Consider the following 57,671-nt stretch of genomic DNA (forward strand, 5'->3'; position numbering starts at 1 on the left):
CGGCGAAGGACATTGAAGGCGGGCTGCAACCCGGCGGGCATGACCCGAACCAGCGCGGGATCACGGTGCAGGGGGTGGAGCTGAATCTGACGGGGGCGGTGGACCCGTATTTCATGGGGAGTGCCAATCTGTTGTACAGTCTGGATGCCTCGGGGGAGTCGCACGTGGAATTGGAGGAGGCGTGGATGGAGACGTTGCAATTGCCGGCGGGGTTGCAGGTTCGGGCGGGTCAGTTCTACGCACCGTTCGGTCGGATCAACGGTCGGCATCCGCATCAATGGGGGTTTGTGGATGCGCCGTTGGTGACGGCGCGTTTAATGGGGCCGGACGGTTTGCGGAACCCCGGGGTCCAGGTGTCGTGGCTGTTGCCGATGGCAATTTATTCGCAGTTGTTTGTGGCTGTGCAGGACAGTCAGGGGGACGGGGCGGCTCCGTTTCGGGGCGGGGGTCATGTGCACGGGGAGGCGGGTTCGGGCGAACTGCCGCTGGGATTCCGGCCGTTGGAGAACGATCGCGGGGTTTCGGCCCTGAACGATCTGCTCTGGACGCTGCGTTACGCGGTATCGTGGGATCTGACGCCGCAGCAGACGATGCTGATGGGGGTGAGCGCGGCGTTGGGTCCGAATGCAAGCGGTGCGGCGGGGCAACCGGCCACGCAGATCTACGGGCTGGACCTGTATTGGAAATGGAAATCGCCGCGTGCGCATGCGGGGTTTCCATTCGTATCGCTTCAAGCCGAGGCCCTGATGCGGCGGTATGAGCTGGGTGCATTCGACTGGGCGGAGCACGCCGAACACGGTGAACCCTTCCTGGCGGAGGCGGGTTCTGGAGCACCGGCGTTTTTGCCCGCGGAAACGGTGAACGATTATGGTTTTTACACCGAACTCCTGTACGGTTTCCGGCGCGGCTGGGTGGTCGGGTTGCGGTTCGATTACGTGACCGGCGACCGGGGCGATTACGAGAAAGGCGGTTGGGTTTTTCAGGGTGAAGCGGTGGGCCGGGACCTGTTGCGGCGGGAACGCTGGCGGGTGAGTCCGAATCTGACCTGGTATCCCACTGAATATTCGAAGTTGCGTCTGCAGTACAACTACGACCGACGCAGGGACGTGGGTGAGGACCATTCACTCTGGTTGCAGGTGGAGATGTCGCTGGGGGCGCATGCGGCGCATCAGTTTTGAGGAAGGAGGTGGAGAGGGATGATACGACGGTGGGTCGGGATCGGTCTGGCGGTCTGGATGTGTCTGACGGCCGGGGTGGCGATCGCGCGGCTACAGGTGGTGGCGACGACGGCGGACCTGGCTGCGCTGGTGCGGAGTGTTGGCGGCGACCGTGTGGAGGTGTTGACGTTGGCGCGGCCGACGGAGGACCCGCATTTTGTGGATCCGCGGCCGAGTTATCTTGTACGGCTGTCGCGGGCGGATGCCCTGGTGTACGGGGGCGCCGGGCTGGAGGCGGCGTGGTTGACGCCGTTGATTCAGCGGGCGGCCAATGCGCGGATTTTGCCGGCGGCACGGGGTCACGTACGCTGTTGCGAGGGGGTGACGTTGTTGGAGGCACCGGCGCAGTTGGATCGCTCCCAGGGCGACGTGCATCCCCTGGGGAATCCGCATTTTTTGACGGATCCAGAGAACGCGCGGGTTGTGGTGCATCATCTGGCTGACACGTTTGCCGAGCTGGATCCGGAAGGGGCGGAGGAATATCGGAAGAACGAGAAGGCGTTCCTGCTGGATCTGGATCGGAGGCTGCCCGGTTGGTTGGAACAATTACGGCCTCATGCGGGGGCGCGGCTGGCGGCGTACCACAATGCGTGGCCGTATTTTGCGCGACGGTTCGGGTTGCGGATTGACCTGTTTTTGGAACCCAAGCCGGGGATTCCGCCCTCGGCGGCGCATCTGGCGCGAGTGATCGCGGAGATGAAGGCTGACGGGGTACGGGCGATTCTGGTGGAGCCGTACCAGGATCGGCGTGTGGCGGAGCGGGTGGCGGCCGAGACCGGGGCACGGATTGTGCCGGTGACCCAGTATCCGGGTGGATTGAAAGGGACCGAGGGTGGGTACCTCGAATTGATGGACTATCTGGTGCGGGCGATGGCCGGGGCGCTGAGTACCGGTTCCGGACCGGAGGTCCGGCGGTGAGGGTTTGGTGGGCCCGAGGATTTATGGATTCCTCCGGAGTTCACTGGCTGGATGTGATGCGGCTTTTGGGGCCGCCCCTGGCCGCTGCGGTGGTGTTGCCGGGGCTTTTGGTGTATTACGGGCTGCACATCCTGCAGAGGGGAATTATCTTCATTGATCTGGCGTTGGCGCAGGTGGCCACGGTGGGGACGTGCGTGTGCATTTTGTTGGGGCACGAAGCCACCGACATGCATGCGTATGGATGGTCCCTGGGTTTTACCGTGGCGGGTGCGTTGTTGTTTACGTGGTTGCGGGAGCCCCGTCACGGTCGGGTGCCGCTGGAAGCGTTGATCGGGATCGTCTATGTGGTGGCGGCGGCGACGAGCGTGCTGCTTTTGAGCCGTGCGCCGCATGGTCGTGAGGAGCTGCAGAAGACGCTGGTGGGCGACCTGTTGACCGTGTCCTGGCCGATGGTGTTGCGGACGGGTGCGTTGTATGCGGTGATGGCCGGGGCGCACTTGATCTGGCGACGGCAATTTTTGCAATTAACTTTTGACCGTGCGGGTGCGTTGGCGGCGGGTGTTCCGGTGCGGCTGTGGGATTTTTGGTTTTACCTGTTGTTCGGTCTGTTGGTGACCACGTTTGTGCATGTGGGCGGGGTGTTGCTGGTGTTTTCGTATCTGATCATACCCGCGGTGTGCGGGCGGCTCCTGAGCGGTTCACTGGGTGTGGCGTTGGTCTGGGGATGGCTGGTGGCAGTGGCGGGTGGGGCGGGTGGCCTGGTCGTTTCGTATCAGTTGGATGTGCCCGGCGGGGCTGCGGTGGTGTGTGCGCTGGGGGTATTGTTGGGGGTGTGTGCGGTGGGGGTAGCGCTCCGGCAGGCCGTGGCCCGGCGTCCGGATTCCGGCATGGCCCGGGTCCGGGACTGATCAGCCGGGTTGAGGGAGCGTGAAGGTCTCGCCGACCTGGCGGAGGGCGAGTCGGTCGGGTTCCTGTTGCAGGGCGGCTTCGAGGCGTTGGATGGGTTCGTGGATGGGTTCTTCGCTGAGGATGAAGACCTCGTGGTGCATGGGCACGAAGTAGCGGGCGCCTGCGGCGTCGGCCATTCGGACGGCCTGTTCGGGAGTGCAATGGTTCCAGATCCACGGCTGGTAGGCTGCGATGGGCATGATGGCGAGGGCGTAGGGGCCGGCGGGTCGAAGCCGGGCGAAGGACTCGGTCATGGCGGTGTCACCGCCGAAGATGAGGGCGGTTCCTTCACGGCGGAGGATGTAAGCGTTATAGCCGCGCGGTTTGCCGTCGGGCCATCGTTGGCCCCAATGTCTGACCTCGAAGGCTTCGATGTGGATTTCGCCGGCCGTGGTCTGGAGGGTGACCGATTCGCCCCAGCCGAGCTCGGTGATTTTGCGGCCGCCGGCGTCGTGGATGAGGTCGGAGGTGTCTTTGGCGGTAACGACGGGCAGGTCTTGACGAAGGAGTCGTCGCAAGGTGCGCATGTCGAGGTGGTCCATGTGCGCATGGGACAGGAGGATGAGGTCCAAGGGCGGTAGTTCCGGAATTGTCAGCGCCGGGGCGATGAGTCGTTTGGGGCCGACAGTGCCCAGCCGCAGGTCGGGACCGATGCGAGACAAAAGGACCGGGTCGGTGAGAATACGAACACCGTAGAAGTTGAGCAGGAGGGTGGCGTGGCCGATCAAGGCGAGGGTGACGCGGTCGTTGGACCAGTGGTCGGGTTGAGGGCGGTGCGGTGCGGGATTGATTGGGTGACGACTGCCAAAGAGGAGGCGTCGAGTCCAGCGGGCGGTGCGGGTTTGAGACCCCCAGAGCCAGGCCGCCCCGCCGGCGGTGGCGACGGCGGTGCCGAGTGTCCACAACAGGAACTTGCGCCGACTCGATTTCACGCGATCAACATGTCGCGTGGTGGTGGCCTGTCAACCGGTCGGGGGCGACAGTTGAGGCCGGAGCTGACAGGGGGGCGTGCGGGGGTGCGCACTCTCGGTCAGACGTCGCAGATTTGAATGGCCTGGCGAAGGGAGGCCAGTTTATCGGGGCGCCTGGGTACGAATTCCTGGGCGACGAATCCCTTGAATCCGGTGGCGACGATGGCCTGCATGATGCGCGGGTAGTAGAGTTCCTGGGTCTCGTCAATTTCGTTGCGCCCCGGCACGCCGCCGGTGTGGTAGTGGTCGATGTACTGATGGTTTTCCCGGATGGTGTCGCAGATGTCACCCTCCATGATTTGCATGTGGAAGATGTCGTAGAGGAGCTTGAACCGTTCGGAGCTGAGGCGCTTGACCAATTCGACCCCCCAAGCGGTGCGGTCGCACATGTAGTCGCGGTGGCTGCGCTTGCTGTTGAGCAGTTCCATGCAGAGCGTCACCTTGTATTTTTCGGCGACGGGGAGGATGCGTTTGAGGCCAATCTCGCAGTTTTTGAGTCCCTGCTCGTCGTCGAGCCCATCGCGGTTACCGGAGAAACAGATGAGTCGTTCGAAGCCGGCCTCGGCGGTTTCGCGGATTCGTTGTTCGTAGGCTTGGACGAGTTTGTCGTGGTGCTCGACGCGGTTCCAGGCGCGGGTGATACCGCCCAGGCCGTCAATGGTGGGGTTGCTGACCATGCTGCAGACCAGGCCGTACTTTTTGAGGACAGGGAACTCGTTGGGGCCGACGAGGTCAATGCCTTCCAATCCCATTTCCTTGCCGGCCCGGCACAGCTCTTCCAGAGGGATGTCCTGGTAACACCATCGGCAGGCTGCGTGGCGGATGCGGCCCTTGAGTTTGACGGGGCCGGTTTCCTGGGCGGTGGTGGAAGGGGCCAGGACCGAACCGGAAGCAACCGCGGCAGCGGTGGTTGCCAGCGTTTTGATGGCGGATCGACGAGAAATGCGTGCGCTCATGCACCTATTCTTGCAGAGGCGGGGATGATGTCCACCCGAAACGGTGGCCGGGTGAACTCGTTTCGGCGGGCGGGGCGGGGTGTTGAGTCAAAAGGGCGAGCGGTCCGGGAACACGGGGCCGGGTGAGGGCGAAATCGGTTCGCGGAGGGTTTTCCGAGTGGGGGGCGGGGACTGTCACGTTATCGCGGCTGATCCGATGCCGTTTCGGCCGGTTCGCGCACCGGCTGGCCGGCCTCGTAAAGTTGGAGCAATTGCCGGTTGCGTTCGGCGAGATGGGTTTGGCCGAGTTCGTTGGCGCGTTCGATGGCTTTTTGAGCCGTGGCGATGGCGTCGCTGAACCGGCCGACTTCGGCGTAGGCGGCGGCCAGGGTGCCCAGGATGATGGGTACTTGTTGGCTGGTTAATTGTGCGGCCCGCTCGGCCAGTTGGACGGCCAGGGCGCCGTCGCGGAGGGCGGCGTTGGTGTGGGTGGCGAGGATCCAGGCGAGGTTGTTCAGCAATGGTACGTCGTCGGGCATTCGGGGGAGCGCCCGTCGGTAATGTTCCACGGCCTTTTCGGCATGTCCCCGACTGAGTTCCACATGCCCCAGGTGGGCGTGGGCCAGAGGGTCATCGGGGCGGGATTGGAGGACTTGTTGCAGGTGCTGTTCGGCGGCGGTGTTCTGGCCGAGTTGGGATCGGAGCACGCCAAGCCGCAGGTGGATTTCAATCGAGTTGGTTTGTTGGGTCAGGGCCTGTTCGTAAGCCTGGCAGGCGGCTTCAAGGTCTCCCCGGAGCGCGAGCACGGCGCCCAAGCCCTGGAGGGCCGGGGCGAGCCCGGGTTTGAGCTCGAGCAGTCGTCGGTAAGAGAGCACGGCGTCGTCCCAATGACCCGCCTGGTGCTGGGCACGGGCCAGGGTGAACCATGCGCCCACGTGCATGGGCCAGAGTTCGACCGCACGGCGGGCGGCGCGAATGGCGTCTTCCCACTGACTCTGTTCGCTGGAGACGACTGCGAGGCCGTGCCAGGCGTCGGGGTAGGACGGGTTGCATTGAATGGCCCGTTCAAATGCCTGGCGTGCCTGTTTCCAGTCCTGACGGCGTAGGTACACGTTACCCAGGGTGTTATGGGCTTCGGCGAAGTTGGGTCGGAGTGCCAGGGCTTCCTCGCACAGCCGGCGGGCCTCTTCGAGTCGGCCCTGGTCCAGACGTACAGTGGCCAGCTGCGTAAGGGCCAGATGGTTTCGCGGGTTGACGCGCAGGGTATGCTCGGCCAGGGAGCCCATGTCGCGCCAGTGGAGAAGCTGTTCGCGGGTGAGCCCGGCACTGACCGCCATGAGCACGACGGAAGCCAGGGCGGTGGCGGGGCGGAGTCGGGGGGCCCTGGCGACGGCCGACGCGATGCACCAGATGCCCGCCCAGAGAATGCCGATTTGTGGCAGGTAGGTGTAGCGATCGGCCATGGCTTGTTCGCCCACCTGAACCAGGCCGATCACCGGGACGAGGGTGCCGAGGAACCAGAGCCATCCGGCGATCAACCAGGGACTGCGCCTGCGCCACAGGAGTGTGGTCAGGGTGATCAGGGTGAGAACCCCCAGTAACTGCCAGACGACGGGATCCGACCACGAGCGCGGCTCGTAGGGATAGAACGGGGCGAGGTTGACGGGCAGGAACGTCTTTTCCAGGTAAGCGACGTAGGAGGTCACGGCCCGGGCGAGTCGCGCTGAGAGGGGTAGGACCTCGAGGGGCACGGTGGCGCCGGAGGCCGATTGTGCGCGCAGGGTGATGATGGAACTGGCGGCGGCCAGCAGGAAGAAGGGGATTTTTTCGAGCACCAAGCGGGTCCATGACTCCGGTGCGCCGCGGGTGCCCGGGATGCGCGGGTCGGGGTGGATCAGCGCGGGCGTGCGTTGCAGCGGCCAGTAATCGAGCAACAACATCACGCAAGGGAGGGTGACCAACATGGGCTTGGCCATCAGGCCCAGGGCCAAAAGGAGCCACGCTAGCCCGTAACGGGTCCAGAAAGCCGGCGCGGTTCCCCCGTGGTTGGACCTGGCGCGGACTGCTGCGGTGTAGGCCCAGAGCGCGGCCAATCCGAAGGCCAGGCTGAGAACGTCCTTCCGTTCAGCAACCCAGGCGACCGATTCCACCCTGAGGGGATGCCAGGCCCACAGTGCAGCCACGATCCACGCCAGTGCAGGGCGCGACGTCAGGGAACCGAGCCAGGCAAAAAGAAGTGCGGCGTTCAGGGCATGCCAGAAGGCGTTGATCAAGTGATGGGCCCCCGGGTTGAGCCCGAACCACTGGCAATCCAGCATGTGCGAGATCCAGGTGAGCGGATGCCAGTTGCTGGAGTGCACCTGAGTGAAGGCCCAGTGGAGGCTCTCCCGGGTCAGACCGGCCTGGACGCGCGGATTGGCCGTGACGTAGTCGGGGTCGTCGAAGTTGATGAAATCGAAAGACCGGACCGGCGCGTAGAGGGCCAGGGTGACGAGGAAGAGCACGGCTGCGGCGGCCGCGAGACCGGCGGGCCGCAGACGACCCGGGCTCAGGCCGTTGGGGGACGGGGCTGACGGGACCTCGGGACGCACGCGGCTCATGCGGGACAGTGCGGTTGTGATGGGGCGGACACCGTGGCGGCCCGGAGTAACCCGCCGAATGCGCGGCCGACCGGTGGGTTTTGCACCCCTGGGATGGGAGCGGTCATGGACCGGGCCTGCTGCTGAGGATGATTTGGAGGGCGGTGGAGCCGCCGGGCGGCAGGGTGAGGGCATTGTCGGCCACGTTGCCGCATTCGACGCAGACCATGTGGAGGTACTCGTCGTCGCCGAGGTCGGGCAAGGATCGGGCACGGTCGGGCCCGGGATTCCAGATGATCGTGCTGGCCGAGCCGTTCTTTTCGACCCGGACGGTACGTTGGAGGACGGGGTCGTGGACTTCGACGGGCCGAGCGGTGTTGAGGTAGATGCGGTCCACTTCGTCCTGGATGGTGACTCGGGGTGCGGTGTCGCGGGCGCGTCGCCCACCCGTGGTGGCGTCGAGGTATTCGGTGTCCTGGAGGCCGGTGATCCAGATCTGACGCACATCGCCCACGGTCAGGTAGGTCTGGAGGCAGAGTTCGAAGGTGAAGGGCCGTTCGGATTGGTTGGTGACCCGGACCTCCACCGTCAGGGTGTCCCGGATGACCAGCTCGCTTTCCACGGCGCAGGCGGGGCAATCGGGACCACCCTCCACTTCGGGCATGCGCAGGCAGAGTCGGAGGGAACCGTCCAATCCCGTGGCCAGCTCGCTCAGGGCCCAGTCCCGGAGGCGTGCGATGCCGTGCCGGTGCGGGCGACCTTCGGGCTGGCCGAACCAGGGAAAGATGACAGGGATGCCCCCGCGGATGGGCACCCCTGGTTCAAACCGGCTGCACTGGCTGGTGAAAAGGATGGGCGGTTCACCCTCCTTTTGGAAGTGGGTGACCTGACCGCCGTGCAGGTAGAGCTCGGCCCGGCTCCAGCGGGTGAGGATTTCCAGCATGGGCAGTTCCCCGCGTCCGTTCAGGAAGGCCACATGATTGGCCAGGGATGGTGTGGTGCCGTTCATAAGCCGCGCACGGACCATCGTAGTCCGGGCCGCCGGCCCCTACACGCAAAAAGTTGCGGCGCCCGGGCGCAGGGCAGGCCTTGCCAGAGCCGAGGGGGAAACCCCAGCATCCGGCCGATGCGGATGCGGTGGACACGATGGACCGGGTTGGGCTGGGCGGGCATGGGATTGGCTGCGCTGGCCGGGTTGGTGTGGGGTTTGTGGCACGGCGACGGATTGGTCTATCTGCCCGCACATGAGGGGCGATCGTGGTGGGTGGCGCCGCGGTCGGCCACGGCTGAAATGCATTTCGAGGGAGAGGTGGGCCGAGTGTTCCGCGCGCAGCTGGAGTGGGATGAGGCCCGGCTGCCGGTGGAAGTGCGGGTGGCGGTGTTGCGATCTGGCGAGGTGCGGGTGAACGGCGCACGTGTGGAGGGTCTCCGGTTGGACGGGCGGCATTGGAAGCGGCCGCGGTCGGCCGACTTGGGGCCGTATCTGTCCCGGGGTACCAATGAAATCACGATTTGCGTGACCAATCCCGCGGGACCCGCGGCCATGTGGGCGGTCTTGCGGGCCGGTCGGGAGCGACAGGAACTGCCGCTGGCCTGGGAGTTTGTGGGTGCGGACGGGCGCACGGTCCCCGCGCAGCTGGCGGAGGCGCGTATGGAATCGGGGCCCGAAGGGTATTTGCGGCCCTTTGCCACGCTGCCGGAGGCGGCACCGTCGCCGGGCTGGTTGCTCGGTTTATTGCTGGTCGTGGTGGGAGGCTGTGTTTGGGTGGGTAGGTCTGCGTGTAAATCCGACCGCCTGTGGTTGAAACCCTTGCGAGGGCCGGCCGGGGACGTGTGCCTGGTCGCGGCGGTGGGTGTGGCCTGGGTGCTGTTGTTTGTGCATAACCTGCCGCAGCTGCCGCGGGTATACGGTTTCGATGCGGAGGGGCACGAGGCTTACATCCGCCTGGTGCAAGAGGAGCGGCGATTACCGTTGGCGGATGAAGGATGGCAGATGTACCAGCCGCCCCTGTACTACCTGCTCGGGGCGGTGGTTCTGGAGCTGGCGGGCCTGACGGTTGCGGAGGATTTGGCGTCGGTGTTGCTGCGGGCGATGAACGGGCTGGTGGGTTTTGGCCATGCCTGTCTGGTGTTTTGGGTATTGCGGGAGCTGTTTCCGGAGGTGCGGTGGCCGGGGCGGGTGGGTTTTTTGCTGGCCAGTGCGTTGCCGGCCCATTTGGTGGTGACGCAATATGTGACGAACGAACCCCTGGCGGCGTTTTGGGTGAGCCTGGGTCTGGCGCTGACCTTGCGGGCGCGTCGGTGCGGCGATCATCCGGGTTGGGCAGCGGCGGCAGGGGCAGCGCTGGGGCTGGCGATGTTGACGAAGTTTTCGACACTCCCTGCGGTGGCGCTTGTGCTGGCCCTCTGGTGGTCCGGGTTGGGTCGGCCGGCAAAAGAACCGGGTGCCGCCGGTGGTGGGGCGGGTCGGTGGGCGGTTTGTTTGGGTTGGGCCCTGGCCGTGTTTCTGGTGGTTTGTGGGTGGCACTATGGACGGGTGTGGCTGCATTTTGGCCGGCCTTTGGTGGGGAATTGGGATTTGCCCGGACAAACGTGGTGGCAGGATCCGGGGTATCGTGTGGCTGCGCATTATGCACGGTTTGGCGAGGCCCTGGTACGGCCGTGGTTCAGCGGCTTGGAGAGTTTTTGGGATGGGCTGTATGCCACTCTCTGGGGCGATGGTTTGGCGAGCAGTGCCTCCTGGCTGGTTTTCCGTCCGCCGTGGAATGAGTCATGGGCGGCGGTGGCGTGGTGGTTGGGGCTGGTTTGGACTCTTGTGATCCTGGTGGGGATGGTCTCGGGTTTTGGGTCTATGGTGAGGGGGCGCCCCGGTTGGGAATGGTTCGGCCCGAGCCTGGTGGGTGTTTATTTATGGGCGCTATTGTACATGTCGGCGCGGGTTCCTTCGTATGCCCAAGTGAAGGCGTTTTATGCGTTGCCGGCGCTGTCCGGGCTGGCGGTGGTGGTGGTTCAGGGGTGGCGGCGGTTGGCCGGCGCCTCGGGCGTGCGGCACGGGCTGTTGACCGGGCTCTTGGTAACCTGGTGGGTGGTGAGTTTTGGTTCGTTTTGGATTCCCGTGCAGCATCCCCAAACAGTCCTGGTTCAGGCCCTATGGGCGCTGGACCGTGGCGACGGGGAGCGGGCTCTGACGTTGTTTCAAGAGGCCATGGTGCGGGATCCGGTGCGACCGGAATTGAGACTGGCACTGGCTCGTGCGGTGGAGGCGCGGCCCGGCGATGTGGCATTGCAGGGGTTGTACGGGACCGTGTTGGAGGCGCACGGTTTGTGGGCGGAAGCGCTGGCGGTGCGGAAAACGGCGGTGGATCGTGCACCGGATCGGGCCGAGGCTTGGAACAATCTTGCCTGGACGTTGGTGACCGTGCCGGAGCCCGCGTTGCGGGACCCTGCCGCAGCGGTGCGATACGCGCGTCAGGCATGCGAACTGAGCGGCTGGCGCGAGCCGACCTGTGTGGGGACGCTGGCGGCGGCACTGGCAGCGGCGGGTGAGTTTGAGGAGGCGACCACCCGCGCGGAGCAGGCGATCGCGCTGGCGCGACAACAGGGGCGGTTGGACCTGGTGGAACGGAACGAACGATATCGGGAGGCGTATCGCGCGGGCCGTTTGCCCGCGTTTCGGCAGGAATTTGGGAGGTGAACCCCGCGGGACCGGCGACCGGTGGGGCAGGGCAAGGCCGGGTCGGGGGTCATGTTATGGAGGGATTCGAGCCGTGACGGCCGGTGGGCGCGTGGGTGCGGGGGATGGCGGAGAGGGGATGGCCAACGGGCGTTTGACCTTTCGGGTGGGGGCCGCCTACACTCGCGGCCGATATGAAGATCCTGGTGTGCGACCCGATTGCTCCCAAGGGCATCGAACTGTTGAAGGCGCGGCCTGAATTTCAGGTGGAGGTGCTGTCCCGGCGGCACTCGGAGGAGGAACTGTTGCCGTTGGTCTCCGATGCGGTGGCTCTGGTGGTGCGTTCAGAGACCAGGGTGACCCGGCGGGTGATTGAGGCGGCCAGGTCGTTGCGCGTGGTGGGGCGCGCCGGGGTGGGGGTGGATAATGTGGATGTGGAGGCGGCCACCCAGCACGGCGTGGTGGTGATGAACACACCGGGGGGCAACACCATTTCCACCGCGGAGCTGACCATGGCCATGCTGCTGGCGCTGGCCCGAAAACTCCCGCAAGCCCATGCCAGCATGGTGGCGGGGCAGTGGGATCGAAAGCAGTTTTCCGGCATTGAGTTGGCGGGGAAAAAGCTGGGGATCCTGGGTCTGGGTCGGATCGGCAGCGAGGTGGCCAAACGTGCCCTGGCGTTTGGGATGGAGGTGTTCGGGTACGATCCGTTTCTGGCGGATGCGCGGGTGAAGTCCCTCGGGGTGAGACTGGTCAACGAGGTGGATGAGCTGTATCGGGTGGCCGACTTCATCACGGTACACATGCCGGTGACGGAGCTGACGCGCGGGATGTTGAACGCGTCGGCGTTTGCCCGCATGAAGCCCGGCGTGCGCCTGATCAATTGTGCGCGGGGGGAGATCATCGTGGAGGAGGACCTGCTGGCTGCGCTGGAGCGCGGGCAGGTGGCGGGGGCGGCCCTGGACGTGTACGCCACCGAACCGTTGCCGGCGGATCATCCGTTCCGGAAACATCCGGCCCTGATCCTGACGCCGCACCTGGGTGCGAGCACGAAGGAGGCCCAGGAGAAGTGCGGTGTGGAAGTGGCCGAGGTGATCACCTCGTACCTGTTGACGGGCGAGGTGCGGAACGCGGTGAACCTGCCGTACCTGGACGCGAAGACTTACGAGCAGGTCAAGCCCTATCTGGTTTTGGGGGAGAAACTGGGCCGGTTGCTGGGGCAGTTGGCGCCGGAACAGGTGGACCGGTTGTACATCACCTATGGGGGGCGGGCGCGCGAGTTGCCGAACGTGGATCCGGTGTCCCGGGCGGTTCTGATGGGGTTCCTTTCCCGAACCGGAATGGGGACGATCAACACGGTGAACGTGCGCAGCATTGCGGCCACGCTGGGGATCACGGTGGAAGAAAAGCGGTCGAACGAGCCGGTCACTTACAACGAGTGGTTGCATGTTCAGGTATTCCAGGGCGATCAAAAGGTGATCTCGGCCGGGGGCACGTTTTTCGGGTCGCCGCAAAATCCGCGCATTGTACGGCTGTACAGCATGCCGGTGGAGATTCCCATTTCCGGTCACATTCTCCTGTTGACCAACCGGGATCGACCGGGCATGGTCGGGCACATCGGTACCCTGCTGGGCCGGCACGGGATCAACATTGCCAGCATGAACCTGCACCGGGACGAGGCCGGGGGACGAGCTCTGACCGTCCTTCATTTGGACAATGCACCGGACCGGTCGGTTTTGGAGGAGCTGGAGCGGGATCCCGACATTGACAACGTACGGCTGGTTTACCTGTGAGGGGTGCCGCGGGCAAAAGGATCATTGCATGGACAAACCATATCCGTTGAGGACGCTGCGACTGACGCTGACCACCGTTCTTCTGGCCGGGCTGGCCTGGGCCCAGACGAACCCCACCACCACCAGTGCCGTGGCGGTGATGACCGAGTTGTTTGGCGACGAGGTCATTGCCCGCGGGAAGAGCTTCGAGATCAAGCGCAGTCAGTTGGACGCGGCGATGCTGAGTTTCAAGGCCCTGGTGGCGGCCCGGGGGCAGACGCTGCCGCCTGCCGCGGATCTGCAGGTGCAGCGGGAGCTGTTGCAGCAGTTGATCCGTGTGCAGATGCTGGTGGGCCGGGCCAAACCCGAGGACAAGGCCGAGGGCCGGCGCGTGGGCGAAAAGCGCTACGAACAGGTGCTGGAGCGGGCGGGTTCACTGGAGAACCTGACCCGGCAGCTCAAGTCGGTGGGGATCACCCCCGAGCAGCTCAAGGAGCGGCTGATTGAGGAGGCCACGGCGGAGGCGGTGATCCGGCGCGAGGTGCAGGTTAACGTCACGGACGATGACGTGCGGAAGTTTTACGAGGAAAACCCCGCGCAGTTTGAGGAGCCGGAGCGGCTGCGGGCGAGTCACCTGTTGTTGCGCACGGTGGATGCCACCACGCGGGAACCGTTGCCGGAGGAGGTTCGGCAGGCGAAGCGCAAACAGATTGAGGAGTTGCTGCAGCGCGCGCGATCGGGGGAGGATTTTGCCGCGTTGGTCCGGCAATATTCCGAGGATCCGGGGTCCAAGGATCGGGGTGGCGAGTATGTGTTTGCCCGGGGCCAGATGGTGCCCGAGTTCGAGGTGGCCGCCTGGAGCCTGCAACCGGGGCAGATCAGCGACGTGGTCACCACGCAGTTCGGTTACCACATCATCAAGTTGCTGGAACGGCTGCCTGCGCGACGGGTGCCCTTCGACGAAGTGAAGGAACAGATTCGCGATTATCTGACGACGCAGGCGATTCAGAAGGCCCTCCCGGATTACGTGCGCAAGATCCGTGCGCAGGAAAACGTGGAGGTGCTGGTGGAGGATCTGAAGCCCGTGGAACAGGCGGACCTGCCGCCGAGTTCGACCAACAACCCCGCCGCGCCGGCGACCCGTTAGGTGAGCCCGGCGGGTGGTTTTCCCGGGCGACAGTCCGGTGCCTTTCGGTGCCCGGGAGGGGGGTTACCCCTCGAGCAATTCGCGTTGCCAGCGCATAAGGCGCGGGGCGTGGGTTTCCCAGTCACGGGCCAGCTCCACCAACACGCTTCGGGGCGCGATGAGCGATGGTTCGAGCCCCAGCTCGTGGGCCTTTGCGTTGCGTCGGGCTTCCAGCTGTTCCAACCGCGCCTGTTCGACCTCTGTGAGGCGGCGACCCGTGCCGCGGCGAAGTTCCGGCCATTGATCCGGAGGTACGGCCAGGCCGCGGGCGATGGCCTGCTCCAAGCCGGCCTTGCGCCGGGCTGAAAACCGTGGCGGGACGAGCTCCTGCCAGGGCTGTCCGTCCACCGCCGCGGCAGCGATCCGACTCAGCGTTTCATGCGAGAGGATGAAGAACGGCGGGCGATTGGACGCGTGGGCTTCCTCCTCGCGCCATTGCCAGAGTTCCCGCAGCACGGCCAACCCGCGCCGACTGAGCAGGTGACTGCCCTTGACGCGCCAGACCTGGTCGGGATCCACCACGGGATCGCAGGCGGCGTCCTGGATCAGGCGCCGGCAGGCTTCCTCATGCCAGCTGAGTCGGCCCCGGGCGAGGAGGTCCTGGCGGAGTCGATCGGCCAGGGGTTTCAGGTAGCGGGTGTCGTTGCGGGCGTAGGCTTCCATGCGGGGTGTGAGGGGACGGCGTGACCAGTCGGCCTTTTGCATGGATTTGTCCAGTCGGACCCCCAGGAATTTCTCCAGCAGGGCGCCGAGGCTGAAGTTGCGTTCGCCCAGCAGGCGTGCGGCCAGCATGGTGTCGAAGACCGCGCTGGGCGCGAATCGACCGGCACGCCACAGCAGCCGCAGGTCGTAATCCGCCCCGTGCATGATGAGGTCGTGCCCCGCCAGCGCGTCCAGCAAGGGACGCAGGTCCAGGCCCGCCAGGGGGTCGATTAGACGGTCGCCGGTGGGCGTGCTGATCTGGATCAGACACAGTTTTTCCGGGTATGCGTGCAAACTGTCCGCTTCGGTGTCGACTGCCACCCAGGGAGCTGCCCGCAGCACCGGGAGGTAGGCTTCCAACGCTTCCGGTGTGTCAATCACGCGCCGCAATATGGGCAAAGCACCGCCTCCTTGCCAAGAGCCGGTCTGGGAGATGACCGGGCTCCGGATGTCGTGGCCGTGACATTGATGCCGCCTGGGGCGAGCCCGCTTCTCCGGACGGAGGCATGCTCCTAGTGGTACCGGTTGGGGCAGGGTTCAGACCGGGGTGCATGGGCGATCGGGCATTCAGCCGGTGCGGCGGGGCAGGTGAGGTGTAGAGAGAGTGTCAGAAGGACCGGCGGGACGACCCCCGGACGCCTGCCGGAGATCCCACGGTTTTTGAGCCGGCACTTGCATTTCCGCTCAACCCTCAGCATGCTCCCCTCAGAGGGGCTGCTTCCGCAGAACCCGTACAAGGCGCGTCCCAGGAATGTCGGTCATGAGCACGTTGCCGGAACACGAATTCGATCTGGAAAAGCTCTTCCTGCCGGCTTGGGCGACCGAACCGTCCAAGCCGACGGTCAGTTCCCGTGCCCGCGAGGAGACCGGGGAGGGCGAACGCAAGGGGACCCGGGGCGGACGCGGGAGGGGACGTGCCGCCGGGCCCAAGGGCCCTGCGGGTCGTGCGGGCGCCCCGGCGGGGTCACGACCTGCGGCCTCGGCGGCCCGTCCGGCCCCCACATCCGCCGGTGCGGGGGCCACCCCGGCCAGACCGGCACGGCCGCCCCTGCCGGAGCTGGAGGTTCGGTTGGTTCCTGATCCGAAAGGTGTGGACCAGGTGGCCCGTCGGATCCGGAGCACCGGTCGGGCGTTTCCCTTGTTCGACATTGCCAGGCTGTTCCTGGAAAAGCCCGAGCGGTACAGCGTGGAGATCAGTGTCAAAAAGAAACCGGACGGGACGGTCCGGCAATCCCTGTACGTGTGTGCCCTGGACGAGACGCCGTGGTTGTCGGTGGACGAGGTGGTGGCCCACGTGCTGCAGAAGTATTTCGACACCTTCTACCAGGCGGAGCGCACCCCGACCGAGCCGCCGAAGGGCAAGTACACGTTCGTGGCCCAATGCGGCTATAGCGGAGTCATCCTGGGTCCTCCGAATCATCACGATTATCCGCAGCGGCTGCGGCAGCTGCATGCGGAACGGTTTTCCCACATCCCGTTCGAGACCTACAAGGCGCGGGTCAAGATCGTGCGGGACGAGGCGGTGGTCAAACAGTGGCTGGAGGAGCAGAGTTGGAAGACCGAGTACGTTTGCTTGAACGTGCCGGAGCCGCTGCGTTTGGGGAGTCGGGAGGCCGTGGAACGGCACTTCCGGGAGGTACATGCGCCCAACATTGTTCGGGAAGTGGATCTGGTCACGCTGAGCGGTCAGGCGGCGCAGCAGATTCCGTGTCGGCCCCTGGCGCGACTGGTCCGGCACACGTTGGAAGAGCAGAAGCGGTTCCCGCTCCAGATTGCCACGGCGTTGAGCCAGCAGTTTGCGGCGCACGGGTTGCAGTTCTTCAAGGTCAATCGCACGATCACCCACGTGGCGGTTGCCCGGCCGCATTACCTGGACATTGAAAACACACCGGTTTCGATCAACGTGAAGCGGATTGTCCAGTACATCCTGGAGCATCCGCACTGTACCCGCCGGCAACTCATCGAAGCTCTGGCGCCATCGCCCCAGCCCGCCCAACCTGCTGCAGCATCGGAGTCCGCGGCCGGTGGATCGTCCGAAGGAAGCGCCACCGGACAGGCGCCCGAAGGTACACAGGCCACTTCCCAAACCGCGTCGCCCCTGCCCACGCCGGAGCAGACCCAGCTCATCGCTGATTTGCACTGGCTCATCCATCAGGGGCACGTAATCGAGTTTTCGTCGGGGGCCCTGGAGGTGGCCAAGAAACCGGCACCCAAACCTGCCAAGCCGGCCGCACAGCCTGCGAAAGAACAACAAGCCGGGCCAACGGCCGATTCCGGTACGGCAGAGTCGGCGGGTGAGGCCGGGTCGGTGCCCGCTGCGGAGACCACCGGCGCCGGTCCGGGCTCGGCTGGTCCGGTCGGAGCCGTGTCGGGCTCGGACTTGCCTGAGAGGGCCCGGCCAGCGGCGACGGTAGAGGAGACCTCGGACACGCCGAAGACGTCAGGCTCGCCGGTGACCTCGGAACAAGCCGCTGTTTCGGGCGGGGCCGGTGCTGAACCCGGCTCCACCGGTCCGGCCGAAATCGCGGGTGCAGGTTCCGTGGAGGTCCAGCGGGGGCCGGGAGACGCGCCGACCGGGGAACAGGCCCGAGTAACCCCGTCTGAGGCCGATGCGCACAAGGCTGCAGAAGACGGCATTGTCCCAAGCGAGGCTGGCGGTGCGGTGGCGGCTGTAATTGACCCGGCTGGGTCTGGCAGCCAGCAGCAGGAAACAACACCGCAGGGTGCTACGGAGTGTCAACCCTCCCGGCCTACGGAGCCGAAGCCGCAGGGTTAGACCGGATTTTGAACTGTCCTACCGAGCCCACTAACCCAGGCGTGGGATAGGGTTGGCGATCCGCTTTTCGGGGGATTTCCTGGCGAGGATGGCCCCAAGCGATCCGAGGGCGCGGTTTTCTGATTGCGGACGGGGTGGCGTGTGGACGAGCGAAGCCCATGGGTGGTGCGGGGGGGCTTGCCGGCTTGACCCGGCGAATTCGCAGGATCCAGCCCTTGCGAGGTTGAGCGTCCCGCCCGTACTTTCCCGGCATGTCCGAGGACACCATTGCCGCCATTGCAACCCCGCCCGGTGAGGGTGGGCTGGCCGTGATTCGGATTTCCGGGCCGCACGCACTGGCGATCGCCGATCGCGTATTCCAACCCGCGGGTTCCCGGGCGCGGAAACCGTCAGAAGCCCCCACGCACACGCTGCACTACGGCTTTGTGCACCGCGGGGGCAGGCGTATTGACGAAGTTCTGCTGGCGGTGATGCGGCGTCCGCGGACCTATACGCGCGAGGACGTCGTGGAGATTTCCTGTCACGGAGGTCTGTTGGTGGCGCGGCTGGTCTTGCAGGCGGTGCTGGAACAGGGCGCGCGATTGGCTCAACCGGGTGAGTTCACCCGGCGGGCCTTCTTGAACGGGCGGCTCGACCTGACCCAGGCAGAGGCGGTGGCGGATCTGATCGCCGCGCGTACCGAGCGGGCCCTGGCGGCGGCGCGCGAACAACTTGAGGGTGGCTTGTCCCGGAAGCTCCATCGGTTGCGGGACGATTTGATGTTGGCCCTGGCGCACCTTGAGGCCCAACTGGATTTCCCCGAAGAGGACATTGCGCCCGACACCCGGGAGGGCATCCTCCAGCGGCTTCAAGCGGGGTTGCAACTGGTGGAGGAACTGCTGCGCTCGGCGGAGGAGGGCCGAATCCTGCGTCAGGGCATCCGGGCCGCCATCGTCGGCCGACCCAACGTGGGCAAGTCCAGCCTGCTGAACCTGCTGCTGGGCCAGGACCGCGCGATTGTATCGCCCCGGCCCGGCACAACCCGTGACACCATCGAAGAAACCGCCAACATCCGCGGCATTCCGGTGGTGCTGGTGGACACGGCCGGGGTGCGCGAGGCCGGCGATGAGATTGAACAGGAGGGAATCCGCCGCAGCCACCGGGCGGTCGAAACCGCCGATCTGCTGCTGCACGTATTCGACCGGTCGGAACCGTGGACCCCCGAAGACCAACAGCTCTGGGAATGGTTTCGGCACCGGAAACGGCTGTTGGTGCTCAACAAGGCGGACCTGCCGTGCCGGCTGGTCCTGCCGCCCTCCGACGAACCGCGCGTGGAAATCTCCTGCCGCACCGGCGAAGGACTTGAGCGGCTGAAAACGTGCATGGAAAACCTGATCTGGTCGGGCACAGCGCCCCGCGCCGAGGCCCCGGAAGCCTGCATCAACGCCCGGCATCAGGCCATCCTGCTACGCGCACGAACCGCACTGGAGCATGCCCTGGGAGCGCTCCATGACCAGTTGCCGCTGGACCTCGTGGCCGTGGATCTGCGGGCTGCGACAGATGCCGTGGGTGAGATCGTGGGCCAGACGGCCACCGAAGACCTTCTGGACATCATTTTCAGCCGCTTTTGCATTGGCAAATGACGCCCTTCCAGCAGGCTGGTGGATTCGAAGCCCATCCCCCTCTGCATCAGGCGCGAGGGGGCCCGGTCAGGTTGCCCGTGGATCGTCCCCGGGCCACGACCGTGCCCACAGCCCACGTGGCCGCAGCCCCTGACAAGGCGTACCACTGCCATGAGATCCGGGCGGTAAAACCGACCAGGAGCATGAAAACGACGCCGGCGAGCAATCCGATGAGCGCTGCGGATGAATCCACCCGGCGAGGGGCCAGGGTCAAAAGAAACAGCCCGAGCACGGGGCCGCTGGTAAAGGAGGCCAGGGCCAGCGCCATGTCCACCACGCGGGTCTCCGTTCGGGCGGTGGCGAGTGCCACCCCCACCTGCAGCAATCCCCAAAACACCGTCGACCAGCGGGCCGATCCCACCGCTCGGATCCCGTGATTCGCCACCCCGGCGGTGGGTGTGCGGTGGAAATCGGTGAGGGACGCCGTGGCCAGGGAGTTCAACGAGGAAGAGAGAGTGCTCATGGCGGCGGCGAACACGGCTGCGACCACCAGGCCCCGAATCCCCGGCGGCAGCCCGGTCACCACAAACCATGGGAAGACGCGGTCAGGACGCTCCACCACGGCCCCGGGCAGGGCGGCACCGGTGGAGTGCCACGCGTACAGCATCGTGCCGATGGTCAGGAACAGGGTGAACTGCAGCAGGATCACGGCCCCGCTACCGAGCAGGGCCCGGGCCGCTTCGCGCGCATTGCGGGCCGAAAGGTATCGCTGGACCATCAGTTGGTCGGTCCCGTGGGTGGCCGTGGTCAGGAAGGCCCCACCCACCAAACCCGCCCAAAAGGTGTAGCTCCGGCCCGGGTCCAGGTCGAAATCGAAGACCCGGAACTTGTCGTGCGCGTGTCCGATTTCCAGCACGGTTTCCCAGCCGCCCGGGATTTGGGACAGAAGCACCGCCGCGGCGGCGATCGCCCCGCCCAGATAAATGAGCAGCTGCAACAGGTCGGTCCAGATCACCGCCTTCATCCCCCCCATGCAGGTGTAGAACACCGTTACGAGGCCGATCAGCCCGATCGCCACCGGATCCGACCACGACGTCAGTGCGGTCAGCACGAGGGCCGTGGCCATGAGCCGAATACCGTCAGCCACGGACCGCGTGGCCAGAAAGATCGCCGAAGCGGCCCGGCGCACCCGGTGGTCGAACCTTTGCTCGAGCGCCTGATAGACGGTGAACAATTCACCCCGGAAATACCGGGGCAACAACAGCGTCACCACCAGCACACGTCCCAAAACCGAGCCCAGTGCCAGGGAAAGGAAGGTCCAGTTGCCGCCCTCGCCGCGGCTGTTGGGGGCAAAGGCAAACGCGGGCACGCTCAGGAAGGTAACCGTGGAGGTTTCCGTCGCCACGATGGAGGCGAGGATGGCCCACCAGGGGGCACGGCGACCGGACAAGCAATAATCGCGCAGGTCGCGGGAGCGCCGGCCGACAGACCAGCCGATGCCCACCACCCCTGCCAGATAAACCGCCAGGATTGTCAGATCCAGTGCGTCCAAAACCGCATGCCGGGAGGGACGGCCCGGGCGACTCCGACCGGGGCCGGCCGGGGGACCGGGTTCACAGCAGCCGGCCCTGGGCCTGGTCCTGCAGGAGCGCCTCCACAAGGCCGGGTCGGTGTGCCCGGCGCCGTTCCATGATTTGCTTGTCCAGGGCCGGGTCGTAGGACACGGGGTACTCCCCGTTGTAACAGGCCAGGCAGAGGCTGTCCCGGGCACGGCCCACGGCCTTCACCATCCCTTCCAGCGAAAGGTACGCCAGGGAATCGGCTTTCAGATATTCCCGGATTTCGTCCAGGGAATGGTTGGCCGCCATGAGCTTGCTCCGGTCAGGGAAATCAATGCCGTAGACGCACGGGTGCATGTGGGGCGGACAACTGACCCGGACATGGACCTCGCGGGCGCCGGCTTCCTTCAGTGTGTTGACGCGCGCCTTGCAGGTGGTGCCGCGCACGATTGAATCGTCCACCACCACTACGCGTTTGCCGCGGACCAGGTCGCGGATCAGGTTGAGTTTCACGCGCACGTTGAAATCGCGGATCAACTGAGACGGCTGCAGGAAGCTGCGGCCCACGTAGTGGTTGCGGACAAAGGCCATTTCGAACGGGATGCCCGATTCCAGCGAATAGCCCAGGGCCGCGGAATTGCCGCTGTCCGGCACCGGAATCACCAGGTCCGCCTCCACCGGATGCTCCCGGGCCAGTTGCCGGCCCATTTCCACCCGGGCCAGATGAACGTTCCGACCCTCCAGCACGCTGTCCGGCCGGGCAAAATACACGTACTCAAAAACACAAAACGCGCGCCGCTGGTGCTCGGGAAAGGCCTGCAGGCTGATCAGGCCGCCATCGCGCAGGATCAGGATCTCGCCGGGGGCGATGTCGCGCTCGAACTCCGCGTGAATCAGGTCAAAGGCACACGTTTCGCTCGACACCACCCAGGCGCCATCCACGCGTCCCAGGGCCAGGGGCCGAAACCCGTGCGGGTCGCGCACGGCAATCAGTTCCGTCTCGGTCATGATCAGGAGGGAGAACGCGCCCTCAAGGCGCCGGATGGCATGCACGAGCGAGTTGGCCGAGCCGTTTGGCCCGGGCTGCGCCAGCAGATGCAGCACAATCTCGCTGTCCACCGTGGTTTGGAAGATGGATCCCGCCGACTCCAACTGCTCGCGCAACCGGGCCGCATTGGTGAGGTTGCCGTTGTGTGCCACGGCGATCTGGCCGCGCGCACAGTCCACCGTCAGCGGTTGCGCGTTCCGGAAATGGGAGGAACCCGTGGTGGAGTAGCGGGTGTGGCCGATGGCCATGTGCCCCGGCAGACGCTGGAGCGCCGCGGCGTCGAAAACCTGCGGCACCAACCCCATCCCCTTGTGCACGTGAAACTGCCGGCCGTCCGATGTGACGATGCCCGCGCTTTCCTGGCCGCGATGCTGCAGTGCAAAAAGTCCGTAATAGGTCAGCTCCGCCGCTTTCGGATGCCCGAAAACGCCGAACACGCCGCAGTAGTGTTTGGGGTACGGTTGCATCGCCGCCTGCCTGAAATGGGCGCCGTTATCCGACCACAATCGGCTTCTGCAGGCAAGTGTGAACCCGGACGGCCGACAACGCAAACGGTCCGGGAGAGGCGGTCCCTCCGCCGGCCTGCCCGGCGCGGATTTCACCTTGCACAAAAGGCTTGCCGGGGTGTTACCGGTTGATATCATAGCGATATGAAAGAGAAATCAAACCTCGAGGTCGGCGGTGATCCGGGACGCAAACCCAGCCGGGAAACGGGGGTCACTGCGCCCAACGGCTGGGTCATGCTGGCCATCAACTTTCTCCTCTGCCTCGCAGCGATTTGGCTGCTCTATGGTTCCATCCGGCAGGGTGTGCTCGGGAGTTTTCCCATGGGCCGCTTCCTGTCGGGCACGCTGCTGGCGGCTTTCGCGGCGCTCATGTGTTCCGGGCACTTTGCGCTGGAACCCAATCAGGCCCGGGTTTTGATCCTCTTCGGGGCCTACCACGGGACGGTCAAGCAGAGCGGATTTCATTGGGCCAACCCGTTTTACAGTCGGGGGACCAGGGTCTCGCTGCGTGCGCACAACACGAGCACCGAGAAACTCAAGGTGAACGATAAGCGGGGGAACCCGATTGAGATCGCGGCGGTGGTGGTGTGGCGGGTGGCGGACACGGCGCGGGCGGTGTTTGATGTGGAGGATTACCATCAGTACGTGGACGTGCAGAGCGAGGCGGCCGTCCGTCAGATGGCCTCGGCATATCCGTACGACCAAACCGAGGAGGGTGAGGTGGCCCTGCGCAGCCACACGGCCGAGGTGGCCGCGCATCTGCAGGAGGAACTGCAACGGCGGCTGGCGATTGCCGGAGTGGAGGTGCTCGAGGCGCGCATCACCCACCTGGCGTATGCGCCGGAGATTGCCCAGGCCATGCTCCGCCGACAACAGGCGGAGGCGGTGATTGCGGCCCGGCAAAAGATTGTGCAAGGCGCCGTGAGCATGGTGGAGATGGCCCTGACGGATCTGGCCTCGCGCAACGTGGTGGCGCTGGACGACGAGCGTCGGGCCGCGATGGTGAGCAATCTCCTGGTGGTGTTGTGCGGTGAAACCGGCGTGACGCCGGTGGTGAACACCGGCACGCTCTACACCTGAGCGGTACCGGGCCCGGGAGGCGCCTGCTCCGAAGGGAGGAACGTTGGCATGAACAGCATCTCGAAATCGTACGAACCCCGGGAGTTTGGAGCGCCCTGGGGTTGGGGGAATCGTTTGACCACGGCCATTGTTCTGGTGGTGGCAGTGGTGACGCCGGTTTTGGTGGCCGGCGCACAGCAGCCGCGTTCGCGGGGATGGGCCTGGGTGAGTGTGTTTTCCATCTGGGTGATCCTGGGTTTGTGTGCGCTGTTTGCCGTGCGGGGTTACGCCCTGCGCCACGGTGAACTTTGGATTCGCCGCCCCTTTTGGTGGACGCGAATTCCGCTGGACGGCCTGAGGTCGGCGCGGGTGGATCCGGACGCGTTGCGAGGGGCGGTGCGGTTGTGGGGCATGGGCGGGTTTTTGGCGATCGTTGGCTGGTTTTACAGCAAGCGCCTGGGCCGGTTTCGGGCCTGGGTGACGGATTCGAGCCGCTGCGTGGTGTTGGAGTGGGACGGTCGAACGGTGGTGATCAGCCCCGCGGATCCGGCGGCGTTCGTTCGTGCGCTGGGTTTTGAACCCGAACCGGTGCGACGGCAACTCTGATGGCGGGACGCAAGGCATTCTTGTTGCGGGTGGACCCCGAGCTGTTGCGGGAGCTTGAAGCTTGGGCCCAGCAGGAGTTGCGCAGCCTCAACGGTCAGATCGAGTATTTGTTGCGGCAGGCAGTCCAGCAGCGGCGTCGGCGCCTGCTGCGACAACAGGGAACCTCGACCGAGCCATCATCGACACCGTCGGAACCGTCCTCAGGACCGCAGTAGTGGTCCCGGCTGCGGTTCGGCCACCGGGTGGATCGGGGGCTTTGTTGGGGGCTTGCCGGAGTGGCAGGGTCGGAAGGCTGTCCGCCGGGGCCCTCGTCATGTGCCGGGGACGGGCGTTAGGAGCCGGACCGGGCCGAACAGTCCGGATCGCATCAGTGGGGTGTCCGGCCCGAACTTGCGGATGTTGGTGCGGGTGCGACGTTGCTCCGGCGGCAGGCCGGCATCGCCGATGAGTCGGTTGGGCCAGAAATTCACCACTTCAATGGTCAGCCGGTTCTCGCCATTTCTCAGGGCGGGGCTCAGTGGCACCCGGAAGGGGGGCGTCCAGACGATGCCGCAGGAGACGCCGTTGAGATGGACCTCGGCCAGTTCACGCAGGTCGCCCAGGTCCAGCCAGACTTCGGCGGGCGGATTGTTGGTGAGATCCTGCGGCGGCCAATGGAATGTGACCTCGTATCGGGCCGTGCCGGAGTAGTGGCGAATGTCCGGGTGCGGGTGTTCCGTCCAGCTGATGAGCCGGTCCAGACGCACCTCGGTCAGGCTGGACCATGCGGGATCGAACCGGAGCCTCCAGGGCCCCTGGATTTCTTGAACCGGCCGGTAACTTGGGAAATTGGGTTGGCCCGTGGGCGGGTGCATTGTTGCGGGGTGGCGGAAGATGACGAACCAGGAACCACAGGGGGCGAACTCGAGGGGGAGGGAAACGCGGGAACCTTCGAGCTGGTAATCGCGGGCGAGGCGGCGCTGGCCTGTGACGGGGTCCCACAATTCCGGTGCCCTTTCCTGGACGCGGAATGTGGCGCGGACCCGTGTGGCGTTGGTGCCCCGGTGGGCGACGAAGTAGATGTCTGCGCCGTCGGTACGGCGGTGGATGTAATCCAGGTCGGCAGGGCCGGCACCCGGAAGCGGGGTCCACTCAAAGTCGGGTGGAACACCGAGTTCCCTGAGAACGTCCCGGGCTCCGCGGTCGGCGATGATTCGTCGCGGCATGGGCCCCTGCGCGGTCAGGCGCGGTGGTGGTGCGCCGGTGGGCCCCCACAGGGCTTCCACCAGGGCGTGAAATTCCGCGTCGCAACGGGGGTAATCAGTGAGGGTGCCGGGGCTGCGGGGGCGTTGTCCCACGACAATGGCGCCCTGGTCCACGAAGGTTTTGAGCCGGCGCAGCACCGGGAGTGAGATCACGCCAAGGTCGCGGAGGGCCAGGACGCGATAGCTCATGCCGTCGGGCAGGACAAACCGACCGTTGCGGAACTCCATGCGTTCGATCAGGACCTCTGCGGTGACCACGTCGTAGTCGTAGCCCGGCAGGATGCCTGCAGGATCGCTGCTCTTCAGCTGGGCGAAGTTGGGGACATGATCGCCGTAGTAGAAGGCCACGTCGGCGACGAACAGGCCCTGTTGGAGGAGGAACTGGCATCGGTTGATGTAGTCGAAGAACGGCCGTCCCTTGTTCCACCAGGTGACCAACGGGTTGAGGTGGGTGCCGGCGAAATACTGCTGGCCCGGCACGCCCTCGCTTTCGGGGGAACAGACGAAGGCGTGCCACACCAGGAGATTCATGCCCTCGGTGCAGGCTTTGTCGAAAGAGGGCTTGAGGTTGTCCCACAAGGTCTCCTGCCAGTGGGGTCCGATGGTGGTGAATCCCTCCGCCAGCACCAGTTTGCGGCCGTAGGTGTGGGCGGCCGAGGCGGGTTGTTTGACGAAGAACCGGTTTGCGTCGCCCACCCGGTGGCGCCATGACCAGGCCCAGAACTCGCTCATGGGCGCGTCGTTGAATCCGAGGCACTGTTGGGCGTCGATGGGGACGGCATGCGGTCCGCCGCTTTCCGGGTGGATGAGCATGCCGTGTCGGTGGGCTCCGTCGCGGAACAGCCGATAATGATGGTCGATGGCCAGGTCACCGAAGGTACGACGGAAGTCGTTGAGGAAGCGGTTGCTTTCCTCGCGGCTGTTGACGATGCGGCCGGCCAGGACGGGCAGCCATGGTTTGAGGTCGTAGCCGCGGCGTCGTTGGAACTCCCGGGGCAGGGTGGGTGTCCAGTTGGCCACCTCCACCTCCCAACTGTCGGTGTGGAGGTATTTGAGGGTGCGACCGACGTGCGGGCCGGCGTATTCGATGAGTTTTTCCACCACGGCGTCCCAATAGCGGCGGAACGCGCCGTCGTCGAAGGGGTCGATCGCGTAACCGTCCCAGCCCTCGCTGCAGGTGGAGACGTAGCAGTGGTCGTTGAGGGTGTAGCCCAGGCGGAGGATCTCCCAGTCGCCCTCGGGCACGTCCCATTCCAGATGCCCGTCGGGGCTCATGTGGTGACTGATATCCAGCACGGTTTCTGCGCGCAGATCCTCCTCGCCGGGATGTTCCGGCCATTCTTCGAAGAGGGGCCTCGAATCGGGGGCCGAGAAGGGTTCCAGAGTGCGGTGCATGGCCTTTTGGGCCCAGTTTTTCAGGGGACGCGAGCGACCTCTGGCGGGCGGGAGAATGCCCTGGTTACCTTCCAGCCAGAGCTCGGCCACTTGAACATTGCGGCTTGCGTCCGGGAACCGCGGATCGCGGGATCGCAGGAAAACCACCCGGACGGCCCGGACACGGGCGGTTGGGAATTCGACGCGGGTGACGCCCTGTCGGGCGGCCCGGAAACGGCGCAGGAGCCGGAACTCGCGGCCGTCTTCAGAGAGCCAGAGTTCGGCTTCGCGCGGTCCGTAATCGGGTCGGGGGATCAGGCCGACTGCATGGATTTCTTTGGGCGTTGGCAATCGCAATTCGAGCCATTCGGGTTGATCCGGTCTGGGGCCGTCACCGGGGTTTTTTCCATCGGACACCCACCAGGTCTGCTCGTCGCCATCCAGGGCCTGGTGCGGGGGATGGGGCTCCTGATGTGAGCTGGCGTGGATTTCGGGGGCGGCCTCGTCCCGGGCTGGCCCCGGCTTTAAGGGATACGCCAGGACGTAGAGGTCGCGGTAGAATCCGTCGCGGGCCTCGGGCCGTGGGAGGGCCAATACGGCCCGGGTGGGTCCGTGGACGCGGGTGAAGGTCCAAACCAGTTTTTTGGGGGCGTCTTCGGGCGGGACCATCGGGCCGCCGAGGTTCCATCCGCTCTGGATGTTGAGACTGATTTCGAGTCCCAGCCGGGCGGCCTCGTCGAGCGTGTGCCGATAAAGTTTCAGCCATTCGGGGGAGAGGAAGGTGGCGCCGTGGGGCACGCGCTGGTTGCCGTCCTGATTGGAACCGTCGGCGTCACAAAGAATAGCCCCTCCGAAGCCCTTGGCTTTCATTTCCTCCAGGTCACGCGTGATGGCTTCGGCCGTAACGTTGCCGTTCAACCACCACCAGTAGGCTCGCAGCCGTGCTTCGGGTGGTGGCGACTCAAAGCCGCTTTCCAGCGGGTCGGCCCCTGCCCGGATCTCGTGCGGGCCGAGGAGTGGCGCGATTGCAAGGAGGCCATGAAGCAACCGGGTCATGATCCCCGGGATGGCCCGGATGGAAAGGGCGGCTTGCACGAAGCGATTGGGTCCCCTCGGGACAGGGGTTGGAACCGTTTGGGCAATTCGTTGGACCTTGGGCAACCTCATGGCAGAGTTTTCACAGCCGTCAGCGATCGAACTCCAGGTGGTATTGGATCCGGTAAAAGCGCGCCTCGGTCAGGCGCGGAAAGACAACTTCCCAAACCTCGGCCGCGCCCGTAAAGCCGATTCGCCTCTGGCGGATCGGGCTGACCGGGCTCCAGCCCCGGAGGTCGGTGGATTGGAGGAAAGTTTCAGTCAGACCGATCGGGGCGGGGTGGCGGAAAATCGTCCAACTCACCTCGGTTGCGTTGTAGCCGCCGGGGCCCCAGCCGGCGGTGCCCGAGCCTGGATTGAGAGGATCCGTGCCGGTGGCGAATTCCCACAGATTGGGCAGTTGATCCTGGTCCGGGTCGGCTTGTGGATCTACCTGTTCGGGTTGTTCCAACCGGTCGGATGGAAACCGGGTTAGCACCCAGTGACCGTAGGTGCCGGCGCGAGCGCGTTCGACGAAAACCAGCTCGGCAACCTGGACGTTTCGGGGCTGGTTGGTGTTCCCCCGGTCATAAGCCCCCAGGAGGAGCCACAGCGCATTGGTCGCGACCTCGGGAGGGTGCAAGGTGACCTGGAGGGGTGCGTCAGGCGGGACGGGCCCTTCATAGACCAACCGGCCACCGGGAGGTGGATTGCTTCCGGGCAACGGCTCCGGGACATCTAGGAGCAGCCGGACGTAACTGGGTCCGTAGCCGCCGTTGTCGGTCCGGGGCCACAGAGTGGCTCCGGAGAGGGCCACCATACGATCCCAACTCACCCACAACCATTCGGCCCGGTTGGTGGGCCCGTAGAGCGAAACCCAGAAAGTATCCTGGCGCCCGTCCAGGACACGATCGAAGGTGTAACTGCCCTGGGTGGAGGAAGCCGCGCCCCGGCTGGGCGGAACGGGGTAGGGTGGATACGGATCGCTTTGTGGAAGGTTCACTTCCATGGTCCGGAGCTGTCCGTCCCGGCCCGGCCAGGTAAGCCGGCCGAACCTGCCGTCCGTCTGCCATTGGACCTGCGCGGCGTGTTGTTCCAGCTCCGCAGCCGTTTGCGCAGGGAACCAAATGGCCCACCGAACGCCGGCGGGTGCCTGGGGTAGAAAACGCAGTTGATCCTCGGCCGCCCCCAATATGTTGTAGCCACTGGCGGCCCGGTATTCGAACCAGCCCGCCGGACCTGCAACCACGCCGTGGCGGTCATCCACACAAACCCAGCGGTTGGTGATCTGGATTACCGTTCCTGAGCGGTTGGTGATCCATGCTCGGCCGCCGCTCCACGTGAGACCCCGAACCCCGCCGGTGAGCGGGTCGTTTTCGATCCCACCGATGAACGCTGCCGGGTCCGCGGTTGCCGGGGCACCGGTCGGATACGGCACCTCGATCAGGGCAAACGTGTGGCCGTCGCAAAACACCTGTGCCAGGGTCCAGCCGGCGGTGCCGTTGGTCAGCGCCAGGGTGGCTTGGAATCCGCCGGAGAACGTCTGCAGCTCCCGTAACGCGGCGTCCGTGGGCGGGCCGAGTTGACCCAGGCCAAGAATCCCCGGCAACCGGGGTGTGGTGAGAAAGGCCTCCTCGGGAATGGACCGCGCCGCCGGTTCAATCACGGCCATGACACGGCCCGGTTTATAACTGATCGAGAATGAGCCGCGGTCGGATCGGAGATGAATGACGCGAACGTCGGGCAGGTGAAGGAACGAGGGGCCGGGCGGTTCGATGGGCCCGGTGGGGTGGGCATTGACCCGAGTATGAAGCCAGGCAATGGCGGTGCGGCGGGCCTCCACGGCTTCCCGGTAAAACCCGCCCCCACTGGGGCCGACAAACGTGCCATCGCCGTTCACCATTTGCCGGTGTCGCACCAGCCGGGCGACCTGCTCGTGGGCCCACCGGGCCAGGGGGTCATTGAAATGGGTGGCCAACCAGGCCAGGTAACTGTTGTGCTCGAAGTCGTGCAGTTCCCAGTCCAGTCCGGCCGGATAGGCAAAGTCACTCGAGTCGAGCAACAGCGGCGCCAGTATGCGGTTCCAGACCTCGAGCACATTATGTTCGGCAAATGGTTCCAGTTCTGCTGCGACGGCCGGGTTGGCCAGTCGTGCCATCAGCAGAGAATCTCCCAGGGACATACCACCCACCATTTGGTAGGTGGGATGGAAGAACCCGTGGTTTTCGAGTGCGTAGCTCGGATACAACGTCGTGGTGGTAATCCACGGGGCCAAGGGGTCGCCGGCCGAATCCGCCACGGTGTAGGTGTTCACCAGGTAGCGTTTGGCCGCATCCAACCACGCCGGGGCGTTGGAATGACCGCTCAACCACGCGGCACCCAGGGTCAGGATATTGCTGTTCCATCCGTTTTCCTCGGACTTGGTGTCGCCGATGTAGCCGGAGGCCGGCGGGATGGCGGCGCGGTAGTTGCATTCGTCAGCCACAACGCGCTGCACCATGGCCACCGTGTTGGAGGGCAACCGGTCCTGCACCAGCAGACAGGCCAGGCCCATGGACCCGGCCCAGAGGGCGGTTTGCCAGCCCCGACCCCACCGGCGGCCGTCCCGGCACAGATACGGGCCGGTCACGTGGGTCTGGGCCGCGTATTCGAGTGCCTGCCGCAGCTGGTCCAGACGTCGGACTGTCTCTGGTGCGTCCGGATCGGCGTACACAAGTGTGGCACAAGCCACCGCCACGCCGCAGGACCCGCGAATGCCGCCGTTGCCGCTACTGTTGCCGTCGCCCCAGTAGCCCGTCCCCGGCGGCGCCCCGGCGTGCGTGGCCTGCCGCCAGATCGTTTCCCCGTAGCGCTCGAAATCGCGCAATGCCTCCAGGTAGAGCGGATTCGACACGGCCCGGCCGGGCACGATCAGCAGAGCCAACGCAAGTGCAAGCGGGGCGCGTACCCGGTCGGCGGTGGCCGGGTCCGGCACAGGGCGATGCGGATTCCGATCACTTGCCGGGTCGGCGAAGGCTTTATGCGGCATCGATGGTATGGGCATCGGGTGGTGGAACTGACGGACCGGTCGAGTGGGCGTGGATCAAGCCTGCGTGCCTGAGGACAAAAAGGCCGTCCGGTTCCGGCATGACCATCAGGCTGCCGAACCGGACGGCCCCGGCAATGGGTCTGTACGACCCGGCTCGTGCGTCACAGAGCTCGACGCGAGCGGCCTGCGGCGAGCAGGGCCAAGCCGGTCAGCAGCAGTGCGCCGGTGGTCGGCTCAGGCACGACCGTCAGGGTGAAGGATTGGATCGCGCCGCCGGGGTTGTCCGTGGCGTTGCGGTCGCGGCTAAACCCAATACCGCCGATGGCGGTTTTGGCCGCATCCGGCACATTGACGGTCCCCCGGCTCGTGCCGTTCAGGAAGAACTCGGCGGTCCAGGTGCTTGCCGTGGTATCAAGGACGATCTTGATCTCCACCGGCTGTGAGGGATCCGCCAGGTCGCCGTTGAAGTCAGCCAGACCGCCACTGGTGTTGGGTCCCACGAAGGCCTGTTGATCTGCCGCAGTGGGATTGTTGCGGGTGAGCGCCCACAAGTAGGCGCCATTGTTGGAGTGGCGGACCTGGAAGCTTGTATCTGTCCAGTTCAGGCCTCCCGGCGGTGTGGCCGGCAGGAATCCAAACGCGATCCAGTTCGGTTGATTGTTCAGGATTGTGGCGGTGGCCGTGTAGATCAGCCCGTCTTGTGGCGTGAAGGGCAACCAGGCGGCCTGGCCGTTGGCCGAGCCGGCCACCAAGGTTTGCACGACGCCGTTGTCCAGGAAGACCGATCCGGCCTGCCACGCCACGCCGCTGACGGTCTCCGGTGTGCCGTTCAGTGGCCCGCCGGAGCCGTTGAACTGGTGATTATAGATCGTCAGCTGGGCCGACGCAGTGGCCAGCCCCGCGCCGAGGATCAGGAGTGCGAGTTGTTTTCTCATGGTTTCACGTGTTTCCGACCTTGTCGCATTGCCTTGAGCTGCGCAGCCATCACCGGTTACGTCAAGGCAACCGCAACCGGTAAAACATCGCGGGCCCGGTGTTGGACACGGGCACAACCACCTCAAATCCACCGTCCGAACCCACCCGGCCGGAGGCAACCGGCTCCCATTGACTCAACGGCCGCGTGACATCCGGACTGGCCACCACCGTATAGGAGGCGCCGGCAATTCCCATGGTACCGCGCAGCACCAAACTGCCCCCTTCGAGCCGCACCTGGCCAATGACCGGTTCAGGGGTGGTGCCGGGCACGACCCGCAAGGTCCCGTCGGTCGCCAACGTGCTGGTGTCCCATTGGAGACCCGGGCCGGGTGTGGGAGGTTCGATCCGCTCAAACGCGCCCGCCATGCTGGTGGCCTGGATGAGGGGCAACAGGTCGCCGGCCGCCAGTGCCTGACCCTGCAAGACGAGACGTAGCACACCACCCAATTGCATGTGGCCGGAGACCGAGAGGCGCCCTGCAACGATCCCTCCGTTGGTCTTGCCAACGGTGAGTTCCAGTACGCCCATATTTGTCAGGTTGCCGCTCACCTGGAAGGTTCCCGCACCTGACAGGGTTTGATGCGCAGCCACCGTGAAGGCGGCGTCCGACCGCGCGGTGGCGTCCAGAGCCGCTCCCGGGCCGATCCAGATCGACGCCGTGTTTGGGAGTCCGGCCTCACCCATGAGGATCAACCGACCGGATTCGATCCGCGTCGGACCGCTGTAGGGCTGCGTGGTGGTGAAGGTGAGCGTGGCCCCGCCGTAAGCGCGCAAGGTGAGGCCCACGGTGCGCGTGCCGCCGGCGGTGCTGTCAGCGATCTGCCCGTCGAAGGTCCAGGGCCGATCCGTGGCCACGGTGAGAATTGAATCCCGATTGGTGCTGCTGTTGGCAATCAGGCGCAGGCCGGACGCCTCGTTGCTCAGGCCGGCGACGGTCTGGTTGTAACCGGCCAGGTCGAAGGTCCCGTTGCCCAGCCTGAGGTAAGCCGACGGGCAGAGCGCGTCATCGTTGTCAATGGCCAGGCGACCGCCAACGATCAGGACGTACTGGTAGGTGCTGGCCCGGCCGTCGCCGGCCACCGTCCATACGCCGCCGTCGGTTTTGGCCAGCGCGCCCTGGGGCAGTTGGACGCGGCTGCGCAACAGGCCTGCGCCGTTTCCGCGCATGGCAAACTGGTAGGTGAAGTCCGGCCCTTCCACCGGACCGTCCACTTCCAGCCACGCGCCCGCTTCCTGGGAGAGGAAAATCGTGTTGTTCCCCGCCAGGAGGAGCCGGGCATGCACGGTGTTGGACCCGCTTTCGGCCCAAATGCTGGAGCGCCAGTCGTAGCTGGAGAACCCGTCCGACCAGTTGGTGGAGAAGAGCCGGACGGTGACGTTGGAGTCCACGACCGTTCCGCCCGTCAAACCAAAGATACTACCCAGCAACGGGCCGAAAGGCCGCACCACCACCTGCGTAACCGAGCCGAGCGCCCCGGGCCCAAAGACCAGCGACCCCTGCTCGACGATCACCCGGGCGGCGGCTTCCAGTCCGTTCGTGCCGAGGAGACGGAACGTGCCGGTGTTGCTGCTGATCAAGGTGCCGGACCCGTAGAGCGGTCCTTCGAGGTTCAACGTACCGGTGCGGTTGAACAGCAAGGTGCCCTGGTTGGTGACGGCCCCGCGAGGCAGACTGCCCCGGCTGCCTGCTCCGGAGCCGACCTGAAGGGTGCCGCCGCGGATTTCCGTTGTACCTTCGCCGAGGTGATCCACGTCCAGCGTCAGGGTGCCGCTGCCCTCCTTGATCAGCCGGGTGCGGTTGACCAGGCCGGCCCCACTAAAGGTGGTCAACTGATACTCACCCACGGTGTTGACGCGAATCTCGCTGGGGTTGACCGGAGCCTCGACGTAAACCACCGGCGCGTAGAGACCCGCGTCGTTGAAAAGCACGCGGTCGCCGCCCACAAACGCCGTGTCGGCCTGGCCATCGTTGTTGGAGTCCCAGTTGGCATCGGTGAAGTTCCAGGTCCAGCTCGGCAGTGGCATCCAGACCAGTTGGTTCGGGTTGCGCACCTGTACGGTCACGGGATCGCTGTAGACCACGCCGGCGGCATTGGACACCGCAAGCCGGTAGACCCCGTTGTCAGCCGGGCCGGCTACACTCACGGAGTAAACCTCCCGGGTGGCCCCGGGAATGGGTTGACCGTTTCGTTCCCACTGGTAGTAAAGCGGCGGCTGACCCGAGGCGGCGGCGGAGAGCGTGAAGGACTGGCCCACCGCCAGCGTTTGCGGTTCCGGCTGTGTCACCACCACGGGCAGGGGCGGGGCAAACATCATTCCGTTGGGCGGCCGGGCGATGCTGCTGATCCGAACCTCGTCGATGAGCCCGACAAAATTATTCTGCGAGGGGTTTCGCCCGATGTTGCCGACGACGAAGTCGGTGGGCGCCACGGGCAGATCGTTCAGCATGGTCAACGTGCCGATCAGGTTGGCCTCGGTCCGGCTCGGATCCATGCGCGTCCAGTAAAAGCGGAGATTGTCCGGCGTGTTTTCACTGCCGTTGTAGGTGACGGCGACGTGATACCATTGGCCCTGCTGGATGGCGTCCGGGCCGTCCGTGGGGATGGGCACGAAGAGGTTTTCGATGGGTGCCACGGCCTGGTGGACGTTGATGAACTCGAGGTACACGTAGGAATTGTTGTTGATGACGCCGATGGGGACGATGCGGAACTGGAAGATGCGCCCGCCATTGGCCTCGTCCTCGCCGGTGACGATTTGCATGGGCGCGCCGCGGCCGTTCCCGCCACTGGTTGTCGGTCCGTAGTTCACCGAAGGGTCAAAGTCGATCCGGACCAGGGCCTCGATGGTGAAAGCGCCTGTTACGGGATCGGCGTATGTCAGGCTCACGTTGTCTCCGGTGCCGTTGACCAGGGTGCGCGGCGCTGCGTAGGCGTCGCGATCAGTCCCGGCCGTGGCGTTGGGGCCGCCGTCGTAGGTGGAGAGGGAACCGCCAAAGCCCGGGTACGACACGTTGGTCAGGACGGCTCCGCCCCCCAGCACGCTCAGTTCCAGTCCACCGGGCACCGCATTGGTGACGGGCGGAGCGGGCTCGTCGAAGTGCCAGAGATGCAGCGTGTGCGCGTCGGGGGAATACGGCCCCACGATAATGGCCCGGCACAAGGCCGCCGTCAGGGCCAGGACCGCACAGGTCGCCCCCAACACCCAACTCCTGCCGTCCCGCATCTGCTCGCGCATAACGCCTCTACCGTTCGACATCGCGTTTTCCTCCCTACCTCCCATTGGGACCTGCCTGTGTCGCCCGATGTTGTTAGTGTAAACCAACACCATTTTTACCATCCGCCCTCTCGGAATGCCCATCCCCCGATCGGGGGATGCCCTTTCGCAGGGCCAAGGGCCCGTGGAGACGGGCCCGGGGGTGGCCGGGGCAAGCCGGGTGACGCCATTGTGGGCGGAGGAGGCACTGCCACGCCGGGAACGGGCGGGGCTGCCGCACCGGTCCACGGTCTGCGTTCGAGACTTGGGGTCGCAGCTTCCGGTGCGGGTCACCGCCTGCCATCTGCAGAGTCGGCCCGGCCGGGGACAAGAAAGGATAAAAGATCGGCCAGCTCGTTGACGGTGAGTACCTGTTCCCAACCCTCGGGCATGGCGGATCGGCCCAGCGAACTCATGGACCGCAGAGTCAGCCGCGAGACTGTCAGGGTCTCGCCATCCACGGTGCGAACCCAAACGCCTGCCGGGTTTTCCGAGACCACCGCGCCCAGGAGGTAACCGCGGTCGGCCGTGTCCACCCAACGCAGTTCGGCCCGGCTGGAGATCGTCTGATTCGGCTCGAGGAGGCGTTGGAGCACATAATGCCGGCCCCGCATGGCGGCCGCTTCAAGGTCCGGGCCGAACACCGTGCCCAGTCCCTGATACCGGTGACAGGACGCGCAGTGTTGTTGGAATAAGAGTCGTCCGCGTGCGGGGACGCCCTGGGCGGGCAGGTTGGTTCGCAGCGTCAGCAGGCGCTCAACACGATTGGTTTCGAGCGGGGGGCCAAAGAGTTTTTGGGCCCGGCTGTTTACCGCCAGGGAGGGGTACCGCCGCAGCCAATCCTTCTCCCACGGCCGCAACAGGGAGGGCGGAAACCGCCCTTGCTCCACGGCGTCCAACAGGACCACGGCCGACTCGGGCCGCGCCAACCAGAGACGCCAGGCCACCGGGCGCGCCTCCGGCGCAAGACCGGGCCAGGCCCGGACCCCCAGGGCGGCTGCATCGGTCCCTTGATAAATGCCGAGGGCGACCAGTGCGGCAGCCTGCACCGGGGCCGGTTCAATCGGAAGGAGCCTGGCCGCCAAAACCTCGTGGGTGACCGCATAGGGCAGGGCGGGCAGGAGCCGGATCGCATCGAGCCGGGTGGCTACGGGCAGTCCGCGATTGTCCGCCATCACCAGCGCCCGCTGCCAGGCCGGCTCAAACACATGCGCCGGTGCGTGCCGGGCGAGGGTGTCGCCCCGTTCCTGCAAGCCCTCCTGAAGGGCGCTGAGCAGGCTCAGGGCCAGCTCGACGTCCTCGGTCCGCTGAACGAAGGTGAGCGCCTGCTGAATCCCGGGGGTGTATTGCAAGCGCCCGAGCAACCGGGCCAGATCTTGAAGGAACAGTCGCCCGCCGGGATGACGGGTCAAAACCGGGTCCAGCACGGCCATGGCCATGCAATCGCCCGGTTCGCGGGCCAGACTCAGCAACACCGCCGCGCGGGTGTAAGGGCTTTCCGGCTGACGGCGCACGATGTCGAGTAGCGTCAGCTCGCGACCGGGCACGACGTACCGCGCCGTCAGCAGCGCCAGTTCATATCGCACCCGGGGTGATGGATCGGAACTGAGCCGCCGCAGAGGCACCCAGAGGTTCTCCGGCACGCGTGTGCCGGTATCGGCCATGGACGCCATCCAGCGTACCGCCTGAAGACGCACGCCCGGGTTGGTATCCTGCAACGCACGGCTGAGGATCGCCGGGTGCAACGCATTGAGACCGCCCAGGGCATTTAGCGCTGCCTCGCGCGCCATGGGGTTGCGCGCCACCGCCAGCATGTTGCTCAGAAGGGGGATGGCCGTGCGGTCCTGCCGCTGGTAAATCAAACGGGCGGCCGTTTCCCTTTGCCAGACATTGGAGTGTGCAAGGGCACGCAATACCTCGAGAAGGGGCGCTTCTTCGAGTTGGGGCGCGGGCGGATTCCGGAACTTTTCGGGTACAATCCGGTAAATGCGGCCGCGGTCGGCCCCCCGCTGGTGTCGGGCGCGGTCGTGTGGCTCCGCGGCCGATTCCATGGGCGGGTGAAGGTCAAAGTATTCCCGGTGCAGGTCCACCACATAAAGGGCACCCTCGGGACCGACGGTCAGTTGCATGGGGCGGAACCAGGGGTTGGTGCTGACGAGAAACTCCGAGCGATCCGACGCCGGGCGCAGGGCCATGCGTTCCGGGCCGGTCCCCACCAGTTTGTAACGGCGAATCACGCCGGCGCGTGCATCCGCCACAAACACATCGTTGCTGTACGCGGTGGGAAACAGGGCGCCGCGGTACACCGTCAGGGCGGTCACCTCCGAAAACCACCGTCGCGCAGGGGGTGAGCCCGGACGGTGTGTGGTGACCGGGCCGCCGGATGGAACAGCCGTCAGGGGCTGCTCGGCCAAGGGTCCGGTCAGGTCATGGAGAGCCGGAGGCAGCACGAGCCCCCGGGCCAGGTCCACATGGGGCGTCCGCCACAATTCCTCCAAAACCGGTCGCGCCGGCTGCGCCACCAGTTTGCAACCCTCGGCGTCAAACGCGACGGCGCTGGCGCCGTAACCACTCTCCACCATTGCCACCCCGCTGAGGGGGTCCAGAGCCAGGTCGTGGTCGTCCAGTCCCGCGCTGAGTGCGTCCTGCTCGGGCGAGGGTAGGAGAGTCAAACCCAACCCGCGCGCCGCCGCATGCAACCGGTTGTCCCAGCCCCAAGCCCAGTTGCGGATCCACAGGCCGTTCCCGGCCCGACCCCGCTGCTGTGCGGGCCCCGAATAAATCACCTCTTGAACGTCGGCACGCCCGTCATGGTTGGTGTCCTGGCAAAAAATGACCCGCGAACCGGACGCGACCAGGACGCCGTTGCTCCAGCAGAACAGGGCCGAAGGCGCGGCGATGTTGTCGGCGAAATCGTGGCTGACGTCCATCCGGCCGTCCCCGTCGGTGTCGATGAGAAGTCGGATTCGGCCCAGGTGCGGCGGTGCTTCATCCGGCTCGGGAAACGCCCGATGCTCGGCCACAAAAAGACGGCCGTTGCCGTCGAAGGCCATGGCCACCGGATCAAACACCAGGGGCTCGGCTGCGACCAGTTGGATGCGAAACCCGGGCGCAAGCTGGAACTCCGACTCCAGGGCCGCGGCGTTGGTCGTCTGTGCCCGGGCCCGGGCAGACACTGCAATGCAGAGCAGGCAAACTCCGAGGGCCAGGGATCCCCGCCTCCGCAAACGAGCGCTGGGACGAGCCGTCGCCCGGCCGTTGTCCCCCACCGCGTTTGAGGGGCCGTGGGCCCCGGCTTCAGTTGCCGCTGGCCGGCCCATGAGCCCGACGCGACCGTGCCCGGTCATGGGAGCGGTTCCCTGGGTTGTTGCATGGCGCTTCCGCGCCGGGTTTACCTTGCGAATCCATGCTGTTTCAACCAGGCCGCACAGGCCACCGTCCACGGATGACGGCGGGCAGGATCCCACTCGCGGGTGCCCAGTCCCATCCCGTGCGGGCCCTTCTCGAACAGGTGAAGTTCAAACGGCACGCCCGCGCGCCGGAGGGCTTCCGCAAAGGCCACGCTGTTTTCCGGCGGGACACCCCGGTCCTCCAACGTGTGCCAGAGGAAACAGGGCGGCGTGTTCGACGTGACATTCCGGTCGTTCGAAAGCGCCCGGGCCAGTTCCTCGGGTGCGTTGGGTCCGAGAAGCTGGTCGCGAGACCCGCGGTGTGCATAGGGACCGCTGAGCTGGATGACCGGATAGCACAAAATCCCGAGATCCGGGCGCGAGCTTTGGCGTTCCACGGGATCGGCGGCGTCGGCACGCCCGTCATCGAAATGTGTGAGCAGGGTTGACGCCAGGTGGCCGCCGGCGGATGAGCCCATAATGCCCACCCGTCGAGGGTCCACACGATACTCCGGCGCATGCGCACGAACCCACCGCACGGCGCGGGCGGCATCCTGCAACATGACCGGGTGCCGATACCCACTTGATCCCAGGCGGTACTTGAGCACAAATCCGGCAATACCCAGCTCGTTCAACCACCTTGCATAGTGACTGCCTTCGTGATCCGCCAGCACGGCATACCCGCCGCCGGGACAGATGACCACCGCAGCGCCGGTCATGCGATCGGGCGGAGGTGGGAACGGGGTCAACGTGGGGACATCCTTCTCCTCCTGACCCAGGGCACCCGGCGGCGTGCCGGGCCAGAGCCGAATGGGTTCCAGAACCTGTGCAAGGCAACCCCAGGTGAAACCGGCCAAAAACAGGAGCAGCGTCGCTTTCATGGCAGGAGCAGCTTAAAGCCGCGCAAATCCCGGCTCAATGTTGGAAAAGAAAGCTGACCGTTACGCGGCGCATCTCAGCCGCTTCCGCGAGGGTGGGGCGTGGACCAGGACCATGAAACCTTTCCAAGTCCATGTTCTGGCTCTCCACCACAACCCACCTCTGACCGCTACACCCCTCGCATCCGCTGCCCGGCTCCCTTCCTGGTGATGGCACATGCCTGTCCATCAACCCGGGAAGCGCCCGCCGAGCGCTTCCTCAATGAGGTGAACCCAGACTTCCGCCGGTCGAAACCCGGACCGCAACGCTCCGGCACCTCCGGCCCAGGACCGTCTAGCGAACCGCCCGTCGGCCAAAGCCGAAGCACACCCGCGCGCTTCCGGGTCTCTAAAAGGCCGGCGCGGAGGCGGGGCAATGCGGGCCCCGCCCCCGCGCAGCTGTGGTTCGGGGGAGGGAGGATGCGCAGTTACGGTGCGATCCGGAACCGTGGCGTCGGGTTTTCCTTCGGCGGCGGCATCGGAATCGGATCATCCACGAAACTGCCCGCGACATCGTCCGAGGTCACCGTGGATGGAGTGCCTCGGGCCGGCGCCGGGGCTGGTGCAACCGTGCTGGAACCCTTTTTCCACTGCATGAGGGCCTCGATCAGCGCTGCGGTTCTTCGGGTAAACTCGCCCCCGTGTTCCATGCTTTGACGGGCTTCAGCCTGACGCCCGGCCAGGGCTAGCTCAAGCACCCGCCCCGCTTCTTTGTGAAACTCCTCGTGTAGGGCGCGGACATTCTGCCAATGCTCGGTCCGCTGGACCTCGTGAGGCAGGCTGTAAAGCCATTTACCGAAGTCGCACTGGTTATCTTTGGACACCTTGGCCGGGTCATGTTCCGAGCGACCGGTTTGGATGGCATCCAAAAGACGCTGTTTCCATGCGCTGTGGGCGGCCATGGCCTTGTTGATCTGTTGTTCCAGCGCGCCCTCCCGGCCGTTTCGCTGGACGATGGGTGCTCGGGCACCTCCAGTTACGTGTTGCCGTCTGGCCGGAACAACCGGGGGCTCGGTGACCACGGCGGGCTGACCGGTTTCCGTTCGCCCGGCATCCCCACCGACCAACGCCTGCAACTGCAGGACCACTTCGCGCAGTGCATCGGCCTGCGATTGCAGCTCTCGTGCGGCCGCGGCGCTTTGTTCTGCGGCGGCGGCGTTGGCCTGGGTGACTTTATCCATTTGGCTGACGGCGGAGTTGATCTGGCCGATGCCCTGGCTTTGTTCCTGGGAGGCGGCGGCGATTTCGGCCACCAGCTCGTCGACCTGCCGGGCCTTGCCCAGGATGTCCTGCAGGTGTTGGGCGACCCGCTGGCTGATGTCGGCGCCGGCCCGGCTTTTGGCCACGGAGTTTTCGATTTTTTCGGCGGTTTCGCGGGCGGCGGCGGCGGCGCGCTGGGCCAGGGCCCGGACCTCGTCAGCCACGACGGCGAAGCCCATGCCGGCTTCGCCGGCGCGGGCGGCTTCGACGGCGGCGTTGAGGGCCAGGAGGTTGGTTTGGAAGGCGATTTCGTCGATGGTTTTGATGATTTTGGAGATTTCGGTGCTGGCGGTTTGGATGTCGTCCATGGCGCGGGTGAGTTGGGTCATTTCGGTCTGGCCGGCTTCGACGGCGGTGCGGGTTTGGGAGGCGAGGGAGCGGGCCTGTTGGGCGTTGGCGGCGTTGCGCTGGGTCATGGCGGTCAGTTCCTCCAGGGAAGCGCTGGTTTCCTCCAGCGAAGCCGCCTGCTCACTGGCACCCTGCGCCAGGGATTGACTGGTGGAGGTGACCTGGCCGGCTGCGGCTGCGACCTGCTCGGAGCTTTCCTCGAGACCAGTCACGACGGGGCGGAGGAGTCGTGCGATGGAACGGTTTGTGTACCAGCCCACCAAAGCCGCAGCCACGGTAATTAGAGCGGACACGCTCACCGTAACCCCAAAACCCAGGCGGGCGACAGCAGTGGCCCCGGCTATTTGCTGACTCGCATCATTTTGGTTGTTTTGCAACAATTCGGCCAGGGCAGCCAGGTAGCGCTCCTGCGCGGGTTGGAGTTGTTCAAGGAATCTCTCCATGGCCTCTTGCGTTTTCCCCTGGCGGCTGAGTTCGAAGACCCGGCCTCGTTCTTCCCGGAATCGTTCCCTGGCGTCCAACACCTTTCGGTATAGCTCACGCTCTTCTTGCGTGTTGAGAAGCATTTCCAGGGCGTTCAAGCGCTCGTTTATGGTATTGGCCGATTGAGCCACCGCAGCTTCAAGGTTCTGCTTGGTGCTCAGGTCTCTGGCTTGGATATGGCCCAGAACTGCTTTCTGGACATCGGTGACGTTGAGTATGTAGACCTCCAGGGCTTTGGCGGTCGATGGGAGCTGGACTTTGGTGATGTCCGTCAGCGAGGAGCGGATTTGGAAGAATGCGCACCCCAGGATCCCTGCGAGGATCAGGAGCAACACCACCACAGTGGAGAACGAGGCGGTGAGGCGTTTGCCCAGGGTCCACCCGGCGTGCGCTTTGTGTGGGAGAACTGTTTTCATATTGGACCATCCTCCTCTTTGTCTCATTTGACTTTTGTCGAATCCGATCTTCACATCGGCGAGTGGGTTCGGCAGGTCTGGTGGTCAGGCGGTACTCTTTTGCCTCGTCAGGGCGTCATGGGGATCTGCCCCACGCTGCTTCCTTCCAGGACGATCTTCTTTGTATCCAGGAGTGTGACGACGCGTTTGTCGAATTTGGCCATGGCCAGGAGGCCATCGGTTAACAGGCCGGTGCCAAACTCGGGGGGCGGTTCCAAATCGCGTGCATGGATTTGGACGACCGCCTCCACCGCGTCCACGATCATACCCATCAGGACCTGTTGCCCGGCTGCCGGGGCCACCTGAACGACGATAATGCAGGTCAGATCGGTTACCTCGGTTTCCGGCATGCCGAATCGCAGTCGCAGGTCACTGATGGGAATGATTTTGCCGCGAAGGTTGATCACGCCCTTGATATGGTGCGGCATTTGGGGGACCGGGGTGATGTCGGTGTGGCGGATGATCTCCCGCACGTCCAGCACGGGGATGGCGTACCATTCGTTGGCCAGGCGGAAGGTCAGGTATTTGCCGGCCAGGTGTTCGAGCTTTTGTTCTCGGGCTTCCACGGTTGTGTTCATGGTTTGGGATGGATGGATGTTGGGTTAATTCCAGGACCGCGCGGTGCCGGGGGCTTGGGGACGGACCAGGGCGTCGACGTTGAGGATGAGGCCTACGCGGCCGTCACCAAGGACGGCTCCGCCGGCGAGCATGGGATTCTCGCGGAGCGCAGCCCCGAGGCTCTTGATGACGACCTCCTGTTTGCCCAGCAATTGGTCCACCAACAGGCAGCTGACGTGGGGACCGGACTCCACCACGACCACGATGCCCCGGGTGGGGTCCGTGCAGCCGTTGGGTTCGCCGAAGAGGGCATGGAGACGCACCAGCGGGGTGAGCTTGCCGCGGACATTGATCATCTCGCCGCGCTGTTGGACGGTGGCGATCATTTCGGGGCGCGGACGGAGGGACTCACGGACGGTCAGGGTGGGGATGATGTAGCGTTTGTCGCCCACGCTGACGATCAGGCCATCAATGATGGCCAGCGTGAGGGGCAGGTAGATGGTGAACGTGGTGCCCTGGCCGGGCCGGGTCTCGATTTCGATTTTGCCCCTGAGCTTTTCGATGTTTTTGCGCACGACGTCCATCCCCACGCCGCGCCCGGAGATTTCCGTGACCTGCTCGGCGGTCGAAAAACCGGGCGCGAAGATCAGTTCGTACGCTTCCTTGTCGGTCAGGGTTTGGTCCGGTCTTAGGAGTCCTTTGGCCCGTGCCTTTTCAAGAATCCTGTCCTTATTCAAGCCGCGGCCGTCGTCCTCGATTTGGATGACGATGTTGCCGCCCTGATGAAAGGCCCGCAGATGGATGGTCCCCTGGGCGGGTTTACCGGCTGCGGTGCGGACTTCGGGCGGCTCAATGCCGTGGTCCACGGCGTTGCGGATCATGTGGACCAGGGGGTCGTAGAGGGCCTCGACGATATTGCGGTCCAGCTCGGTATCCTCGCCGCTGAGGCAAAGTTGGACCTGTTTGCTTTGCCGGGTGGCCAGGTCGCGGACCAGGCGATGCATTTTTTGGAAGGTGGCGCGGATGGGGACCATGCGGAGGGACATGGCCGTGCGCTGGAGTTCGCTGGTGATGCGTCGGAGCTGGGCGAGGTTGCGGGCGAGGGTCCGGGATGCCGTGGCCTGGAGCTGGGGATCCTGGACGACCATGGACTCGGCTATGACCAGTTCACCGACGAGGTCAATCAGGGTGTCCAGTTTCAGGGTATCCACCTTGACGTACCCGGTAGCCGAGGCGGAGAGACCCTGGGCGGCAGGGCGGGGTCCGGATTGACCCGGGGCGGTGGGGGCGGTGGAGATCGCGGGCTCGGCCGGACCCGAAGCCATGCCGGGAGCCGGTGACGCCGGGGCTGAACCACTGCCGGTCACAGGTGTGGCGGTTTCCGGGGCGACCGCAGGCGCGGTCGCAGAAGGGGCGGGGTTGGCCGCGGGGTCCTCTAGATGCGCGGGAGCGGGTTGTTGCAACAGGGCGCGGACCTTGCGGATGATGCCGCGGATGGGGACGACGATGGGACTGGCATGAGCCAGGTCGTCCAATCGTGCCGTGATTTCCTGTACGAAGGCTTTGAGTGCGTCGCCGCCTTCGAGGATGAGTTCGATGGCGTGGCGGTCCAGCACGAGGTCGTCGCGGCGGGCGGCGTCCAGGAGCGATTCCAGTTCATGGGCCAGTTCCTTGACGGGCTGAAGATCGAGGAAGCCGGCACCGCCCTTGAAGGTATGGAATGCCCGGAAAATGGCGTTCAAGGTGTCACGATCCCTGGGGTTTTCTTCCAGGACGAGGACCCCTTGTTCGATGTTTTGCAGGTGCTCGGCTGATTCGGCCAGGAATTCACGGAGCAGGCCGGCGTCGGCCTCCGGACCCAATTGGAGGACCGGTTCTGACTCCTGCGGTGCTTTTGCTTCTGCTGCAGCAGCCGTGCGCGGGTTGGAGTTGGTGGTTTTGCTGAGGGGGCCGGGCCCGGGAGAGGGTTCAGGATTCGTGGGAGACGGGGCGGTTTCGGTCTCGGATGGGTTCAGGACCCCTTGGAGTTTTTCGGCCCATTGATGGAACCAGTTGGCGGTTTCCGGGTTGAACAGGCCGCCCTGCGCAAAAACCAGTTCGATCTGGCGCGTAGCATCCTCGACGGCGGCTCGAAAGGCATCCGGGGCGCCCCCGGCTTGGACCAGGTCACGTGCCTCCATGAGCAGGCTGTTGAGGGGCAGGAGTCCGTCGTCGGACCCCGGACGAACGAAGGCGGCTTCAAAGGCCAGCTTGTGACCGAGCTGTATCCATGGGGGGCCGGTCGGTTCGCGATGTTGGGACGAGGATGAAACGGGAGTTTCCATGGCACGGACTGGATTAACAAGCTTTGCAGGGCACGGGATGTTGAGGCCTGACCGTCGTCTCACCGGGTCGGAGCCTAGCCGCCAAGTCAGAGTGGCCGTGCAACAAGTGCCAACCGGGAAAGTTTTTCCGCGTTGGACTCGCCGTGACGGGCAAGTTTATCCTGGTTGGAGCCATGGTTGAGCGAATGAGTTCCTGGCGGTTGCCATGCACGTCAGTCTGCCCAGGGGTTCACGATCATGGTGACGAAGAGTTCGACGCCCTGCCCTCGGAACGCCATGCGTTCCATACCACCGACCGGGCCTGAATCGGGGGTTGGCTCAGCGACGCAGCTGACTTTTGGGGGCTCGATTTTGCAGTCGAGCCCTGCGTCACAGAGATTGGATTTAAAATTGCCGGTGACGATGTTCAGCAGCTCGCCGATGGTGTCGGAGAGGGTGTAAAGGTCCTGGAGGTCCTCGGGCTTGATCCCGAGAACGGCTGCGGCCACCCGGCGTGCGACGGGGAGGGCCATGCGAAGTTCTACGCGACCCTCGGCCTTTCCGGAGAAGCCGATGCTACCGCAGATGTGCTCTCCTTTCAGCGGCGGAACCGAGCGCGGATGGACGCTTTTGAGTTCGATGGCGGCCATGGTCTTGAAGGTCTTGAGGATGGCCGTGGTCAATGGCACGCCCATGGCCAGGAGCAGCGCGCAGCCCACCCCGGTTCGCATCAGTGCCGCTTCCACGCTTTCGATGGTGAATTCCTCGTCGCTGGTGGCCCGTGGATTGGCCACGCGCAGGAGGCGCACGGTAAGCTCGGGGTCGGCTGTGACGACCCGTGCGATGGCCTCCAGGTCGGCGTCCTGTTTGGCCAGAAGCTGTGTCAGGCGCGTGACGCTGTCGGGGATGGGTTCCAGGCCGTAACGAGCGGCCAGTTCCTTGTAGTCCAATGAGCTTGCCATGGGAGTGCCTCAGGATGCGGGTGCGGTTGCACCGGGTTTGGGTTGAAGGGAGATGATGCGCGAGACCTTGCCGATCAGCTGGTCTTCCTTGAAGGGTTTGACCAGGTAGTCCCGGGCGCCCAGACGGGCAATGTGCATGACGTTCTCCCGGCCGGATTCGGCGGTGAGCATGACGACCGGGATGTGTTTGAGCTCGGGGTTTTCCTTGAGCCTGGTGAGCATGGTCACGCCGTCCATGACGGGCATGGTCACGTCCAGGATGATCAGGTCCGGTTTCTCCCGGGCGGCCGTGGCCAAACCTTCCTCGCCGTTGCCGGCTTCGAGCACGACGGCGTCATAGGGGCGGAACGCCTTGGCCACGAGCATCCGGATGGTTTTGCTATCGTCGACGCTGAGGATTTTGATGGGCATAAGCGATTCGTGTGCTGATGGCTAGCCTTCCTTGAGATGAACCTCCACCTGCAGGGGCTGACCTGAGGCGGTCAGGTCGAGGAGGTTGCGTTGGACGTCAGGTAAAACCTCGATTTCGTAGGATGATCCGCGGATGATGGTGGGGGTGCTGACGGCGCAGACCAGGCCGCGGTCGCAAAGAGCGGATTTCAGTCCGCCGGCCAGCATGTTGGTCAGTTCACCGGTTACATCGTTGACTGCGGATTCCTCGAGCGGGTCTGCGGGTTCCATGCCCAGCATTTGGCGGGTGATTTGTTCGGCCAGCCCGATTGGCATGTGAAGGTAGACGGCGCCTGTGATGTTTTCGCCGCCCAACCCCACCACCCCGGTGATGCGCTCCTCGGTGGCCAAGCCGTTGGGTCCGGGCGCGGGCTGAACCTCCAGGGACGCCATCGTGTTGAAGACGTCCCTGGCGTGCTGTTGGAGGAAGGCCCTCAGGTCGAATTGTTCGAGGATCGAGCTCATATTCCGTTCACACGTTTTGCGCGGGTTCGCATGCTGGTTTTGCTGCGGGGGTCGTGGCGCCTCCGCCACCCGGCACCCTGGGTTGGGCGACGGCTTTGAGGATTGCCTCAGGGATTTGTGACAGAGGCAGCACATGATCCACCGCACCGAGCTTTATCGCAGCACGCGGCATGCCAAATACCACGCAGGTTTCTTCATTTTGGGCGATGGTGATGCCACCGGCCCGTTTGATGGCGAGCATGCCCTCGGCGCCGTCGGAGCCCATGCCGGTCAAGAGGACTGCGGTGATGTGGCGGCCGACGGCGGTGGCTGCGGACCGGAAGAGGTGGTCCACGGCCGGCCGTGTATGATGCAGGGGCGGGGCCTGATCGAGCCGGATTCTGAGCTGACCGGCGGTTTGGGTGAGGTACATGTGGTAATCGCCGGGTGCAACCAGGGCGGAACCGGGTCGGGGCACGTCATTCTGGGCTGCTTCCCGGACGGGGAAGGCGCAGCATTGGGAGAGTCGGTCGGCGAAGGCTTTGGAGAACACCGGGGGGATGTGTTGGACGATGAGGATGGGCGGAAGACCGGCGGGCAGGCGGGTTAGGATTTCGCGGATGGCCTCTGTGCCGCCCGTGGAGGCGCCGATCAGGATGACATGCCAGGGGTGGACTGGCGTGGAGCTGATTGCGGTGAGTCGGGAGATCCCCCTGGCCGGGCCTGATGAGGAAGGCGGGGGAGCAGGACGGATGCGCGCCTGGGCGGCGGCTTTGACCCTCTGGATGAGCTGCGGACCCAGGTTGCCGATGGACCAGGCCGAGCCCGGTTTGCCGAGAACGTCCACTGCACCGGCTTCCAAGGCGGCGAGGGCTGCTTCGGATCCGGTTTGGGTGAGGGAGCTGACCACGACGACCGGCAGGGGATAGTGCTGCTGAAGGATGCGCAGGAAGGTAAGGCCGTCCATGCGCGGCATTTCGATGTCCAGGGTGAGGACGTCGGGTTTGAGCTGGAGGATTTTCTCCCGGGCCACATAGGGGTCGGAGGCGGTTCCCACCACTTCGATTTCCGGGTCCTGTGCGAGTGCATCGGCCAGGGCCTTTCGGACCACGGCGGAATCGTCCACGACAAGGACGCGAATGGGTTTTGTGGTTGGGTGGGTCATGGCTTCAGGGATGCTTCGACTGTGATGAGATGCTCGGCCAGCTCTGCCATCAGGGTTGCGATCCGGCTTTCTCCCAACCCCCATTGGGTGGCGGAATCCGGGTCGACGCGGTTGGCCAGGGCGTGCCAACCGGCGTTGGCCCCGGCTGCGTGGGCCAGGCAGTCGGCCAGATGCACGACGGCACAGAGGGGCGGTTGACAGGCATGACAGGGCTGGTGGTGGCGTGCCACGGCATGCACCAGGGGATCGGGTAATTGCCATTGCTCCAGCAGGGCGGCGCCGACCTCGGCGTGGTCGGTGCCCAGGGTCTGGCGTTCGGCCTCGCTCCATGGGGTTCCCTGAACCTCAATGGCATGGCGGATGGAGCTGCAGGTCGCTTCGTCCATGACCTGGGCCAGCAGGATCTTGCCGATGTCGTGCAGCAGCCCTGCGGTGAAGGAGAGGTCTGCGGAAAGCGTGCCGCAGGGGCTTTGCTCTGCCAACAACTCCGCGGCTCGGGCTGAGGCGACGGAATGACGCCACAGGGTTCGGGGTTCGATGGCGTAGGCGGGCACGGCAACTCCGAGCGCGTCGCCCACGGCGATTTGCAGGGCCAATTCGTGCAAGCGCCGGTAACCGAGGAGGAACAGTGCCTGGTCCACCGAGGCAACTTTTTCCGACAGACCGACCTCGGCGGAGTTGCAAAGGCGCAGGAGCCGGGCGGTGAGGGCCGGGTCATGTTTCAGGCAGTGGACGATGCCGGAACCGTCGGCGTCTTCCTGGTTCAAAAGCCGGAGCAACTGAAGGGCGGCCGGGGAGATGGCCGGGAGCTGCCGAACTTTCTGGAGAACTTCGTGAGCGGTCATAGGCGTCGAGGCGGTTGCCCCGGGCTTTGGATGGTGACCTCGCCCGTGGCGATGTTGAGTCGCAAGGTGCGGGAGATGACCCCGCCCACCTCCCAGGCGGAGACGCGGAGAGATTGGGCGGCCAGGACCCGTTGAAGGGCCTGGACGTTGCGTTCGCCGATTCTGAACACGCCTTTCTCGTCCAGCATTTGGGCACCTCCGGCCACTTTGATGACGGCCCTGCCGGCGACGCCGCCGACCCGTGCGAACATCTGGAGCAGGCGCACCACGCCGGTGTCCACAAACAGGCACGGGTTTTGGTGGGCGCGTGCAGGGTCGATGGACGAATCGGGGAGCATTACGTGGAGCAGTCCGCCGACATGCGCCACCGGGTCGTAAAAGGTAACGCCCAGGCATGAGCCCAGCGAATGCGTGACCAGATCGGCGCCAGTGTCGTTTGACGCTGCGGCGTCGGCGACCTTGACGACCACCGTCTTGCGCGGCGGTGCGATGACCCACTGGGTTGGTACAGGCATTAGCTCGAAATGGTTGTGCCGGTGTTGACTTCATGCGGACCGGTGTTGGCCGGGGCACTTGGGCGAAGCACTCCGTGGGGTGTGCGGTCAGGCAGGTTCATAACGGTAGACGCTGGGTTTGAGGGGACGAAGACGCGGGTGCATGCCCAGAACACTTTCCGAATGTCCCACGAACAGATAGCCGCCGGGTCGCAGTTGGCCCACCAGGTTGTTCACCACGGTTTGCTGGACCTGGCGCTCGAAGTAGATCATGACGTTGCGGCAGAAAATCACGTCCATGAGTCCTTGAAACGGATAGGGTGTCTCCAGCAGGTTCCATCGCTGGAATCGCACGCGGCTCTGGATTTCGGGTTTGACGCGCCAATAGCCCTTCCAGGAGCCGATGCCGCGCTGGAAGTACCGGGCCCGCCAGGAGGGATCGGGCAGGCGAAGGTCCTCCTCGGAGTAGATGGCCCTGCGGGCGGTTTCCAGGACGCGGCTGCTGATGTCGGTGGCCTCAACGCGCCAGCGGAAGCCCGGGTGACGTCGCTCATGTTCCGCCAGGATCAGTGCGATGGAATAGGGTTCCTCGCCGGAGGAACAGGCCGCGCTCCAGGCAACGAACTCCCGCACCGGCCGGTGGGGGCCCGCCCATTCTTTGGCCAGGATTTCCCGGGCGAGGAAATCGAAATGGGCCGATTCGCGGAAGAAGTGCGTCACGTTGGTGGTCAGCAGGTCCAGCATGATGCCCCGTTCCTCCTCGGCCCCGGGGCGCCGCAGCAGGGCGCAGTATTCCGAGAGACTGCCCAGGTTCAGCTGCCGGACCCGCTTCAAAAGGCGGTGGACCACCAGCGACCGTTTTTCGGGGCCCAGCGTGATCCCGGCTGCGTCAAACACCCAGCGCCGGATGAACTCGAAGTCCTCCGCGCTCAACGAGTCGGTCGAAATGGCCGACACACCTGCCGAACGAACGCTCTTCATGAACCTCGTTCCCTAATGTCCGGTGCTTGTATCGGCTGTCCCGGGGATTTCTTGAGCGCAATCGTTGAGATGCATGGTTGGATGCCGGAGGCTGCCGCTGTGGAAGCGGTCGGGCGGGTTTGGCGGGAAGGCGCCGCGTCGCACGCCGGGTTGCAGCGGTGGACCGGAGGTGCAGACTTCCGGGGCCGGGCTATCAAAGCCATTGCCCTGGCCGGGCAGATCGCGTATGGTGAAAGCGGTTGCGCGAGTAGCTCAATTGGATAGAGCGTCGGCCTCCGGAGCCGAAGGTTGTGGGTTCGACCCCCGCCTCGCGCACCATTTTTGTTTCAGCAGGGCATTGTGACCGCGCCCGAGGTGGGGTGCGCGGGGTGTGCGGGCCGGCTTTCCGCCTCACGCCGAATCTGGGCCGGCGTTTTTCCGAGCCGCCTTTTCAAAACGGCGCCCAGGTATTCCTGGTGGCGGAACCCGGCTTCCTCGGCCACCTGGGCGATGGGCATGTCCGTTTCCCGCAACAACTGACAGGCGCGCTGGATCCGCACTTCCAAAATGGTCTGGTGCACGGTCCGGCCCAGAAGGGCCCGAAAACGTCGTTGCAACACGCTCCGGGACAGTCCGGCGGCGCGGGCCACGTCGGCCACGCCCAGACCCCGGCACGCCTGTTCCCGGATGATTTGCAGGGCTCGGGCCAATTGCCGGTCGGCCACCGCCAGCACATCGGTGGAACGGCGGGTGACCACGGTCAGGGGCGGGATCAACACCGGCTGGCGGGGCGGGGGTTCACCGCGCATCAGGCGGTCCAGCAAAGCTGCGGCCTCGTAACCCACCCGTTGGTGGGCGGGCCAGATGCTGGACAGCGGAGGATGCGCAATTTCACACAACGCATCGTCGTTGTCCACGCCCACAACCGCGATTTCTTCCGGAACAGCGACGCCGGCTTGCCGGCAGGCCTCGAGGAAGCCGAGTCCCAACTGGTCGCTGCTGACCATGACGCCGGCCGGCTTGGGCAGATTGCGCAGCCACTGGAGCAGCTCCTGCTCAAGCTCGGCCCAGCGGGCGCCGTTACCTTCCAGCCTCGGCCGTTCGTAGACCGACACCGTCCCACCCCATTCGGCCACATATTGACAAAACGCATCCCGTCGGCGCAGGGACCAGTTCTCGCTGTTCAGTCCGTAAAAGCCGAAGTGCTGGAATCCCCGCTGTCGGAGATGGTCGGCCGCCATTCGGGCAATGGCGCGATCATCTACATGGACCAGGGGGATGCCGGCTTCCGGGACAAGGCCCAGGACATCGACAGCCGGCACACCCATGGCCCGAACCGCTTCGGCCAAGGCCGGTGACTGGATGCGGGCAATGACACCGTCGCCCCTCCATTCGCTCAACCAGTGGGGGGGGCGAACTTCCAGCCCGCGGGGTTCATGAAACAGCACCCACTGGCCACGCTCGCGAACATAACGGGCAATACCGCGCAGAATGTCGCGACCGGAGGCGAGCGAGGTTTCCACCAGCAACAGGACCCGACGCGGGGCATTGCCTACGGGTCCTGGGGCGGCCGATTGCACATGCCTTGGGATGGTCCGGTTCATGGGGCTCGGGGGCTCGGCTTTTCTCTTCATGAGAATCTCATGAGCGTTGGCACGGGCATGGACGACCACGGATAAGGCCAACCCCGCGGTGCGCGTCCCTGACCCGGCTCCAAGTTGCTGTGTCCCAGGGGCTCACGTCCAGCTTTTTGCATCGCGCGGGAGCCGGACCCGGGTGCTGCCTGTGTTCCAGTGTGCGGCGTCCTGGATGGGGAGTTCGTCAATGGCCGGCTATGCCGGGGTATGGGCCCGGCCGGATCGTGTGTGCTGCAGGTCGCGTTGGATTGGCATTGTGATCTCGCCCTTGCGGTGTCAAGGTGACGGGCATGGCATTGCCGGAGCATAAGACGAAGATCGTGGCCACTCTCGGCCCCTCCTCGAGCCGGCGGGAGGTTTTGGAGGCGATGATTCGGGCAGGGATGAACGTGGCCCGGATGAATTTCTCCCACGGGGACGCGGATGAGAAGGCCGCCCTGGTGGAGCAGTTGCGGTCGGCGGCTGCGGCTGTGGGCCGGCCGGTGGCAATTTTGGGCGATCTGCCGGGGCCGAAGCTGCGGATCGGCACGTTTCAGCGTGAGCCGGTGGAGCTGGTTGCGGGACAGACCTTCGTGCTGAGCGCCGGCCCCCGCGTGGGGGATCAACACGGGGTGAGCGTGGACTGGCCTGATTTGCCCCGCCTGGTGCGGCCCGGACAATGGATCTATGTGAACGACGGGCTGGTGCAGCTCGAGGTGGAGGAAGTTCGGGGTGTGGAAATCGTGGGCCGGGTCCGGGTCGGGGGAGAGCTGCGATCGCGCAAGGGGTTGAACGTACCGGGCGTGGACCTGGGGCGTGCGGCGTTTACGGAGCAGGACCGGGCCTGTCTGGCCGTGGCCGCACGCCTGGGTATGGAGATGGTGAGCCAGTCGTTCGTACAGCGGGCCGAGGACCTGCGAGCGGTGCGGGCTGCGGCCGGGGCCATGGGGTACCGCCCGATGCTCATTGCCAAAATCGAGCGGGCGCTGGCGCTGGAGCACCTGGATGAGATTTTGGACGAGGCAGACGGTGTGATGGTGGCCCGGGGCGATTTGGGCGTGGAAGTGCCGATCGAGCAAATCGCCCTTGTGCAGAAGCGGATCATCCGCGAGGCCAACCGCCGGGGTAAACCGGTGATCACGGCGACGCAGATGCTCGAATCCATGGTGCACAGCCGGTTGCCCACGCGTGCGGAGGCCACCGACGTGGCCAATGCCATTTGGGATGGCACGGATGCGGTGATGCTCTCGGCGGAGTCGGCGGTCGGGCGTTATCCGGTGGAGGCGGTGGCCATGCTGGCACGCATTGCCACTGCGGTGGAACCTGCAGCTCCTCGCGGCGCCGGGGCAGTCGAGACGTGCTGGAGTCGTGGCTCGGCGGCACCCGATTACCGCGAGGTTGTGGCACGGGCTGTGGCGGAAACCTTCGATTGCACCGGCGCGGTGGCGGTGTTGGTGCCCACCTTGAGTGGCTCCACGGCCCGCAGCGTGGCACGATATCGCTTACCCGGGTGGGTTGTGGCGGTGAGCCCCCACCGGGAGACGTGCCAGCGATTGTTGCTGAGCCGCGGCGTCTGGCCGGAATGGGAGCCCGAGCGGCCGGACGACTGGCGCGAGTACGCGCGGGCCTGGCTTCGGCGTCACGGCCTCCCGGGCAGGGCGATGTTGCTGACCGAGGGACCTTCCCCGGTCAATCCCCGGGCCAATCATCGAATGGAGATCCTCGAACTTGGAGAGGCCGATCCCGGCCCCGGCCAATGAGGCCGGCCGTCGCGAGTGAGGGCAGTAGCGGCGGTGTGCCGACTCAGCCGGCCAATTCCTGCCAGAGCCAGGCACTCATTCGCTGACCACGGGCAAACACGCGGAGATCAAACTTTTCATTGGGCGAATGCGCGTTGTCGTCGGGCAATGCCAGTCCCACCAGGATGGTCTCCGCACGGAGGATTTCGTGGAATTGATTGACGATGGGGATGGAGCCACCCTCCCGCATCAGCACCGGTGTCCGGCCAAACGCCCGTTCCAGGGCACGAAGGGCGGCGCGGGCCCAGGGATGCTCGGGGTCCAGGCGATACGGCCGACAACCGTGCCCCGGAACAAACTCCATCCGGACGCTGCGCGGGCAATGTTTCCGGAGGAAAGCGCGAACGCGCCGGAGGATGACCGCGGGGTTCTGGTTCGGGACCAGGCGCATGGTCACTTTGGCGCGGGCCCAGGCGGGAATGATGGTTTTGCTGCCCTCGCCCTGGTAACCGCTGGTGAGGCCGTTGATTTCGAAGGTGGGTCGGGCCATGCGCTGTTCATTGGGCGTATAGCCCGATTCCCCAAACAGGGCGGGCACGCCGAGGAACTTCCGGTAGGCCCGTTCGCTGAACGGTAACCGGCGCAGCTGCCGTCGTTCCTCGGCGGTGAGGGGTTCAACTTCGTCGTAGAATCCGGGGATGACGACCCGGCCGCGGGCATCGTGGACGCGGCCCAGGAGTTGACAAAGTACCACGGCCGGGTTGTGCACCGAACCTCCGAAGATGCCCGAGTGCAGGTCCCGGTTCGGTCCGTGCAGGGTCAACTCGAACGCTGCGATGCCGCGCAATGCGTAGGTCAGCGCCGGCAGGTCCGGCGCCGGCAGACCCGTGTCCGATACCACCACCGCGTCGCAGGCCAGTTCCTTGCGATGGCGTTGCAGGAAACCCTGGAGGGAACGGCTGCCGACCTCTTCCTCGCCCTCAATCACAAAGGTCAGATCACACGGCAGCTCGGTGCCGGTCCGCAGGTAGGCTTCCACGGCCTTGAGGTGGGCCCAGTGCTGGCCCTTGTTGTCGCTGGCCCCGCGACCGTAAAGGGCGCCATTGCGAACCTCGGGTTCAAAGGGCGGCGTTCGCCACAGCTCCAAGGGTTCGGGGGGCTGAACGTCGTAGTGCCCGTAAACCAGGAAATGCCGCCGACCGCGCCGCCGGCGCGTCCGCGCCACCACAATGGGGTGCTCGGGTGTGGCGTGGACGCGCACCTCAAGTCCCAGGGCCCGGCAATGTGCGGCAAGCCACTCCGCACACCTCTTCATGTCCTTCTTGTGGCGGCTTTGAGCGGAAACACTCGGATGACGTACATATTCGCAGAGTTCCTCCACGAACCGTTGTTGATGACCCTCGAGGTAATCCAAAACAGCCCGCATGCATGGCAGTATCGGGGCGGAAAGGCCGCCGCCAAGCACGAAGTGGACGGACGTGTTGGTCGAACGCCTGGCTGTTGTTGAACCCGGTCTTGTTGCCGGGCGGTGATCAAGAAGGATGGTCGGGACCGCGCTCGCCGGTGCCTGTCCCGGGGCCCTGCGCGGACGTGCAGCAACATGGGCGTGGCGGGCATTGAGAATGGGAGGGTGCCTCACCGCCCATGGGGCTTGGCGTCAGGGCAACGAATCCGTCCGGGATTGCATCCTGGCGGTATCCGGGCGGGTGTTGGATGGCCTGACTGCGGAAGGGCGGTGGGCCACTGCACCTTTATGACACGGGTTGGGCTTTGCAAACCCTGCCGGGTTGTGCTTGATTGGCGCCAGCATCAGGAACGCGCTCACAATGCGGTAGGGCGCGTAGCAGCCGAGCTTTTGAAGGATGCCACGGTGCTTGTTGGGTCGGGCGGCAGCCCCTGGGGGAGCCGACTCCGGCCCGATGCGCGGGGCCGAAAGGCCTCGAAAAAAAACCTTCACGAAAGACAAGGCCGCCCCTGATGCGCAGTGGCGGTTTTTGTTTTTCGCAGGTGTGGAACCTCCTGATGCGTTGACCGATTCGGGAGACGCAGTCATGGATCCTGTCAAGCCCGCGGTGAGGATCGACGCGGCCAATCCCCGCCATCATCTCTGGAACAACCACGGCACCTGGTGGTGTCATCTCACGGTTCATCTTCCGGACCACACCAAGTACCGGTTCCGCACCTCGTTGGAGACCCGGAGCCTGGAGGAGGCTTGCAGGGTGCGCGACTCGTTGCTGGCGCTCCTGGGTGTGCGGCCGCAGGAGAGATGAGCCATGCAGAGAATCCCGAGGGGAATCCGCGCAGCGGATTGGGCGGTGAGGACACGTTTAGGATTGTTTGCACTCACGGACGCAGTTGATGGCGGACAATCCGCCCGACCTTGAGCTCTGCATGGGTTGCACCGGTGGGCGATGAACTTTGCAGGACAGCTGGCCGGGCACGGTGAATCAGTGGGTCCAAAGCATGGGCAACGCGATGGAGAGGTTGATCCGTGCCTTGGGATTGCGAGGCGCCGGGATCCCGGACTGCCGGGCATGACGGGGACGGACCGCCGGGAGCGGAGCCAAGCACAAGAGGTCAGGCTGGCTGGGGCCGTCCGGGTGTACCGTGTCCTGCGCGGTCGGCCCGGCAAACCGGGCAATTGCGCGGCCACGCTGGGCCGCCTGTGGCGGCTTGTGCAGCGCACGACACCGGTCGGACCGTGGTCTCAAAGGGTTCACCGGGCCGGTTGAAGAGGCGGCCCGAGCCCGGAGCGGGTTCACCGACACGGCTGGGCACCGTCATTTGCGGAGCTGTCCATGAAAAATGGTTCCGGGGAGGGAATGATTCGGCGGTGAGTTGAATGGGCGCTGTGGATGTGGGGCGGAGGTGGTGGGTTGAGCTTGCCGGCGCGGGAGGATTGGCAACCATGCGGGGCATGGACGTGAAGGGTATGGCTGGTTGGATGAACCGGCGCGGTGACAGATTGCTGGCGGCCGGCTGGTGGGTGGGGCGCGTGGGGCGGGTGCTGGGCCGGGCCATGGGTCGGGTGATGAGGTCGGTGGATGAGACGGCGTGGGCGATCCCAAGGTTATGGGTTGCCGGGTTGGCCGTGGGTTTTGCAGGGGTCTTTGCGGTTCGCGGCGGGGAATCCTGGGTGGCGCGGTACAACGTGGTGTGGGAAAGTCCCAGCACGAATCATCACGGGTCCATGCCCCTGGGGAATGGGGAGGTGGCCTTGAATGCGTGGATGGACCCTGCCGGTCAGTTGCATTGTTATGTGGCGCGGTCGGACGCGTGGGATGAGTACGGTCGGTTGGTGAAGGTGGGCAAGATCCGGTGGGTGATCGAGCCGAACCCGGTTCAACCCGGCGAGCCGTTTCGGCAGGAGCTGCGGTTGGAGTCGGGTTCGATGGAGATTGCAACCGGCGGTGCGGGTGCGGCGGTGCGGGTGCGGCTGTGGGTGGACGCGTATCTGCCGGTCGTGCATATGACGGTGGATGCGGAACGGCCGGTGACGGTGACGGCGGTGGGGGAGCTGTGGCGGACGAACCGGCAGGTGAGGCGGGAGCTGGAGTTGAGCGATGTGTTGTGGGGGCATCCGGAGGCGGGAGCCGAGGAGGCGACGATGGTAGTGGAGCCGGATCACCGGGTCACGGGCTTGGAAGGCAGGATCGGTTGGTACCATTTCAACGAAAGGTCGGTGGGGCCGGCGATGATGGCGCGGATTCAGGGTTTGTCGGGTTTCGGGCAGACCGATCCGTTGTTGCACCGGGTGTTTGGGATCTTGGTGGAGGCGGAGGGCGGTCAGCGGGTGGACGAGGGTCGGCTGCGGTCGGGCCCGGGCCGGCGACATGAGTTTCGGGTTGCGGTGACGGCGATGCATCCCGGGAACCCGGAAGCCTGGCGGGCACAGTCGGAATTGGTGTTGGCGCAGGTGCGTGGGGATGGGGGGGGCCGGCGCTGGGCCGTGCATGAGGCGTGGTGGCGTGCGTTTTGGGATCGGAGCTGGATTCGGGCGAAGCGGGTGGCGGGCGCGGGACCGCTTGTTCCGCCCTTGGTGCCGCCGAACCGGCATCCGTTGCGGGTGGGGATGGATCGGGACGGGGGGAACCGATGGTCGGGCCGGATCGGGCGTTTGACGGTATGGGATCGGCCGTTGGAGGAGGCGGCGGTGGGGCGTTTGGCCGCGATCCGCTGGGACGAACCGGTGACGGGGATGCCGGCGCCATTGGTGGCGTTGAGGGATGCCGGAGTTCAGGTGTTACCCGGATCGGAGGCGTGGGATTTTTCGGGCGGTT

The 57,671-nt window shown here is 65.3% G+C and carries 39 protein-coding genes and 1 tRNA gene (1 of these 40 cut by a window edge); 15 read left to right on the top strand and 25 right to left on the bottom strand.

Annotated features, from left to right (window positions below; genetic code table 11):
- From G4L39_RS02200 to G4L39_RS02210, 3 genes are all read left to right on the top strand, one after another.
- Window positions 1-1,178, top strand: a 1,178-nt coding sequence (locus G4L39_RS02200) for a porin family protein (protein WP_165105558.1), incomplete at its 5' end; no start/stop codon positions are given.
- An 18-nt stretch (window positions 1,179-1,196) separates the two neighbouring features.
- Window positions 1,197-2,135 (top strand): metal ABC transporter substrate-binding protein, encoded by a 939-nt coding sequence (locus tag G4L39_RS02205; protein WP_240893736.1) that lies wholly within the window; start codon window positions 1,197-1,199, stop codon window positions 2,133-2,135.
- Between the two features lie 23 nt (window positions 2,136-2,158).
- Window positions 2,159-3,043: a metal ABC transporter permease gene (locus G4L39_RS02210; protein ID WP_165105560.1), complete on the top strand. Its 885-nt coding sequence runs from the start codon at window positions 2,159-2,161 to the stop codon at window positions 3,041-3,043.
- Here G4L39_RS02210 and G4L39_RS02215 read toward each other — a convergent pair whose 3' ends face one another.
- The 4 genes from G4L39_RS02215 to G4L39_RS02230 form a co-directional block, all read right to left on the bottom strand.
- Window positions 3,044-4,015, bottom strand: coding sequence for an MBL fold metallo-hydrolase (locus G4L39_RS02215; protein WP_165105561.1), 972 nt, complete (start codon window positions 4,013-4,015; stop codon window positions 3,044-3,046).
- A 98-nt stretch (window positions 4,016-4,113) separates the two neighbouring features.
- A complete protein-coding gene (locus tag G4L39_RS02220; RefSeq protein WP_165105562.1) occupies window positions 4,114-5,010 on the bottom strand; it encodes a hydroxypyruvate isomerase family protein in 897 nt (298 codons plus the stop codon).
- Window positions 5,011-5,189: 179 nt separating this feature from the next.
- Complete coding sequence (locus G4L39_RS02225; protein WP_165105564.1) at window positions 5,190-7,589, bottom strand: tetratricopeptide repeat protein; 2,400 nt, start codon at window positions 7,587-7,589, stop codon at window positions 5,190-5,192.
- 103 nt (window positions 7,590-7,692) lie between these two features.
- On the bottom strand, window positions 7,693-8,577 hold the full coding sequence (locus G4L39_RS02230) for a D-hexose-6-phosphate mutarotase (protein WP_165105565.1): 885 nt from the start codon (window positions 8,575-8,577) through the stop codon (window positions 7,693-7,695).
- Between the two features lie 123 nt (window positions 8,578-8,700).
- Here G4L39_RS02230 and G4L39_RS02235 point away from each other — a divergent pair, with 123 nt between their 5' ends.
- The 3 genes from G4L39_RS02235 (at window position 8,701) to G4L39_RS02245 (ending at window position 14,160) form a co-directional block, all read left to right on the top strand.
- Entirely contained in the window at window positions 8,701-11,262 is a 2,562-nt protein-coding gene (locus G4L39_RS02235; protein ID WP_165105566.1) for a phospholipid carrier-dependent glycosyltransferase, read from the top strand.
- Between the two features lie 173 nt (window positions 11,263-11,435).
- On the top strand, window positions 11,436-13,034 hold the full coding sequence (gene serA, locus G4L39_RS02240) for a phosphoglycerate dehydrogenase (protein WP_165105568.1): 1,599 nt from the start codon (window positions 11,436-11,438) through the stop codon (window positions 13,032-13,034).
- 28 nt (window positions 13,035-13,062) lie between these two features.
- Entirely contained in the window at window positions 13,063-14,160 is a 1,098-nt protein-coding gene (locus G4L39_RS02245) for a peptidylprolyl isomerase (RefSeq protein ID WP_165105569.1), read from the top strand.
- A 63-nt stretch (window positions 14,161-14,223) separates the two neighbouring features.
- Here the strand turns inward: G4L39_RS02245 and G4L39_RS02250 are convergent, their stop codons facing one another.
- A complete protein-coding gene (locus G4L39_RS02250) occupies window positions 14,224-15,282 on the bottom strand; it encodes an HRDC domain-containing protein (RefSeq protein ID WP_165105571.1) in 1,059 nt (352 codons plus the stop codon).
- Between the two features lie 379 nt (window positions 15,283-15,661).
- Here G4L39_RS02250 and G4L39_RS02255 point away from each other — a divergent pair, with 379 nt between their 5' ends.
- Complete coding sequence (locus G4L39_RS02255) at window positions 15,662-17,677, top strand: hypothetical protein (RefSeq protein WP_165105572.1); 2,016 nt, start codon at window positions 15,662-15,664, stop codon at window positions 17,675-17,677.
- A gap of 251 nt (window positions 17,678-17,928) precedes the next feature.
- On the top strand, window positions 17,929-19,299 hold the full coding sequence (mnmE, locus tag G4L39_RS02260; protein WP_165105574.1) for a tRNA uridine-5-carboxymethylaminomethyl(34) synthesis GTPase MnmE: 1,371 nt from the start codon (window positions 17,929-17,931) through the stop codon (window positions 19,297-19,299).
- A 46-nt stretch (window positions 19,300-19,345) separates the two neighbouring features.
- Here the strand turns inward: mnmE and G4L39_RS02265 are convergent, their stop codons facing one another.
- On the bottom strand, window positions 19,346-20,830 hold the full coding sequence (locus G4L39_RS02265; protein WP_165105576.1) for a sodium:solute symporter: 1,485 nt from the start codon (window positions 20,828-20,830) through the stop codon (window positions 19,346-19,348).
- Between the two features lie 61 nt (window positions 20,831-20,891).
- A complete protein-coding gene (gene purF / locus G4L39_RS02270; protein ID WP_165105578.1) occupies window positions 20,892-22,352 on the bottom strand; it encodes an amidophosphoribosyltransferase in 1,461 nt (486 codons plus the stop codon).
- Between the two features lie 183 nt (window positions 22,353-22,535).
- On the opposite strand from purF, the gene G4L39_RS02275 reads away from it, so the two are divergent.
- Genes G4L39_RS02275 through G4L39_RS02285 form a run of 3 tightly spaced genes read left to right on the top strand, consistent with a single transcriptional unit; the run spans window position 22,536 to window position 24,271 of the window.
- Window positions 22,536-23,471, top strand: a complete 936-nt coding sequence (locus G4L39_RS02275) for an SPFH domain-containing protein (RefSeq protein ID WP_205880715.1) — start codon at window positions 22,536-22,538, stop codon at window positions 23,469-23,471.
- 48 nt (window positions 23,472-23,519) lie between these two features.
- Window positions 23,520-24,056, top strand: coding sequence for a PH domain-containing protein (locus G4L39_RS02280; RefSeq protein WP_165105579.1), 537 nt, complete (start codon window positions 23,520-23,522; stop codon window positions 24,054-24,056).
- Window positions 24,056-24,271, top strand: coding sequence for a type II toxin-antitoxin system antitoxin (locus G4L39_RS02285; RefSeq protein WP_165105580.1), 216 nt, complete (start codon window positions 24,056-24,058; stop codon window positions 24,269-24,271). The genes G4L39_RS02280 and G4L39_RS02285 overlap by 1 nt, the downstream gene beginning before the upstream one ends.
- A gap of 96 nt (window positions 24,272-24,367) precedes the next feature.
- On the opposite strand, the gene G4L39_RS02290 is transcribed toward G4L39_RS02285, so the two are convergent.
- From G4L39_RS02290 to G4L39_RS02365, 16 genes are all read right to left on the bottom strand, one after another.
- Window positions 24,368-27,769 (bottom strand): glycosyl hydrolase, encoded by a 3,402-nt coding sequence (locus tag G4L39_RS02290; protein ID WP_205880716.1) that lies wholly within the window; start codon window positions 27,767-27,769, stop codon window positions 24,368-24,370.
- Between the two features lie 91 nt (window positions 27,770-27,860).
- Entirely contained in the window at window positions 27,861-30,776 is a 2,916-nt protein-coding gene (locus G4L39_RS02295; protein WP_165105583.1) for a hypothetical protein, read from the bottom strand.
- Window positions 30,777-30,937: 161 nt separating this feature from the next.
- Window positions 30,938-31,711: a PEP-CTERM sorting domain-containing protein gene (locus tag G4L39_RS02300; RefSeq protein ID WP_165105584.1), complete on the bottom strand. Its 774-nt coding sequence runs from the start codon at window positions 31,709-31,711 to the stop codon at window positions 30,938-30,940.
- Between the two features lie 61 nt (window positions 31,712-31,772).
- Complete coding sequence (locus tag G4L39_RS02305; protein ID WP_165105585.1) at window positions 31,773-35,006, bottom strand: immunoglobulin domain-containing protein; 3,234 nt, start codon at window positions 35,004-35,006, stop codon at window positions 31,773-31,775.
- 287 nt (window positions 35,007-35,293) lie between these two features.
- The gene (locus G4L39_RS02310; protein ID WP_205880717.1) at window positions 35,294-38,350 is read right to left on the bottom strand and encodes a PVC-type heme-binding CxxCH protein; all 3,057 of its coding nucleotides are present in this window, start codon (window positions 38,348-38,350) and stop codon (window positions 35,294-35,296) included.
- A gap of 44 nt (window positions 38,351-38,394) precedes the next feature.
- Window positions 38,395-39,273, bottom strand: coding sequence for an alpha/beta hydrolase (locus tag G4L39_RS02315; protein WP_165105587.1), 879 nt, complete (start codon window positions 39,271-39,273; stop codon window positions 38,395-38,397).
- A gap of 464 nt (window positions 39,274-39,737) precedes the next feature.
- Window positions 39,738-41,816: a methyl-accepting chemotaxis protein gene (locus tag G4L39_RS02320; protein ID WP_165105588.1), complete on the bottom strand. Its 2,079-nt coding sequence runs from the start codon at window positions 41,814-41,816 to the stop codon at window positions 39,738-39,740.
- A 107-nt stretch (window positions 41,817-41,923) separates the two neighbouring features.
- Entirely contained in the window at window positions 41,924-42,433 is a 510-nt protein-coding gene (locus G4L39_RS02325; protein ID WP_165105589.1) for a chemotaxis protein CheW, read from the bottom strand.
- A gap of 24 nt (window positions 42,434-42,457) precedes the next feature.
- The gene (locus tag G4L39_RS02330) at window positions 42,458-44,737 is read right to left on the bottom strand and encodes a chemotaxis protein CheA (RefSeq protein ID WP_205880718.1); all 2,280 of its coding nucleotides are present in this window, start codon (window positions 44,735-44,737) and stop codon (window positions 42,458-42,460) included.
- A 212-nt stretch (window positions 44,738-44,949) separates the two neighbouring features.
- On the bottom strand, window positions 44,950-45,678 hold the full coding sequence (locus G4L39_RS02335) for a chemotaxis protein CheX (protein ID WP_165105590.1): 729 nt from the start codon (window positions 45,676-45,678) through the stop codon (window positions 44,950-44,952).
- Between the two features lie 9 nt (window positions 45,679-45,687).
- Window positions 45,688-46,089 (bottom strand): response regulator, encoded by a 402-nt coding sequence (locus G4L39_RS02340; RefSeq protein WP_165105591.1) that lies wholly within the window; start codon window positions 46,087-46,089, stop codon window positions 45,688-45,690.
- 21 nt (window positions 46,090-46,110) lie between these two features.
- Window positions 46,111-46,593, bottom strand: coding sequence for a chemotaxis protein CheX (locus G4L39_RS02345; RefSeq protein WP_165105592.1), 483 nt, complete (start codon window positions 46,591-46,593; stop codon window positions 46,111-46,113).
- 7 nt (window positions 46,594-46,600) lie between these two features.
- Window positions 46,601-47,737, bottom strand: coding sequence for a protein-glutamate methylesterase/protein-glutamine glutaminase (locus G4L39_RS02350; RefSeq protein ID WP_165105594.1), 1,137 nt, complete (start codon window positions 47,735-47,737; stop codon window positions 46,601-46,603).
- Window positions 47,734-48,582, bottom strand: coding sequence for an HDOD domain-containing protein (locus G4L39_RS02355; RefSeq protein WP_165105595.1), 849 nt, complete (start codon window positions 48,580-48,582; stop codon window positions 47,734-47,736). Before G4L39_RS02355 ends, G4L39_RS02350 begins: the two co-directional genes overlap by 4 nt.
- Complete coding sequence (locus G4L39_RS02360; RefSeq protein WP_165105597.1) at window positions 48,579-49,097, bottom strand: chemotaxis protein CheD; 519 nt, start codon at window positions 49,095-49,097, stop codon at window positions 48,579-48,581. The genes G4L39_RS02355 and G4L39_RS02360 overlap by 4 nt, the downstream gene beginning before the upstream one ends.
- Window positions 49,098-49,184: 87 nt before the next feature.
- Window positions 49,185-50,057, bottom strand: coding sequence for a CheR family methyltransferase (locus G4L39_RS02365; protein ID WP_205880719.1), 873 nt, complete (start codon window positions 50,055-50,057; stop codon window positions 49,185-49,187).
- 241 nt (window positions 50,058-50,298) lie between these two features.
- On the opposite strand from G4L39_RS02365, the gene G4L39_RS02370 reads away from it, so the two are divergent.
- Window positions 50,299-50,375 (top strand) — tRNA-Arg (locus G4L39_RS02370).
- 8 nt (window positions 50,376-50,383) lie between these two features.
- On the opposite strand, the gene G4L39_RS02375 is transcribed toward G4L39_RS02370, so the two are convergent.
- On the bottom strand, window positions 50,384-51,670 hold the full coding sequence (locus G4L39_RS02375; protein ID WP_205880720.1) for a XylR family transcriptional regulator: 1,287 nt from the start codon (window positions 51,668-51,670) through the stop codon (window positions 50,384-50,386).
- Window positions 51,671-51,963: 293 nt separating this feature from the next.
- Between G4L39_RS02375 and pyk the strand changes: the two genes are divergently transcribed.
- Window positions 51,964-53,412: a pyruvate kinase gene (gene pyk / locus G4L39_RS02380; protein ID WP_165105600.1), complete on the top strand. Its 1,449-nt coding sequence runs from the start codon at window positions 51,964-51,966 to the stop codon at window positions 53,410-53,412.
- A gap of 43 nt (window positions 53,413-53,455) precedes the next feature.
- On the opposite strand, the gene G4L39_RS02385 is transcribed toward pyk, so the two are convergent.
- A complete protein-coding gene (locus tag G4L39_RS02385) occupies window positions 53,456-54,817 on the bottom strand; it encodes a dipeptidase (RefSeq protein ID WP_165105602.1) in 1,362 nt (453 codons plus the stop codon).
- Between the two features lie 625 nt (window positions 54,818-55,442).
- On the opposite strand from G4L39_RS02385, the gene G4L39_RS02390 reads away from it, so the two are divergent.
- Window positions 55,443-55,661, top strand: coding sequence for a hypothetical protein (locus G4L39_RS02390; RefSeq protein ID WP_165105603.1), 219 nt, complete (start codon window positions 55,443-55,445; stop codon window positions 55,659-55,661).
- A gap of 638 nt (window positions 55,662-56,299) precedes the next feature.
- Window positions 56,300-57,671 carry the 5' portion of a DUF5703 domain-containing protein gene (locus tag G4L39_RS02395; RefSeq protein WP_205880721.1) on the top strand. Its footprint extends 1,589 nt past the window's final position, so only the first 1,372 of its 2,961 coding nucleotides appear in the window; its start codon is at window positions 56,300-56,302; its stop codon lies beyond the right edge, outside the window.

The organism is Limisphaera ngatamarikiensis (assembly GCF_011044775.1).
GTDB lineage: Bacteria > Verrucomicrobiota > Verrucomicrobiia > Limisphaerales > Limisphaeraceae > Limisphaera > Limisphaera ngatamarikiensis.

Excerpts from the sequence above, each read along its gene's own strand:
- G4L39_RS02345 (WP_165105592.1), bottom strand. The coding sequence starts at position 46,593 with ATGAGCTCGATCCTCGAACAATTCGACCTGAGGGCCTTCCTCCAACAG.
- G4L39_RS02255 (WP_165105572.1), top strand. The coding sequence starts at position 15,662 with ATGAGCACGTTGCCGGAACACGAATTCGATCTGGAAAAGCTCTTCCTG.
- G4L39_RS02350 (WP_165105594.1), bottom strand. The coding sequence starts at position 47,737 with ATGACCCACCCAACCACAAAACCCATTCGCGTCCTTGTCGTGGACGAT.
- G4L39_RS02225 (WP_165105564.1), bottom strand. The coding sequence starts at position 7,589 with ATGAGCCGCGTGCGTCCCGAGGTCCCGTCAGCCCCGTCCCCCAACGGC.
- G4L39_RS02360 (WP_165105597.1), bottom strand. The coding sequence starts at position 49,097 with ATGCCTGTACCAACCCAGTGGGTCATCGCACCGCCGCGCAAGACGGTG.
- G4L39_RS02330 (WP_205880718.1), bottom strand. The coding sequence starts at position 44,737 with ATGGAAACTCCCGTTTCATCCTCGTCCCAACATCGCGAACCGACCGGC.
- G4L39_RS02285 (WP_165105580.1), top strand. The coding sequence starts at position 24,056 with ATGGCGGGACGCAAGGCATTCTTGTTGCGGGTGGACCCCGAGCTGTTG.
- G4L39_RS02340 (WP_165105591.1), bottom strand. The coding sequence starts at position 46,089 with ATGCCCATCAAAATCCTCAGCGTCGACGATAGCAAAACCATCCGGATG.
- pyk (WP_165105600.1), top strand. The coding sequence starts at position 51,964 with ATGGCATTGCCGGAGCATAAGACGAAGATCGTGGCCACTCTCGGCCCC.
- G4L39_RS02375 (WP_205880720.1), bottom strand. The coding sequence starts at position 51,670 with ATGAAGAGAAAAGCCGAGCCCCCGAGCCCCATGAACCGGACCATCCCA.
- G4L39_RS02210 (WP_165105560.1), top strand. The coding sequence starts at position 2,159 with ATGGATTCCTCCGGAGTTCACTGGCTGGATGTGATGCGGCTTTTGGGG.
- purF (WP_165105578.1), bottom strand. The coding sequence starts at position 22,352 with ATGCAACCGTACCCCAAACACTACTGCGGCGTGTTCGGCGTTTTCGGG.
- G4L39_RS02305 (WP_165105585.1), bottom strand. The coding sequence starts at position 35,006 with ATGTCGAACGGTAGAGGCGTTATGCGCGAGCAGATGCGGGACGGCAGG.
- G4L39_RS02220 (WP_165105562.1), bottom strand. The coding sequence starts at position 5,010 with ATGAGCGCACGCATTTCTCGTCGATCCGCCATCAAAACGCTGGCAACC.
- G4L39_RS02310 (WP_205880717.1), bottom strand. The coding sequence starts at position 38,350 with ATGACCGGGCACGGTCGCGTCGGGCTCATGGGCCGGCCAGCGGCAACT.
- G4L39_RS02320 (WP_165105588.1), bottom strand. The coding sequence starts at position 41,816 with ATGAAAACAGTTCTCCCACACAAAGCGCACGCCGGGTGGACCCTGGGC.
- G4L39_RS02275 (WP_205880715.1), top strand. The coding sequence starts at position 22,536 with ATGAAAGAGAAATCAAACCTCGAGGTCGGCGGTGATCCGGGACGCAAA.
- G4L39_RS02325 (WP_165105589.1), bottom strand. The coding sequence starts at position 42,433 with ATGAACACAACCGTGGAAGCCCGAGAACAAAAGCTCGAACACCTGGCC.
- G4L39_RS02245 (WP_165105569.1), top strand. The coding sequence starts at position 13,063 with ATGGACAAACCATATCCGTTGAGGACGCTGCGACTGACGCTGACCACC.
- G4L39_RS02300 (WP_165105584.1), bottom strand. The coding sequence starts at position 31,711 with ATGAGAAAACAACTCGCACTCCTGATCCTCGGCGCGGGGCTGGCCACT.
- G4L39_RS02205 (WP_240893736.1), top strand. The coding sequence starts at position 1,197 with ATGATACGACGGTGGGTCGGGATCGGTCTGGCGGTCTGGATGTGTCTG.
- serA (WP_165105568.1), top strand. The coding sequence starts at position 11,436 with ATGAAGATCCTGGTGTGCGACCCGATTGCTCCCAAGGGCATCGAACTG.
- G4L39_RS02315 (WP_165105587.1), bottom strand. The coding sequence starts at position 39,273 with ATGAAAGCGACGCTGCTCCTGTTTTTGGCCGGTTTCACCTGGGGTTGC.
- G4L39_RS02390 (WP_165105603.1), top strand. The coding sequence starts at position 55,443 with ATGGATCCTGTCAAGCCCGCGGTGAGGATCGACGCGGCCAATCCCCGC.
- G4L39_RS02385 (WP_165105602.1), bottom strand. The coding sequence starts at position 54,817 with ATGCGGGCTGTTTTGGATTACCTCGAGGGTCATCAACAACGGTTCGTG.
- G4L39_RS02355 (WP_165105595.1), bottom strand. The coding sequence starts at position 48,582 with ATGACCGCTCACGAAGTTCTCCAGAAAGTTCGGCAGCTCCCGGCCATC.
- G4L39_RS02295 (WP_165105583.1), bottom strand. The coding sequence starts at position 30,776 with ATGCCGCATAAAGCCTTCGCCGACCCGGCAAGTGATCGGAATCCGCAT.
- G4L39_RS02235 (WP_165105566.1), top strand. The coding sequence starts at position 8,701 with ATGCGGTGGACACGATGGACCGGGTTGGGCTGGGCGGGCATGGGATTG.
- G4L39_RS02365 (WP_205880719.1), bottom strand. The coding sequence starts at position 50,057 with ATGAAGAGCGTTCGTTCGGCAGGTGTGTCGGCCATTTCGACCGACTCG.
- mnmE (WP_165105574.1), top strand. The coding sequence starts at position 17,929 with ATGTCCGAGGACACCATTGCCGCCATTGCAACCCCGCCCGGTGAGGGT.
- G4L39_RS02230 (WP_165105565.1), bottom strand. The coding sequence starts at position 8,577 with ATGAACGGCACCACACCATCCCTGGCCAATCATGTGGCCTTCCTGAAC.
- G4L39_RS02280 (WP_165105579.1), top strand. The coding sequence starts at position 23,520 with ATGAACAGCATCTCGAAATCGTACGAACCCCGGGAGTTTGGAGCGCCC.
- G4L39_RS02335 (WP_165105590.1), bottom strand. The coding sequence starts at position 45,678 with ATGGCAAGCTCATTGGACTACAAGGAACTGGCCGCTCGTTACGGCCTG.